This window comes from Mesorhizobium sp. M2D.F.Ca.ET.226.01.1.1, from assembly GCF_004022705.2.
In the GTDB taxonomy this organism is placed as follows: Bacteria; Pseudomonadota; Alphaproteobacteria; order Rhizobiales; family Rhizobiaceae; genus Mesorhizobium.
The window spans coordinates 56549-110413 of the sequence record NZ_RZOY02000012.1; the positions used below are offsets into that span (position 1 = coordinate 56549).

63 protein-coding genes and 3 tRNA genes (1 of these 66 running past the window's edge) are annotated in these 53865 nt (G+C 61.3%); 25 read left to right on the forward strand and 41 right to left on the reverse strand.

Annotated elements, in window-relative coordinates:
- The first annotated feature begins 167 nt into the window (after positions 1–167).
- From EN869_RS25525 to EN869_RS25535, 3 genes are read left to right on the forward strand one after another with little or no spacing between them, the layout of a single operon-like run.
- Positions 168–551, forward strand: coding sequence for a hypothetical protein (locus EN869_RS25525; protein WP_128334395.1), 384 nt, complete (start codon positions 168–170; stop codon positions 549–551).
- Positions 548–805, forward strand: coding sequence for a hypothetical protein (locus EN869_RS25530; protein WP_128334394.1), 258 nt, complete (start codon positions 548–550; stop codon positions 803–805). The genes EN869_RS25525 and EN869_RS25530 overlap by 4 nt, the downstream gene beginning before the upstream one ends.
- Complete coding sequence (locus tag EN869_RS25535) at positions 802–1131, forward strand: hypothetical protein (RefSeq protein ID WP_128334393.1); 330 nt, start codon at positions 802–804, stop codon at positions 1129–1131. Before EN869_RS25530 ends, EN869_RS25535 begins: the two co-directional genes overlap by 4 nt.
- A 203-nt stretch (positions 1132–1334) precedes the next feature.
- Here EN869_RS25535 and EN869_RS25540 read toward each other — a convergent pair.
- From EN869_RS25540 to EN869_RS34580, 10 genes are all read right to left on the reverse strand, one after another.
- Positions 1335–1410: transfer RNA gene (locus EN869_RS25540), tRNA-Phe, on the reverse strand.
- Between the two features lie 280 nt (positions 1411–1690).
- Positions 1691–1912, reverse strand: a complete 222-nt coding sequence (yacG, locus tag EN869_RS25545) for a DNA gyrase inhibitor YacG (protein WP_127230029.1) — start codon at positions 1910–1912, stop codon at positions 1691–1693.
- A complete protein-coding gene (locus EN869_RS25550; protein WP_127230030.1) occupies positions 1909–2535 on the reverse strand; it encodes a Maf-like protein in 627 nt (208 codons plus the stop codon). Before EN869_RS25550 ends, yacG begins: the two co-directional genes overlap by 4 nt.
- A 19-nt stretch (positions 2536–2554) precedes the next feature.
- On the reverse strand, positions 2555–2773 hold the full coding sequence (gene infA, locus EN869_RS25555; RefSeq protein ID WP_006200926.1) for a translation initiation factor IF-1: 219 nt from the start codon (positions 2771–2773) through the stop codon (positions 2555–2557).
- Positions 2774–2860: 87 nt separating this feature from the next.
- Entirely contained in the window at positions 2861–3310 is a 450-nt protein-coding gene (locus EN869_RS25560; RefSeq protein WP_281015757.1) for a low molecular weight phosphatase family protein, read from the reverse strand.
- A gap of 157 nt (positions 3311–3467) precedes the next feature.
- Complete coding sequence (locus EN869_RS25565; RefSeq protein ID WP_127230031.1) at positions 3468–3953, reverse strand: UPF0262 family protein; 486 nt, start codon at positions 3951–3953, stop codon at positions 3468–3470.
- A gap of 2 nt (positions 3954–3955) precedes the next feature.
- Complete coding sequence (gene hisD, locus EN869_RS25570) at positions 3956–5248, reverse strand: histidinol dehydrogenase (RefSeq protein ID WP_127230032.1); 1293 nt, start codon at positions 5246–5248, stop codon at positions 3956–3958.
- A gap of 6 nt (positions 5249–5254) precedes the next feature.
- Positions 5255–5689 carry a DUF2948 family protein gene (locus EN869_RS25575; RefSeq protein WP_127230033.1) on the reverse strand — a complete coding sequence of 145 codons (435 nt, stop codon included), beginning with the start codon at positions 5687–5689 and terminating at the stop codon, positions 5255–5257.
- Between the two features lie 91 nt (positions 5690–5780).
- Positions 5781–7073: a UDP-N-acetylglucosamine 1-carboxyvinyltransferase gene (murA, locus tag EN869_RS25580; protein ID WP_127230034.1), complete on the reverse strand. Its 1293-nt coding sequence runs from the start codon at positions 7071–7073 to the stop codon at positions 5781–5783.
- Between the two features lie 141 nt (positions 7074–7214).
- Positions 7215–7391, reverse strand: coding sequence for a hypothetical protein (locus tag EN869_RS34580; protein WP_167498735.1), 177 nt, complete (start codon positions 7389–7391; stop codon positions 7215–7217).
- Between the two features lie 226 nt (positions 7392–7617).
- Between EN869_RS34580 and EN869_RS25585 the strand changes: the two genes are divergently transcribed.
- Both EN869_RS25585 and EN869_RS25590 read left to right on the forward strand, forming a co-directional pair.
- Positions 7618–7692, forward strand: a tRNA-Thr gene (locus EN869_RS25585).
- 79 nt (positions 7693–7771) lie between these two features.
- Positions 7772–9430 carry a DUF6538 domain-containing protein gene (locus tag EN869_RS25590; RefSeq protein WP_127230035.1) on the forward strand — a complete coding sequence of 553 codons (1659 nt, stop codon included), beginning with the start codon at positions 7772–7774 and terminating at the stop codon, positions 9428–9430.
- 183 nt (positions 9431–9613) lie between these two features.
- Here the strand turns inward: EN869_RS25590 and EN869_RS25595 are convergent, their stop codons facing one another.
- The 6 genes from EN869_RS25595 to EN869_RS25620 all read right to left on the reverse strand — a co-directional run bounded on the left by EN869_RS25595 (position 9614) and on the right by EN869_RS25620 (position 13321).
- Positions 9614–10498 (reverse strand): HEPN domain-containing protein, encoded by an 885-nt coding sequence (locus EN869_RS25595; protein ID WP_127230036.1) that lies wholly within the window; start codon positions 10496–10498, stop codon positions 9614–9616.
- Between the two features lie 256 nt (positions 10499–10754).
- Positions 10755–11702, reverse strand: a complete 948-nt coding sequence (locus tag EN869_RS25600) for a hypothetical protein (RefSeq protein WP_127230037.1) — start codon at positions 11700–11702, stop codon at positions 10755–10757.
- Positions 11703–11945: 243 nt separating this feature from the next.
- Complete coding sequence (locus EN869_RS25605; protein WP_127230038.1) at positions 11946–12206, reverse strand: hypothetical protein; 261 nt, start codon at positions 12204–12206, stop codon at positions 11946–11948.
- Complete coding sequence (locus tag EN869_RS25610; protein WP_127230039.1) at positions 12203–12379, reverse strand: DUF2158 domain-containing protein; 177 nt, start codon at positions 12377–12379, stop codon at positions 12203–12205. Before EN869_RS25610 ends, EN869_RS25605 begins: the two co-directional genes overlap by 4 nt.
- The gene (locus tag EN869_RS35685; protein ID WP_348632212.1) at positions 12369–12566 is read right to left on the reverse strand and encodes a DUF982 domain-containing protein; all 198 of its coding nucleotides are present in this window, start codon (positions 12564–12566) and stop codon (positions 12369–12371) included. Before EN869_RS35685 ends, EN869_RS25610 begins: the two co-directional genes overlap by 11 nt.
- A gap of 245 nt (positions 12567–12811) precedes the next feature.
- Positions 12812–13321, reverse strand: a complete 510-nt coding sequence (locus EN869_RS25620) for a hypothetical protein (protein WP_127230040.1) — start codon at positions 13319–13321, stop codon at positions 12812–12814.
- 195 nt (positions 13322–13516) lie between these two features.
- On the opposite strand from EN869_RS25620, the gene EN869_RS25625 reads away from it, so the two are divergent.
- Genes EN869_RS25625 through dcm form a run of 3 tightly spaced genes read left to right on the forward strand, consistent with a single transcriptional unit; the run spans position 13517 to position 16305 of the window.
- Positions 13517–14164, forward strand: a complete 648-nt coding sequence (locus EN869_RS25625) for a recombinase family protein (protein WP_127230041.1) — start codon at positions 13517–13519, stop codon at positions 14162–14164.
- A complete protein-coding gene (gene vsr / locus EN869_RS25630; RefSeq protein ID WP_348632213.1) occupies positions 14118–14627 on the forward strand; it encodes a DNA mismatch endonuclease Vsr in 510 nt (169 codons plus the stop codon). Before EN869_RS25625 ends, vsr begins: the two co-directional genes overlap by 47 nt.
- A 52-nt stretch (positions 14628–14679) precedes the next feature.
- Complete coding sequence (gene dcm / locus EN869_RS25635; RefSeq protein ID WP_189342940.1) at positions 14680–16305, forward strand: DNA (cytosine-5-)-methyltransferase; 1626 nt, start codon at positions 14680–14682, stop codon at positions 16303–16305.
- 2 nt (positions 16306–16307) lie between these two features.
- On the opposite strand, the gene EN869_RS25640 is transcribed toward dcm, so the two are convergent.
- The 4 genes from EN869_RS25640 to EN869_RS25655 are packed head-to-tail and all read right to left on the reverse strand — an operon-like array spanning position 16308 to position 20929.
- Positions 16308–17165, reverse strand: a complete 858-nt coding sequence (locus EN869_RS25640) for a DUF3883 domain-containing protein (RefSeq protein ID WP_127230044.1) — start codon at positions 17163–17165, stop codon at positions 16308–16310.
- On the reverse strand, positions 17162–18937 hold the full coding sequence (locus tag EN869_RS25645; protein ID WP_245514641.1) for a DEAD/DEAH box helicase: 1776 nt from the start codon (positions 18935–18937) through the stop codon (positions 17162–17164). Before EN869_RS25645 ends, EN869_RS25640 begins: the two co-directional genes overlap by 4 nt.
- A 43-nt stretch (positions 18938–18980) precedes the next feature.
- Entirely contained in the window at positions 18981–20294 is a 1314-nt protein-coding gene (locus EN869_RS25650) for a hypothetical protein (protein ID WP_127230045.1), read from the reverse strand.
- Between the two features lie 2 nt (positions 20295–20296).
- Positions 20297–20929, reverse strand: a complete 633-nt coding sequence (locus EN869_RS25655; protein ID WP_127230046.1) for a hypothetical protein — start codon at positions 20927–20929, stop codon at positions 20297–20299.
- A 181-nt stretch (positions 20930–21110) separates the two neighbouring features.
- On the opposite strand from EN869_RS25655, the gene EN869_RS25660 reads away from it, so the two are divergent.
- Entirely contained in the window at positions 21111–22427 is a 1317-nt protein-coding gene (locus EN869_RS25660; RefSeq protein WP_127230047.1) for a hypothetical protein, read from the forward strand.
- Positions 22428–23501: 1074 nt separating this feature from the next.
- Entirely contained in the window at positions 23502–23678 is a 177-nt protein-coding gene (locus EN869_RS34585; protein ID WP_167509402.1) for a hypothetical protein, read from the forward strand.
- 100 nt (positions 23679–23778) lie between these two features.
- Here EN869_RS34585 and EN869_RS25670 read toward each other — a convergent pair whose 3' ends face one another.
- From EN869_RS25670 to EN869_RS25705, 8 genes are all read right to left on the reverse strand, one after another.
- The gene (locus tag EN869_RS25670) at positions 23779–24165 is read right to left on the reverse strand and encodes a hypothetical protein (protein ID WP_127230048.1); all 387 of its coding nucleotides are present in this window, start codon (positions 24163–24165) and stop codon (positions 23779–23781) included.
- 3 nt (positions 24166–24168) lie between these two features.
- On the reverse strand, positions 24169–25200 hold the full coding sequence (locus EN869_RS25675) for a ParA family protein (RefSeq protein ID WP_245514642.1): 1032 nt from the start codon (positions 25198–25200) through the stop codon (positions 24169–24171).
- 265 nt (positions 25201–25465) lie between these two features.
- On the reverse strand, positions 25466–26173 hold the full coding sequence (locus EN869_RS25680) for an NAD(P)H-dependent oxidoreductase (protein ID WP_127230049.1): 708 nt from the start codon (positions 26171–26173) through the stop codon (positions 25466–25468).
- A gap of 26 nt (positions 26174–26199) precedes the next feature.
- The gene (locus tag EN869_RS25685) at positions 26200–26676 is read right to left on the reverse strand and encodes a DoxX family protein (RefSeq protein ID WP_127230050.1); all 477 of its coding nucleotides are present in this window, start codon (positions 26674–26676) and stop codon (positions 26200–26202) included.
- Positions 26677–26687: 11 nt separating this feature from the next.
- The gene (locus EN869_RS25690) at positions 26688–27473 is read right to left on the reverse strand and encodes a DNA-binding domain-containing protein (protein WP_127230051.1); all 786 of its coding nucleotides are present in this window, start codon (positions 27471–27473) and stop codon (positions 26688–26690) included.
- Positions 27460–28491: a DUF692 domain-containing protein gene (locus tag EN869_RS25695; protein ID WP_127230052.1), complete on the reverse strand. Its 1032-nt coding sequence runs from the start codon at positions 28489–28491 to the stop codon at positions 27460–27462. Before EN869_RS25695 ends, EN869_RS25690 begins: the two co-directional genes overlap by 14 nt.
- 41 nt (positions 28492–28532) lie before the next feature.
- Positions 28533–28802, reverse strand: a complete 270-nt coding sequence (locus EN869_RS25700) for a DUF2282 domain-containing protein (RefSeq protein ID WP_127230053.1) — start codon at positions 28800–28802, stop codon at positions 28533–28535.
- Between the two features lie 232 nt (positions 28803–29034).
- Positions 29035–29892: a hypothetical protein gene (locus EN869_RS25705; protein ID WP_127230054.1), complete on the reverse strand. Its 858-nt coding sequence runs from the start codon at positions 29890–29892 to the stop codon at positions 29035–29037.
- 88 nt (positions 29893–29980) lie between these two features.
- Here EN869_RS25705 and EN869_RS25710 point away from each other — a divergent pair, with 88 nt between their 5' ends.
- The 6 genes from EN869_RS25710 to EN869_RS25735 all read left to right on the forward strand — a co-directional run bounded on the left by EN869_RS25710 (position 29981) and on the right by EN869_RS25735 (position 34424).
- Positions 29981–30364, forward strand: coding sequence for a hypothetical protein (locus tag EN869_RS25710; protein WP_127230055.1), 384 nt, complete (start codon positions 29981–29983; stop codon positions 30362–30364).
- A 187-nt stretch (positions 30365–30551) separates the two neighbouring features.
- Positions 30552–30827 carry a hypothetical protein gene (locus EN869_RS25715; protein ID WP_127230056.1) on the forward strand — a complete coding sequence of 92 codons (276 nt, stop codon included), beginning with the start codon at positions 30552–30554 and terminating at the stop codon, positions 30825–30827.
- Between the two features lie 170 nt (positions 30828–30997).
- Positions 30998–31912, forward strand: coding sequence for a LysR family transcriptional regulator (locus EN869_RS25720; protein WP_127230057.1), 915 nt, complete (start codon positions 30998–31000; stop codon positions 31910–31912).
- Positions 31913–32099: 187 nt separating this feature from the next.
- Positions 32100–32600 (forward strand): cupin, encoded by a 501-nt coding sequence (locus EN869_RS25725; RefSeq protein WP_127230058.1) that lies wholly within the window; start codon positions 32100–32102, stop codon positions 32598–32600.
- A gap of 90 nt (positions 32601–32690) precedes the next feature.
- Positions 32691–33890, forward strand: coding sequence for an MFS transporter (locus EN869_RS25730; protein WP_127230059.1), 1200 nt, complete (start codon positions 32691–32693; stop codon positions 33888–33890).
- A gap of 108 nt (positions 33891–33998) precedes the next feature.
- On the forward strand, positions 33999–34424 hold the full coding sequence (locus EN869_RS25735) for a DUF302 domain-containing protein (RefSeq protein ID WP_245489624.1): 426 nt from the start codon (positions 33999–34001) through the stop codon (positions 34422–34424).
- Between the two features lie 59 nt (positions 34425–34483).
- On the opposite strand, the gene EN869_RS25740 is transcribed toward EN869_RS25735, so the two are convergent.
- A complete protein-coding gene (locus EN869_RS25740; protein ID WP_127230061.1) occupies positions 34484–35395 on the reverse strand; it encodes a LysR family transcriptional regulator in 912 nt (303 codons plus the stop codon).
- A gap of 256 nt (positions 35396–35651) precedes the next feature.
- On the opposite strand from EN869_RS25740, the gene EN869_RS25745 reads away from it, so the two are divergent.
- From EN869_RS25745 to EN869_RS25765, 5 genes are all read left to right on the forward strand, one after another.
- Entirely contained in the window at positions 35652–36434 is a 783-nt protein-coding gene (locus EN869_RS25745; protein WP_127230062.1) for a 3-hydroxybutyrate dehydrogenase, read from the forward strand.
- A gap of 22 nt (positions 36435–36456) precedes the next feature.
- Positions 36457–37608 carry a patatin-like phospholipase family protein gene (locus EN869_RS25750; protein WP_127230063.1) on the forward strand — a complete coding sequence of 384 codons (1152 nt, stop codon included), beginning with the start codon at positions 36457–36459 and terminating at the stop codon, positions 37606–37608.
- 33 nt (positions 37609–37641) lie between these two features.
- Positions 37642–39036 carry an NAD(P)/FAD-dependent oxidoreductase gene (locus EN869_RS25755; RefSeq protein ID WP_245489617.1) on the forward strand — a complete coding sequence of 465 codons (1395 nt, stop codon included), beginning with the start codon at positions 37642–37644 and terminating at the stop codon, positions 39034–39036.
- Positions 39037–39055: 19 nt separating this feature from the next.
- Entirely contained in the window at positions 39056–40402 is a 1347-nt protein-coding gene (locus tag EN869_RS25760; protein WP_127230064.1) for an NAD(P)/FAD-dependent oxidoreductase, read from the forward strand.
- A 142-nt stretch (positions 40403–40544) separates the two neighbouring features.
- On the forward strand, positions 40545–41249 hold the full coding sequence (locus EN869_RS25765; protein ID WP_127230065.1) for a peroxiredoxin-like family protein: 705 nt from the start codon (positions 40545–40547) through the stop codon (positions 41247–41249).
- On the opposite strand, the gene EN869_RS25770 is transcribed toward EN869_RS25765, so the two are convergent.
- Both EN869_RS25770 and EN869_RS25775 read right to left on the reverse strand, forming a co-directional pair.
- Positions 41233–42138 (reverse strand): LysR family transcriptional regulator, encoded by a 906-nt coding sequence (locus tag EN869_RS25770; protein ID WP_127230066.1) that lies wholly within the window; start codon positions 42136–42138, stop codon positions 41233–41235. The two genes, EN869_RS25765 and EN869_RS25770, sit on opposite strands and share 17 nt — an antisense overlap.
- Positions 42139–42274: 136 nt before the next feature.
- Positions 42275–43165, reverse strand: coding sequence for a LysR family transcriptional regulator (locus EN869_RS25775; RefSeq protein ID WP_127230067.1), 891 nt, complete (start codon positions 43163–43165; stop codon positions 42275–42277).
- A 105-nt stretch (positions 43166–43270) separates the two neighbouring features.
- On the opposite strand from EN869_RS25775, the gene EN869_RS25780 reads away from it, so the two are divergent.
- The 3 genes from EN869_RS25780 (at position 43271) to EN869_RS25790 (ending at position 45444) form a co-directional block, all read left to right on the forward strand.
- The gene (locus tag EN869_RS25780; protein ID WP_127230068.1) at positions 43271–43933 is read left to right on the forward strand and encodes a peroxiredoxin-like family protein; all 663 of its coding nucleotides are present in this window, start codon (positions 43271–43273) and stop codon (positions 43931–43933) included.
- Positions 43934–43943: 10 nt separating this feature from the next.
- Positions 43944–45185 carry an MFS transporter gene (locus tag EN869_RS25785; protein WP_245489618.1) on the forward strand — a complete coding sequence of 414 codons (1242 nt, stop codon included), beginning with the start codon at positions 43944–43946 and terminating at the stop codon, positions 45183–45185.
- Between the two features lie 184 nt (positions 45186–45369).
- Positions 45370–45444 (forward strand) — tRNA-Cys (locus tag EN869_RS25790).
- Between the two features lie 67 nt (positions 45445–45511).
- Here the strand turns inward: EN869_RS25790 and EN869_RS25795 are convergent.
- Both EN869_RS25795 and EN869_RS25800 read right to left on the reverse strand, forming a co-directional pair.
- Positions 45512–46255, reverse strand: a complete 744-nt coding sequence (locus tag EN869_RS25795) for a GGDEF domain-containing protein (RefSeq protein ID WP_245489619.1) — start codon at positions 46253–46255, stop codon at positions 45512–45514.
- Between the two features lie 258 nt (positions 46256–46513).
- The gene (locus EN869_RS25800; protein ID WP_245489620.1) at positions 46514–47224 is read right to left on the reverse strand and encodes a thermonuclease family protein; all 711 of its coding nucleotides are present in this window, start codon (positions 47222–47224) and stop codon (positions 46514–46516) included.
- Between the two features lie 205 nt (positions 47225–47429).
- Here EN869_RS25800 and EN869_RS25805 point away from each other — a divergent pair, with 205 nt between their 5' ends.
- On the forward strand, positions 47430–47966 hold the full coding sequence (locus tag EN869_RS25805; RefSeq protein ID WP_127230070.1) for a hypothetical protein: 537 nt from the start codon (positions 47430–47432) through the stop codon (positions 47964–47966).
- Between the two features lie 40 nt (positions 47967–48006).
- Here EN869_RS25805 and EN869_RS25810 read toward each other — a convergent pair whose 3' ends face one another.
- From EN869_RS25810 to EN869_RS25845, 8 genes are all read right to left on the reverse strand, one after another.
- A complete protein-coding gene (locus EN869_RS25810) occupies positions 48007–48567 on the reverse strand; it encodes a hypothetical protein (protein ID WP_127230071.1) in 561 nt (186 codons plus the stop codon).
- Positions 48564–49157: a L,D-transpeptidase gene (locus EN869_RS25815; protein ID WP_127230072.1), complete on the reverse strand. Its 594-nt coding sequence runs from the start codon at positions 49155–49157 to the stop codon at positions 48564–48566. Before EN869_RS25815 ends, EN869_RS25810 begins: the two co-directional genes overlap by 4 nt.
- A complete protein-coding gene (locus tag EN869_RS25820) occupies positions 49144–50307 on the reverse strand; it encodes an AAA family ATPase (protein ID WP_127230073.1) in 1164 nt (387 codons plus the stop codon). Before EN869_RS25820 ends, EN869_RS25815 begins: the two co-directional genes overlap by 14 nt.
- Positions 50304–50942, reverse strand: a complete 639-nt coding sequence (locus EN869_RS25825) for a TadE/TadG family type IV pilus assembly protein (RefSeq protein WP_245489621.1) — start codon at positions 50940–50942, stop codon at positions 50304–50306. Before EN869_RS25825 ends, EN869_RS25820 begins: the two co-directional genes overlap by 4 nt.
- Positions 50942–51484, reverse strand: a complete 543-nt coding sequence (locus tag EN869_RS25830; protein ID WP_127230074.1) for a TadE/TadG family type IV pilus assembly protein — start codon at positions 51482–51484, stop codon at positions 50942–50944. The genes EN869_RS25825 and EN869_RS25830 overlap by 1 nt, the downstream gene beginning before the upstream one ends.
- 5 nt (positions 51485–51489) lie before the next feature.
- Positions 51490–53025 carry a pilus assembly protein TadG-related protein gene (locus tag EN869_RS25835; protein ID WP_127230075.1) on the reverse strand — a complete coding sequence of 512 codons (1536 nt, stop codon included), beginning with the start codon at positions 53023–53025 and terminating at the stop codon, positions 51490–51492.
- A gap of 65 nt (positions 53026–53090) precedes the next feature.
- On the reverse strand, positions 53091–53384 hold the full coding sequence (locus EN869_RS25840) for a hypothetical protein (protein ID WP_127230076.1): 294 nt from the start codon (positions 53382–53384) through the stop codon (positions 53091–53093).
- Positions 53371–53865, reverse strand: partial view of a type II and III secretion system protein family protein gene (locus EN869_RS25845; RefSeq protein ID WP_127230077.1) — the 3' end only. It continues 951 nt past the right edge of the window; only the last 495 of its 1446 coding nucleotides appear in the window; its start codon lies off the right edge, out of view; it ends in the stop codon at positions 53371–53373. The genes EN869_RS25840 and EN869_RS25845 overlap by 14 nt, the downstream gene beginning before the upstream one ends.

A 53865-nucleotide genomic window follows, 5' to 3' on the forward strand; every position in this document is an offset into this window, starting at 1 on the left:
TCGAGCGTGCTGTCCAGAGGGAAACCTTAAAAGCGTTCGAGCTGTCTCACGGCAGTTTCTCACCCCCCGGCTTTCGGCGCCGTCCGCCGATGGACGTTCAATCGCCGCAGAATGCAACGATTGAACACCGGCTGTGAGAAGCCGAATCAACCGTGGGGACTTGGACCATGAATAATCAGGCAATGACACGTCGCGCCGCACTTGGCGCTCTAGCCTCGCTGCCGGCCATAGCAGGCGCTACAGCGCTTCCTGTGGCCTTGGCGGCTGCTGACCCCCTTGCAGACTTGATCGCCGAGTACCGCGCCAAGATAGCTGAGTTCGAGGCAATCCCCGATGAGGTTCTGACAAAAGAGAACGAGGAAGCCCTCGTCCAAGCCACCTATGGGCCGGTTTCCGATAGGCTGTACAACAATCCGCCCACTCCCACGAGCTTGCGCGGCGTGGCTGAGGCCATGCGCCACGCGATCGAGGACAAGGCATTCTGCGATCATGGCGACGAGAGGCTCATTGCTATGGCGCTGGCCTTCCTCGATCGGGAGGTGCTGTCATGAACACGGACCGGCAAGCTCTTAATGATCTGGAACCCTTGGTCTGCGATAGCGACGACATGATCGACGTGCTGGCCGATTTGCTGGAAAACGCTTTCCGCGCAAAAAGCAAGGAGGGCCGAAACGTCGTTCTCACATCCGGTGAGGCGAACCGCTTGCTCTACATCGGCTATAAGGCCGCCGAGCTTTCCCTTAAGCTACGCAAGGTCTTCTACGAAAAGATCGATGTGGTGCCGCTCCAGGTGGTGCAGTCATGAGCGACATCATTCCATTCACGCGCGGCGGCAAAAGCTACCGCCCCGAGCTTGTGCTTTTCGGAGATCGGAAGCGGCGGCAGTGGGCCGTCATTGAATGCCTGCCGGACGGGACCGAAAACTGTCTGGCGGTGTATCGCGGGCGCAAATGCGAGGCGGAATCCATGGCGAACCTCTACACGCGAAATGAAGCTCGGCGCTTGCGCGACCGTCAGCGGATGACCGCTCACCCCTTGGGACAGTTCGTCATGAGTTTCCCGCCGGCCTTGCGCGACTTGCTCGGCGACTTCCTGGACCTCGAAAAAAGAACCAGAGTGGTTGCCCAATAAGTCGCCAAGTTGGCGACACAATGGCCCGGCGGCTTCCGGCTTCCGGGCCTTTTTCATGTCGCGTGCATGTCGCGTGGAGTGTTTCGTAGCGCTTTGTAACCCTTGGAAAATAAGGGAGTGTGTTGCAGAGTAGCGCGACATGAAATCGAAAGAGTGGACAACTTGTCCAGACTTTAAGTGCTTGATTTTCCTGGGGAAGGTGATGGTGCCCAGAGGCGGATTCGAACCACCGACACGCGGATTTTCAGTCCGCTGCTCTACCAACTGAGCTATCTGGGCCTGCGCCGGCTAACGGGAACCGCACGCCGGATTTCAGAAGAGCGCCGGGCGGCACCCCTTGAAAGCGCGTGGGTTATAGCACGGGTATCTTGGCTGTCCAGAGCAATTCCAGGAAAAGTGTGCAGCGGTTTTCCACCCCGGAATTGCGTAAAAACAAGCGCAATTCCGGGAAAAGTGAACGCTTCTTTTTCCCTTTGGAATTGAGTGAAAACAAGTACTTAGCCGAGCCGTTGATTTTGTCGGCAAAGAAAAATCGCCGAAAACCAATGGCCGCCGCCGCTTACCCCTCGTCCTTGGGCGCGGGTCCCGGCTTCGGGCTGTCGTCTTCGTCCTCCTCGCCATCTCGGCCGGGAATGACATAGGCGCCTTTCAGCCACCGATTGAGGTCGATGTCCTTGCAGCGCGCCGAGCAGAACGGGTAGTGCTCGCGCGTCGAGGGCTTGCCGCATTCGGGGCAGGGCCGCTTCGGCCGAAGCGGCGTCACCTTGTCGTCCAGGCTCATGAGCGCGCAGCGTGCCAGTTCTGATGCGCTTTGAAGCCTTCGCCCGAAAGCAGCGCGACACTTTCATAAAGCGGCAGGCCGACCACATTGGTGTAGGAGCCGACCAGCTTCACGACGAAGGAGCCGGCCAGGCCCTGCACGGCATAGCCGCCGGCCTTGCCGCGCCATTCGCCCGACGCGACATAGGCGTCGATCTCCTCGCGCGGCAGCCGCTTGAAGCGAACCCTGGTTTCCACCAGCCGCTGGCGCAGCTTGCCGCCCGGCGTGATCAGGCAGATGCCGGAATAGACCCGGTGCGAGCGGCCGGAAAGCAGGCCGAGGCAATTGATGGCGTCGTCGATCGTCTCGGCCTTGGGCAGGATGCGCCGCCCGACCGCCACCACCGTGTCGGCAGCGAGGATGAAGGCGGGCGCGTAGTCGTCCTCGCTTTTCAGCGACCCCAGCGCCTTCTCGGCCTTGTCCTTGGACAGGCGCTTGGCCAGCGAGCGCGGATGCTCTGCGCGCAGTGGCGTCTCGTCGACATCGGCGGGCAGCACCCGATCCGGCTCGATGCCGGCCTGTTGCAAGAGTTCGATGCGGCGCGGCGAACCCGAGGCAAGCACGAGCTTCTGCAGGATGCTCATCGCGGTTCGCGCCAGACGGTTACTTGAAACGGTAGGTGATGCGGCCCTTGGTGAGGTCGTAAGGCGTCATCTCGACCAGGACCTTGTCGCCGGTCAGCACGCGGATGCGGTTCTTGCGCATGCGGCCGGCCGTGTGGGCGATGATTTCGTGTTCGTTTTCGAGCTTCACGCGGAACATCGCATTGGGCAGCAGTTCGGTGACCACACCTGGAAACTCGAGGACTTCTTCCTTCGGCATTCGATACCTTTGCTTGGATGGTAGTTCCAGGACTCGGCTGGAAATTGCGGCGGAACCTATATGATAATCGTCCGCTTGTGAACACGCTTAATCCGTCGCGCTTTTAACCTCCGGAAGCAGGAAACGTCGGCTTATGCGCGCCTTCAGCCGCTCGCGCACGTCGCGATAGGCCACCATGATGTGCTCGCGGGTGCCGCCGGTGTCGGTCGGGTCGGGCATCGGCCAGTATTCGACCTCGACGGCCAGCGAGCGGGTGAGCTCCAGCGCTGCATGGTGCGCCTCCGGCGCCAGCGTGACGATCAGGTCGAAATAATAGTCCTCCAGCTCTTCCAATGCCTTTGGCTGACGCTCGCCGAGCGAGAGGCCTTCCTCGGCCAGCACGGCATCGACGAACGGGTCGCGCTCGCCGGCGCGCACGCCGGCCGAAGCGACGAATGTGGTGGCGGGCAGCATGCGGCGCGCCAGCTGCTCCGCGATCGGTGAGCGCACGGCGTTCATGCCGCACAAAAACAGGATCGAGTGGGGCAGGGCGGGCACTAGAGCATGATCCCGAAAAGTGGGAACCGGTTTTCGGACCAGATCATGCTCCAACAAAAGAGCATGATCCCGAAAAGTGGGAACCGGTTTTCGGAAAAGATCATGCTCCAACAAAGAGCTGGATCAGGATGGTGTTTCAACGAAACGTCATCCTGATCTAACCGCGCCAGTGCAGCACGCAGACCAGCGTGAACAGCCGCCGCGCCGTGTCGAAGTCGATCTCGATCTTACCGGCGAGCCGGTCCATCAGCGTCTGCGAGCCCTCATTGTGCAGGCCGCGCCGGCCCATGTCGATCGCCTCGATATGGCTCGGCGTCGAGGAGCGGATGGCCTCGTAATAGCTTTCGCAGATCAGGTAGTAATCCTTGACGATGCGCCTCAGCGGCGTCAGCGACAGGATGTGGGTCACCACGTCGGTGCCGTTCTCGCGGCTGACGGCGAAAACAAGGCGCGACTCGGCCAGTGACAGCTTCAGCTTGTAAGGGCCTGCGCCGTCGTCGCTGACCGGCCGAAAACTGTTTTCCTCGATCAGGTCGAAGATCGCCACCGCCCGCTCGTGCTCGACGTCGGGCGTTGAACGTCCGATCGTTTCGTCGAGCTCGACGTCGATCAGCCTGTTGCGGGTTTGGTCATGGCCCGACATCGCTACATGTTCAGCCTGATCGCGACGGAGCGGGCATGCGCATCGAGCCCTTCCGCCTTGGCAAGCGCGATCGCAGGGGGTGCCAACGCCTTGAGCTGCTCCGGCCCGAGCTTCAGGATTGAGGTGCGCTTGACGAAATCGAGCACCGACAGACCCGACGAGAAACGCGCCGAGCGTGCGGTCGGCAACACATGGTTGGAGCCGCCGACATAGTCGCCGATGACCTCCGGCGTATGCCGGCCGATGAACACCGCGCCCGCGTTGCGCATCCTGGAAAGGAAGCCCTCGGCATCCTCGAAAGCGAGCTCGACATGTTCGGCCGCGATCCTGTCGACCAGCGGCAGCGAGGCTTCCAGCGTCGGCACCAAGATCACCGCGCCGAAGTCGCGCCAGCTCGCGGCCGCCGTCTCGGCGCGCGGCAGGACCTTCAACTGGCGCTCGACCGCCTGCTCGACAGCCTTGCCGAATTCGGCATTGTCGGTGATCAGGATCGACTGCGCCGAAACGTCGTGCTCGGCCTGCGCCAGCAGGTCGGCCGCGATCCAGTCCGGATCGTTGCCGGCATCGGCCACGACCAGCACTTCCGACGGCCCGGCGATCATGTCGATGCCGACGGTGCCGAACACCTGCCGCTTGGCCGCCGCGACATAGGCGTTGCCCGGCCCGACGATCTTGGCGACCGGCCTGATCGTCTGGGTGCCGTAGGCCAGAGCGGCGACGGCCTGCGCCCCGCCGACGCGGTAGATTTCCGAGACGCCGGCAAGGTCGGCCGCCACCAGCACCAGCGGATTGATGACGCCGCCGGTAGCCGGCACCACGATGACGATGCGCTCGACACCGGCGACTTTGGCCGGCACGGCATTCATCAGCACCGAGCTTGGATAGCTCGCCGTTCCGCCAGGCACATAGAGGCCGACAGCTTCGATCGCCGTCCAGCGCGAGCCGAGCTCGACGCCTGCGGCATCCATATAGCGGTCGTCCTTAGGCTTCTGCCGCTCGTGATGCGAGTGGATACGGTCGCGCGCGAATTTGAGCGCGTCGACGGTGGCCGGATCGGCCGCCTCATAGGCTTTGGCGATATCGTCCTTCGAGACGGCAATGCCGAGCGTGCCGAGATCGGCTCTGTCGAACTTCAGCGTATAGTCGATGAGCGCCTTGTCGCCCTCGGCGCGCACGCGGGAGATGATGTCGCGCACCACGGCCTCGACATCGGCCGACACTTCCCGCTTGGTGGTGAGGAAAGCCGAAAAACGCTGTTCGAAATCGGCGTCCTGCTGTCGGAGCGTGATAGCCATTGCGCTTCAGCCCCTGTGCACGGGTCGTGAGGTGGCCTCCCAGGAGCCGCCGACATCGGCGAGCCGTGCCTCGACGCATTCGACGTCGAGCATGATGGTGCCGCCGCCCGAAAACACCAGTTCGACGATGCCGGCCGGCTTGCTGATGGCGATGAAGCTGATTGCCAGCAACGACAGTACCTCGGCCGGCTTGTCGCGTTGGATGCCGCTGGTCTTGGCGCCGAGCACGCGGTCGAAATGCAGAACGCTCTGCCTGCGCTCATTGTGCTGGCGAAACAGGCCGGATTTCGCCTCCCAGACGAAACGGTTCATGGTCAGCACGAAACGCTTGGTCGCTGGCAGGTATTCGAGGTCGGAGACCTTCATCACGGCGTCCTGGACATGCGCCGAGACGATGCTCAAATCCTGGTCGTCGAGCGCGATGAGCTTGAGGGCTGCCATGCGGAATGCGCACCTGAACGTTGACAATTCAACGTTCTGTTATGCGGTCTTTCCGCTCGGCGCAACCGCTCGGAAAGAATGCCGCGGAACGTCAGCCCGAAATCCGCTCGATCACCGCGCCGCAGCCGGAGAGCTTCTCTTCCAGCCGCTCGAAGCCGCGGTCGAGATGGTAGACGCGGTTGACCGTCGTCTCGCCCTCGGCGGCAAGGCCGGCGATCACCAGCGACACCGAGGCGCGTAGGTCGGTCGCCATGACGGGCGCGCCCTTCAGCCTGGCAACGCCGTCGACGATCGCCGTCTGGCCGGAAAGCGTGATGTGGGCGCCGAGACGGGCGAGCTCCTGCACATGCATGAAGCGGTTCTCGAAGATCGTCTCGGTGATGCGCGACTTGCCCTTGGCCATCGTCATCAGGCCCATGAACTGCGCCTGCAGGTCGGTCGGGAAGGCCGGGAAGGGGGCGGTGGTGACGTCGACTGGCGCAATGCCGGCGCCGTTGCGCTTGACGCGGATGCCCTCGTTGGTGGGCGTGATCTCGGCGCCGGTCTCGACGAGAACGTCGAGCGCCGTCTGCAACAGGTCGGGCCGCGCGCCTTCCAGCATCACATCGCCGCCGGTCATCGCCACCGCCATGGCATAGGTGCCGGTCTCGATGCGGTCGGGGATGACGCGGACCCGGGCGCCCGACAGCGCCTCGACACCCTGGATGGTGATGGTGGGGGTGCCGGCGCCGTGGATCTTGGCGCCCATGGCGATCAGGCATTCGGCGAGATTGACGATTTCCGGCTCGCAGGCGGCATTTTCCAGCACCGTCTCGCCCTTGGCGAGCGCGGCCGCCATCATCAGCACATGGGTGGCGCCGACCGACACTTTCGGGAACACGTAGCGATTGCCGTGGAGACGGCCGTTCCTGGTCTTGGCCACGACATAGCCGTTGTCGACGTCGAGCTCGGCGTCCAGCGCCTGCAGGCCTTCGAGGAACAGATCGACCGGGCGCGTGCCGATGGCGCAGCCGCCGGGCAGCGACACCTTGGCCTCGCCCATTCGGGCAAGCAACGGCCCGATCACCCAGAAGGAGGCGCGCATCTTCGACACCAGCTCGTAGGGCGCGGTGGTGTCGACGATGTTGCGGGCGGAAAAATTAATGGTGCGCGAATAGCCTTTCTGCTGGCTCTCGCGCCGGCCGTTGACGGAATAGTCGACGCCGTGATTACCAAGGATGCGGATCAGCTGCTCGACATCGGCAAGATGCGGCACGTTTTCGAGCGTCAGCGTGTCGTCGGTGAGCAGCGAGGCGATCATCAGCGGCAGTGCCGCGTTCTTGGCGCCCGAGATCGGAATGGTGCCGGCAAGCTCATTGCCGCCGACAATTCTGATGCGATCCATAAGAAAACGTCCCCTCGGCCAGAACAGGCCGGTTTCAATCGGTTGGTGCGCCCGGCTTAGACCATTGGCCGGCTTGGTTCAAGAAATAGGATTTCCTCCAGACCCTGACCAACACTGGTCGGCCAGTGTGGCCGATTTCGGTTAGTCCTTGTGCATTTTTCCAGCAGCCGGCAATCCTTCCGGCCGCTCATCGGTCGTGCCGGTGCGCCGCGAGCGGGCTTGCGCCTTGCGTTTCTGCAGGTTGGCGCGCAGCGCTTCGGCCAAGCGTTCCTTGCGCACGGCTTCGCCCTTTTTCGGTGGATTTGTCTTCTCGCCCATCGTCCAATCCCTGACCGGTGGTCAGCCGGCTGCGATTCCGCAATGGGTAGCATTTTGGCCCAGCGATGTCATGAAAGCAGGCGGCCGGGCAGGTTTCGGGCTGTGGATCAACAGCGCATGCCGCTTCGAGCCACTATAGTTGTTGGCAAGAATCGCATGCGACGCTTTGGGTTTTTCTTGGCCTTGCGCTTGCCGGTTCGATATGGCAGAAGCGCCGCCATCGCAGGCTGCGGTAGCTCAGTGGTAGAGCACTCCCTTGGTAAGGGAGAGGTCGAGAGTTCAATCCTCTCTCGCAGCACCAGCTTATCCCGTTGATTGGGAACAACTATCTGACTTTATTGATCTTTTTGCCGCCTGTCTGGTACACAGGGGTGGTACACATGAGCTTGAGAATGCCTGGACCTCAACCACATCCGAAGACGGGTGTCTATTACCTTCGGCAACGCGCACCCTCCGATTTGAAGGATGTTCCATTGGATGGAAGGGTCGCAATTCCCGTTGGCGGCGTCGTCAGAACGGTCAAAGCGGGAAAAACCGTCAAGGTCAGCCTCGATACCAAAGACCCCGCAGAGGCCAAGAGGCGTCACCGGGAGGCCGATGCCGCTCTGCATGAGTATTGGCAGCGGTTCAGGGAAGGACCGAAGCCGTTATCCAACAAGCAGGTCCAGGCCCTTGCCGGCATCCTTTATGCCCGCTTAGTCGACATGATGGACAGCGAGCCGGGCGAGGAAGGCATCTGGAAGGCTGTCTTACGGCTGAACAAGGGGAAGGCAGAGCGCGGTGAGCTTCACGGCTGGTTCGGCCCCACAGTCGACGAGTTGTTCGTTGAACAGGACGTCAACACCGACCTGTTTAGCCGTAGTCGCGTCGTCCACGCAGCCTTCAAGGCAATCCAGCTCGCGGCTGAAACCAATCTTAGGAAGGCTGAAGGCGACTATTCGCCCGACGAAGCGCGAGAGCGTTTCCCCAATTGGGGGGCTGAGCGCGGCGAGACCAAGCCAGCGCCACGGGTTACGGGGGACTTGGACCTTTTTGCCCTGCTTGACCACAAATTCGCGACGCAGAGCCTCAAGGAGAAGACCAAGAACGACTATGCGCGGGACCTCGTCAAATTCGTCAAGAGCAGCGGTCACCGGAATGCTCTGGACGTGACGAATGAGGACGTTCGGAAGTGGCGTGACGAATTGATAGCCGAGGGGCTGTCACCGTCGAAGGTCAACGGCAAGGCCCTTGCGGCGTTGAGCGCCGTCCTTACCCATGCAGTCAGGGAGTTCGGCCTGCCAACGAACGTTGCCAGTGACATTCGAGACCGGAGAGACGGCCCCGCACCGGGCAAGAAGGGCTATGATATGGAGCAGGCCAAGGCCATCCTTGGCGCTACATTCATGGGAAGCCCCAAGGACGTCTCAGTGCCCCACAAGCGCGCGCTCTTCTGGGTGCCCTGGATTTGCGCTTACACCGGGTTGCGGGTGGCTGAGATTACCCAGCTGCGCGGCGTGGATGTTCGGTCGGATGGCGATACGCCCTATTTGTTCATAACGCCTGAGGCCGGTTCCACAAAGAGCGGCAGGGCGTGGATGGCAGCCGTTCACCCCCACCTTGTAGAGTTGGGCTTGTTGGAGATGTTCAAGGAAGTAGGCTCCGGTCCTGCCTTCTACGTCCCCTATCCCGATGGCACCGACCTCACAAAGCAGACTGGCAAGCCCCGGTCGCAAGAGGCGGGCGTTCGTGTTGGGAACTGGATCACTGATGAATTGGGGATACCAGCACCGGGCGGAAAGCCCAATCACGCTTGGCGGCACCTGTTCACGACGCTTTCGCGCGCCCATGACATGGACAAGCAGACTCGTGACTACATGCTTGGCAGCGGGGCGGAGGACGCCCGAGAAGGATACGGCGACTGGCCACCCACAGCACTCGCGAGGGAAATCAGGAAGCTGCCGCGCTTCGATGTCAAGGCGACCACTTGGAGACCGTCGAACGAAGCCGTTTCGGCCCAAGCTCAGCGCAAGGGGAGGAACGCAAATGAGAAGGGTTAGCGTGCCCTGCCACCACGTCCAGAAGCCGGCAAAGACGCGATGGCTTGGTAATTGAGGACAAGCCTTCCACATAGATCAAGTTCCCGCCGGCACCACAATAGCCCGCACAAGGATCGTTGTTCTAGCTTACAGACAGCCTACGCTGCCGCAAAAGACCGCAACACCGGCTACATTGTCGCTTGATTAGGCAAAGAATGGCCGTCTTGGCGCAGGCCAGCCGCCGACCTCCATTTGGCTGGCGAGATCGCGCTGCGACAGCCGCCGCGCCGTCGATGCGGCGACGAACTGGACAGCAAGGGCCAACCGGGCGACCTTGAGGCGTGTCAGTCCCGCTGGCTCATAGCGGCTCTTAACATAGGGCGGAAGCTCGGCGATCACTGCCTGAATCAACGGATCATCGCGATGGGGCATTTCGACAGACATACGCTTTGCAAGGGTCGCGAGATCATGGCCTTTGCTCCCCTTGAACTCTTTTGGGTCCGCCCCGTTGAAGACCAGCGCGGCCTTCACCGACAATTCCACCACCATACAGATCGACTGAATCATTGAGTCCACGCTGAATGACGTGGGAAGCGCGTTGGCGGCATCTCCAAGATTGGAACCAGCCATATGCCAGAGCTTCTGCGCTTCCGGCTTGCTGCCCTTAAGGTCATCGACACCATAGGTGAAGTCGTAGAGATCGGCGAAGGCGAAATGCGACTCTGCCGCAATGTTGGCATCCTCGCGACACCAGTGCTGCCAGTCGAGTTGGCTTTGGAAGCCTAGCGACCTCCAAACCTCGATCGGTGCACCGCGATTGCCGAAGATGACGGGCGCCACCATCTTGCGAACCTGGTCTACCGAGACTGCCAGGCCAATGCCCATGCCAGGCCAACTATCAGCGGCCTCGGGAATCATTGCCCTGTATGCATCCATGATCTTCTGGACTTCGGGATTTCCGCCGACACCTAGGCTGTAGGAAGAGCCCAGCAGGTCCTTTGCGGCGCGGGCGGCTCGCTGATGCATGTGCACGCCTTCCTCGGCGTACCTCAGATCGAGTTTGCGTAGGTCTTCGACAGTCCAGGACATTACCCCTCCAGTACGGCCACCAGCTCCAAGGCGCGCAGCAATGCAGCGTCCTGGCTGATGCGTCAATGTTCCTACGGTCGAGTGACGCTGCGCTAAGGCTGCTCGAAGTCGGAACCGGCTTCCTTAGCGTCATCCCGTCCTTCCAGATAGCGCGATACGGCGAGCCCACGACGGTCTTTGTAGGAGGCGACGTGCTGGACATGGAATGACGGCAGCGCGTCGAAGGAGCGATGGCCTCATGCCCCTTCATCTTATTCTATTTCGGCATGGCTTCCTCAGCCGTCGTCAGGAACACGAGTGTCGAAGCTGTCATGTGGAGCATGTAGGCCGCGATGTAACTAGGAACGTTGGTCGGCGTCGTACCTTGCCCATGGCCGCCCATCCTGTTGCGGCCCGTTGGTATACTGCTTTCGAGCAGGGACCTAAGCGAAGTGAGCTGACCTTGCCAGAACGAAGGCACCAGCCCGTTATCATAGAGCACGCCAATGAGGTTCTTTGCCGTATCGTTCGAATTGTAGGTCCAGTGGCGCTTGTCACAGATGGATTTCATCGTGCTCTCAAACGCCTTAAGGCACTCGTTCAGAGCCTCCTTTGTTCTACCGTGGCGGTAGTGATCGTACGCCTTCAGAAATTCCTCATGCGCTCCTTTGTAGCTTTTGGTGTTAAGCAGACGGAGGGCTGGCTTCACAGCTTCAGCGTGGATCAGCTCGGAATCTACGCGAACGATTTCTCCATCGAGGAATTGGTATCCCACACCATGTTCCTTAAGGCGCGCGTTGAGTTCTGTGATGGCTTCGCTAGCCACCCGGTCTGCGTCGCTCCTACCTAAATAGCCGTCTCTGCGAACGAAACCGTTGACTATTTTAAAGCTAATCTCGATGGCATCGATGACCTGCTCGGTATCTTGAGCCTGCAGAATGAAGTTGAGTAGCTGATTGGGGTAATCCCGGTCTGCGTGGGCTGGAGCGGATCCCAACCTGAATACACCATATTCACGGAGGAGGATTTGTACGGCTGCCTCATAACATTCTTGAATATCAGTGTGGTAGTAGTACGTATCGTTGTTTAACTCTCCAATTGTATCTCTCAATATATGCACAATCTGTACCCGCAGGGGCATTGGGATCGTGTCATACTGATAAACATCAGGCATTTCGCCGCGCTGGCGCTTCTGCCGCTTGGAAAAAATATCAAAGATCGTCAAGTTGGTGCGCCACCGTCCAATATTTCGAAATGCTAGCAGCCGTGAGAGGAGTAGCAAGCGGAATGGTTTATCTTGATCGGAACATCCCCGACTCTTTGGCAGCACCCCTTGGGTTATCCTTTAGAGGGAACTCAAGGCGCCCCCTAGCTACCGAAGGACCTTCCGTCAATGTTTCCCTCGCGGCCCTGAAGTTCTCTCAGAGGCCATGAGGAGGCCGGGTACTCAGAAAGGCCCCCGCTTCATTCAGGGTTGGAGGCGCCCAGGAAGGTCGAAGTCCTTGCGCCACCGCCAGTACCTGCCTGACCGGCTCCATACGGCGGCTGGCGTAAGCTCGTTGAACACCTTCAACACTGAGGGGTTAATCGAGGAGTTCCCATTTGCATTTATGCCAGCAAGCTCGTTTCCAAAGGCCTCCATGATGTGGGCAACCGCCACGTCTTGGTAGAGCGTCCCATCATCCTCCAGAGTTTTGAGCATCCACGCGGCAGCTGCTTGGGCCGTCATTTCTTCTTTGGTTCTTCGTAAGCGACCAAAGAGTCGGGATGGAATTGCGCTCTTTCATTCTTGTGGCCAGCGAACCACGATGCATGAAGAGATGTTGCAGTGTTCAACTGGACAACTGTCATCGGCGGTCCGCCAGACTTCAACATCACGATATCACCGACTTTAAATGCCATAGTTCCCTCCCAATGTTTGCGAGGCTAAGGTAATCGGACGCGGTTGTATTGGCAAGCAGAATGGCCAGGAGTCGTATCCGCTGCCGTTTACCCTGAGCATCTTCTCCTCCTTTGCTGCAGCCAGGAACGCCTTCCGAGCCTCCTCGGATGGCGACTCGTCGGCAATGACGGCTATGCAGACGCGCATCGCTCGGTCCACTTAGGGCCGTGCTTGGTCCACCTCAGCAGTTCTTCGCCGGCAGCCTCGGCCGAACTGACTTTCCGGGTGATGCCGATATGCTCGGTCGTCACCGGGCCCACATGAGAGAACCAATGAGTTGCCATTAGGTGATGCTAATGGAGGTCGGGAATGTTTGGTAAAAATCTATGAGCGGGTGATCAGATGACCAGCCCGCGCAAAAGACCCCCCGTACCCGGTTCGGTCTGCGTCGGCTATCCTGCCGGCGTTTGGGGCGGTCTCTTTCCCGAGGGCGCCGGCCTGTCCTCCTTCTCGGCATCGATGACCGTGTAGGTAGCTCCACCCTTGGTCGTCGATTGGGCAAGTTCTTCATACAGATACGTTGCGAACATGGACCCGGCTCCCAGCACCGCCCAGAGGGGCACCCCGACCCCCATCCCGAGGGCTACAATTCCCGCACCCTGACCGCCGAACAATGCTACCCCAACGGCGGCCCCACCAAGTCCGAGGCGCTGAGCCGTGGTTCTGTTATCCCACCCAACGCTCTTCGCTCCCCCTAGTGCCCTCTTGAGCATCGGTCCCACGACTTTGCCCTGCACAGTCGCAGCGATAGCTTGTTTGGCCTTCGTTCGCGCCGGCAAACCCGACTTACGGATTTCGAGGAGCTTCAGCGCCCATGTTCGGAGCGCATCGGTTTGTTCGAGAGTTGCCCCCTTCACGATCTGAACGACAAGCTGTCGCTCCCGGTCTGGTTTCTCGATCATGCGTTCTCCGCTCAGTCGGGCGTTGGTCAGCGCCAACAATCGAACCATCTATCAGCAACGGATCGTCTTTGCACAAGCCAGTTCGCAATGGTGTGCCCTTTCCGAACCGGGTCCGCTCTGGTTCGAGAAACACCCCTTGACCACTCAAAGCGAACCACTTATTACCGAACCAGTCAAAACGAACCGGAGGGCATCATGTCATTCATCCGAGCCTACCTCAGGGCCTCGACCAAGGAGCAGGACGCGGGACGCGCGCGAGGGGACCTTGAAGCGTTTTGCCGGGAGCGGGGGCTGACCATCGCCGCCACCTACGAGGAGAACGAGAGCGGGGCATCGCTGCACCGGCCGGAGCTGTTCCGGCTGCTCAGGGACAGCAAGCCGGGCGACATCTTGCTCACCGAACAGGTCGACCGCCTGAGCCGCCTATCGGACAAGGATTGGGATCAGCTCAAGCGCGAGATCAAGGACCGAGAGGTCAAGGTCGTGGCGCTGGACTTGCCGACCTCGCACATGATGCTGAAGACCGAGGACGCCTTCACCGGCCGGATGTTCGACGCCATCAACGGTATGCTGCTCGACATGCTCGCCGCGATCGCGCGCAAGGACTACGACGACCGACGCCGCAGGCAAGCTCAGGGCATCGCAAACGCGAAGGCCGAGGGACGCATGAAGGGCCGCCCTGAGGACGCAGAGCGGAACGCGGCTATCATTGAGATGCTGAAGAAGGGGCAGAGCTGGAACACGATAGTGAAGGCAACTAGCTGCTCCCGGTCGACGCTTGCGAAGCTGGCGAAGCGTGTGCAGCCGGCCAATCCGAGCAGCACGGAGGCAGTCATTGCCTGATCGCTTGACCTCCGCACAACGAAGCGCCCACATGGCGCGCATCAAGCGTGCCCACACTAAGCCCGAGATGATTGTGCGCCGGCTTTTGCATAGGCTGGGCTACCGCTTCAAGCTCCAATGGAAAGCTGCTCCGGGCCGACCCGACGTTGCCTTTCCAGGCCGACGATCCATCATCTTCGTGCACGGTTGCTTCTGGCACCAGCACGAGGGTTGCAAGCTCGCCCACGTGCCAGCGACGAGACGCCCGTTTTGGGAAGAGAAGTTCGAGCGCAATCGCGCCCGCGACGCTCGAGACCTAGAACGGGCGAGTTCGGACGGCTGGCATAGCCTCGTGGTTTGGGAGTGCGAAACGCGGGACGAGACGAACCTGGCGGAGCGCCTAAGGGCGTTTATTGGGCCGGTGAGGCTGGACCGGGAGTCGGCATCTAGATTGGATCTTGGCCCTTTGGCCCGAAGCAGCTAATCTGGCTGAGTCGGCCGCCCCTCCGACTCGATTCAATAGACGGGAGCTTATGTTGCGCGCGATCGACCTCTATGCAGGGATTGGTGGTTGGAGCTTGGGGCTCCGGTTGGCGGGCGTTGATGTGGTCGCGTCGTATGAGTGGTGGCCAACGGCAGTAGACACCCACAACGGCAATCACGGCGGTGTCATTGAACCCGTAGACGTCAGGACATTGCGGCTCCAAGACCTCCCGAGTGACATTGACCTCGTCGTCGGCAGCCCTCCCTGCACGGAGTTCTCTTATTCGAACCGGGGCGGAGGTGGGAACTTAGATGAAGGTCTGAAGGATGTCGTCAAGTTCCTCGAAATCGTGGAACACCTGAAGCCTCGTTACTGGGTGCTTGAGAACGTCCCGCGCGTGGCACAAGTGCTGTCGCACGGGTTCTCGGAGTCCACCCACCCACTCTACCGCTTTCGTCGGCTCAAGCCACAAATCAAGGTGGTCGACTTCTCTGACTACGGCGCACCCCAATCGCGGCGGCGTTGCATTGCGGGCACCATTCCATTTGAGCTAGTGGAGGCTTACCGGACGAGGCTTGCTCGCCCTACGCTTGGGAATGTGGTCCGGGCGTTGAGCGCCAGAACCAAGATCGTGGACCCCGTGTGGGGCTGCACGCTCCCTCCAGTGCGAGTGACTGAACGGGAGATCGAAGCGCCGCTGAACGCTGAGGAGCTGCGCATGAACCGGGAGTCCAAAATCTATCACCCGGTCTACAACAATATGGCATTTCCGGATGAGCTTGACGCCCCAGCCCGGACGGTCACGGCCACCTGCACACGGGTGTCCCGCGAAAGTATTGTGATAGAACACACCCCCGGAGCCTTCCGCCGCCTCAGCATCCGCGAGCGCGCTTGCCTGCAAGGCTTCCCGATTACGTATCAGTTCTACGCCCGATCTTTCGCGGACAAGGCGAAGATGATCGGCAACGCGATTCCTCCCACCTTCACCTACCTGTTGGCGCAGGCGGCGCTCGGTGTGATGCCCAAGGACTTCCAGTCATTTGGGATGGCGGGAGGCTCATTGTCGTTGCCGACGAGGGCCGCGCCAGTGACCCCACCCACTACGGAGGGTCGCACCTATCCTGTCGGACGCAGCTTCCGCGCCGCGCTCCCGGGACTGAGATTCAAGAGCGGCATGCGGTTCGAACTCGCCAACGCGAGGGGAGGCCAGGCCGCGTGGCGAGTCCGGTTCTTCTTCGGGCCATCGATCAACGTCCGTGAGATCGAGCTGGACGATGAGCTTCTGCGGGAACTCCAAGGCTCACCGTTCATCCAGCGAGTGCAGATGGCGACCGGCGCGCTGTTTGCGGAGACTGAGCAACGCCTGTTCACGACCGCGCCCGAAGCACTTCAACTTGCCTGGAGCCATAGGGCCGGAGGGCTTCGCCCGTTCGACGTGGTCGATCTATTGGGCGACCTAGCGGCGACGGTGCGCTCTTACCTTGCGGGCGCGTCAAAGGACTTACAGCACGCCGCGATCGGTTACGTGCTTGAGGCGGCTGCTGAGGGCGAGATCAGCGACAGCATTCCTGGGTCCCGCAAGCTGGCTGACAATGCACTATCGATCCTCAGCGGGTTGTTGGTCGGGGCCTGGTTCAATTCGTTGCCGTGGCACGGCGAGCGCAAGGCGGTTGCATAGGGCTACGACGCGACTGTGCTGAACAAGGAGGTGAATGTGCGGAAGGGCACGCGGACCTCGCGCCAGTCGCCCGACCCAGCGTCCACGGGCATGTGACCTGCCATCTCAGCCACCCCTATAACAGCGAGTTGCGGACTTGAGGTTCTGAGGTCCCAGAGATGGAAGGCGTGGTTCGCACTAACGAGCGCGTGATCCCACTCTTTGCGTGAGATGTGCATGAACCCGGTGACCCCCACCGTACTAGTTTTGACCTCTATGCACAGCGGCGCTGGGTCGTCCGCCGCCTTGACGGACAGCACATCGTAACCGTCTTGATTACTGTCGAGGGCGACCCATCTCGGTGAAGCCCCAGTTCTTGCTTTCTCATGAGCAATTGTGAGTCTTTCGCCTCTGCGCCCGATCGTCAGCAAGCGATCATCGCGATAGCCTCGCGCCAACGACGCCAGCATGTCCCAGAACTCAACCACATCATCCGATGTACCAGTTGCAACCTCAGCCTCCACGAGTATTTGAGCGATCCCTGGGCCAGCAAAGGCAAGGACACGCGAGCGTCCGTTGATGGCGTTCTGCAGCCACTCCGGCGCTACGATGTCGGCATAGTCCAGGAGGACTTGGCGAAGTGCTAGGCGGTAGTCACTCTGGCCACAGGCTCGCTGACCTGACGGCGTTGGCTGCAGCACTCCCTCCGAATCTACTTCCAGCCAGTTGAGCGTCTGCGACAGCGACAGAGCCTCAGCCGATGGCATGCCGCCAACCCGCTTGAGGCCAGCCAACAGCTCGGAAGCGGTCAGGGCATTCCGTTGTAGCAAGCGCAGCAGGTCCAGCGCAGACGAAGCGAGCCCGGGCGTAAGGGATGTCATGTCTGACTCTCGCCCAGATCGCGCGCTAGTGCCTTCACGTCCTCAAGTTGGAGCCCGGTCACGTACTCCTCCGGGTCCTCTGCGTCGGCATCCGTCGGGTCGATGGGGATGGGGTCTGGGGCCAACGAAGAGTCTTCGAGGGCTGCCGCCATCTGACCGATCTTGAAGCCCAAGCGAGACCGCACCGTCTCATCGACGGTATGCTGGCACTCCACGATCTCGATCACTGTCTTCTGATCAGGGGGAAGGCCAAAGCGGTGGATGCGGTCCTCTGACTGAAGGTAGTGGGCCGCATTGAAGGTTCGATCGAGATAGATGGCGTGGTGGCAGATTCGATGCAGGCTCACGCCTTCGCTCGCGGCGGCGGGGTTGGCCACCATCACGCGCACGTTGTCGTCGTCGTGGAACGCCTTGATCTTGCCTTCGCGCGTGTCATTGTCCTCTTCGCTGCCGGCATCCACTCCCCCGTGGATGAAGACGGCTCCGAGGTCAGCAAGCCGCGAACTCATGTACTCCACGTTCCGCACGAACGAGGACCATATGAGGACCTTGTGCCCCTCGCGTGAGAGTCGGCGGGCGCGTCGCATGACATACTCGAGCTTAGGCCCCTCACCCTCAGCGAGAACTGCCGCCAGAAGATCGCTGTGAGCGAAGCCGATTTGAGACGCGAGCAGAGAGGGATTGGAGACGAACTGAAGAAGGCGGGCAACCGACCGGCCCATTGACCGGAACGCCTGCCGTCCTTGACTGTCAAGAAGGGCTGAAGCCTCCCTGGCGACCTCAAGGCGCATGAGTTGGTACAGCTCCGCTTGGACAGGCGCGAGGGGAAGCTGAACGAACGTTCGAGTCACCGGGGGAAGATTCAGCTCGGCCTTGTTGGTGCGGACGTAGATGGGGCGCATCAAGTCGACAACGGTGTCCTCGCGCGCGGGGACTTCTGGGTAGAGGAACAGGAATTGGGGGAGCAGGTCCCCGACCGCTTGCGGCATCGGGGTTCCACTCAAGATCAGCTTGCCGACCGGCAAATGGGACAGCCCTATGGTCGCCCGAGCACTAGCCGCGCCAACGCCCGCCTTAATCCGGTGGCTCTCGTCAAGGAAGACGAAGGTCCTGTGCTGGGCGATGTGTTGGGCAACGATGTCCGGAAGCCGCATGAGTTGCTGATACGTGAGAAGACTGAAGCGCGGGTCTTCTGACAGTGCCGCCCGAATGCGATCACGACCGCCTCTCAGGCGAACAAAGGATGCTTTGAGGCCGGGCAGACATTCATTGATCTGTTCATCCCACGCCGCGAATGCGTTCTTGGGCGCGACCACCATGAGCCGATCTCCTGGCTCGGCTCGGTGCACGAAATAGGCGAGTGCCTCGGTGGTCTTACCAGCACCGGGCACCGAGAAGGTAGCAGCGGCGGGGAGGGCAGCAATACGACTCACGTTGCGAAGTTGGTATTTTGAGAGAACACGAACGAAGCCGCCAGCATCCAAAGATTTCAAGAGAGCGGTCGGTTCGACGGGATCAGCATCGGGGGCGGTCCTGTACAGCTCCACGGCTCGGCGAGATGCCTGCAGCAACTGTGTGGCAGCTTCGCTTACCCAGAGGCCCTCGTTGGGCCTCAACTCATGGGCTCGCAAGACTTGAAGGAATTGGTCCCGCGCCCCAGCGAATGACCACCACGGCAGCGTTAGGCTCGATGCGTCTTCCTGTATGGCGTCCTGACTGGCATCAAACACCACACGCTTGAGCATCGCCACCCAAGGGGCCTTTGCATCCATGGGTTCCCAAGAAAGATAAGCGCGTCCGTCGCGGCGGCGGTAATCAATTCTTAGCATGTTGTGCCAAGAAGGCTCTGATTTGGGCGATGGACTTCTCGATCTGATCCAGCTGAGACCCAACACCCCCGCGTTTGGACTCAGGCCGTAGACCATCTTTGACTGCCGCTACCAACGCGGTGTTCGCTTTCGCACAGCAGTCGAGCAGGTAGCCGGCCTTGCGAACGTCCTTCTTGAGCTGCCGCTCCGATTCAAGCACATCGGCGATGACGTCTCGGGCGCGAGGGAGCTGCTTTGGGTCCTGAAGGACAGAAGCAAGGGCCGCGTCTCTGGCCGCTGGTGCACTTGGCCGACCGTCCCCAAATAGGTCGTCCAGCCCGTCCTTTGGCACCGTGGCGTCCACTGCGAACTCCGCTGAGAGCCGGTCTCCCACCTTGTCCAAGCTCGCAGCGAGTTCCGGGATAGCCAAATACAGGCGCCCGACCGACGAGGGGTCGTCTATCAAGGCGAAGACCGCCTCTTTGAACATCTCCTGGCGTGCAACGCCCGACAGCTTGACGCGGTTCTGAACAAGCCGGCGGAAGGTGTGCTCTTGGCCGGAAGATACTTCCGACCACATATCCGCCTTCCCTCGCGAGCGCAGGTACTCGTCGGCGTAGTCGCGCATGTCGAACAGTTCCTGAAGTTCGGTGTCCTTCATCTTGTAGAGATGGCAAAGATCAGCGGGCGTCGCCCCGTGCTCCATCTTGGCGAGCATCATGTTGGCTTGGGCGTCCCATGGATAATCTGCCCGGATGTCCTTCTCGATCTGAAGAAGCGCCTCCAAGCGGTCGATGTCCTTCTCCGTCGCGTGCGGCAATACGGCGACATCAATGTATTCATAGTGCCCGTACTTCGAGGCATCGTCGGCCAATAGCTGACGCCAAACCGACAGCCGTCGGTTGCCATTCACGACGAAGCCATCCTGATCCAGCAGAAGTGCCCCAGACTGCCTGTTCGCCGGGTCCGTGAAGTACTTGTCCAGGTCGGACTGCCTACCAAGCTGTAACAGCAGCTCGTGCTGCGCTTCTTGGGCGTCCCACATCTCTGGATCGCCAGTGAATAGGTCCCGCCGGAGGTCCGGATGCCGTGCGAGATGCTCGACTTGGAGCGACGCTGTGCGGCCGTTGCCCAGCCTGTACTTGGGCAAGTCGATGGGAACCCTTATGCGGGGGATGTCTTGCTGGCCACCCTGGAATGCAACCTGAACTGTTGGCAGCCCAGATGCCTTGAGTCTAGCATGGAACTCCTCGAGTCTGGCTGGCTTGGGCCATCCGAACCGGGAGCCCTTGGTCACGTCGGGGAACTTGATGTCGGACATCTCTACTCCAAAGCGATGAGCAAGGTCGGGACGTGATACGCCTTGCGGAAGATTTCAAGCTCGCGTTCAAGCCGGGTCGCTTGAGCGATGTTGTCGCCGATTTGCAGCGCCAGAGGCTGAGAAGGCAGGACGATGACGGCGGCAGTGATTGCATTGTCGAGGTAGAGCGTTTGCAGCTTGATCAGATCGGCGTACATCCGAGCCATGTTGCCGGTTTGCATGCAGAGCCCGATGCCATCCTTCATAGAGGTAATGGTCATGTCGGAGTCTCTCGACACCGGGACTTCACCCGACCAGCCCCGGCCCTTCAGCCCGGTGATAAACTGGTCCCGGATGCGAGGTGCGGTGCCGCGACCGGCCACCACGTCGATTGCAGCAATGACTTGTGTGATTTCAGCTTGGGCGGCCTTCGGGACCCGTTCTGCGCCAGCACAGTGGCTACTTATCGACGAGTGCATTGATCGACCTATGATAAGAGGAGCGGTCGCGGCGAAGCCACGAGCCCTCTGGTTATAGACGTGGGCGCAGCCGATCGTTGCACGACCCAGCCCGATTGCGGCAGGAAGGTCACACGACACATCAATACTTTTGGTGGAAATGCTTGCGTCCTGCCAGAGAAGCAGAAGACGCCCCATTTCAAGTTGCCACCCATGCCGACGCGAAACCTAAGCTGAACCGTTACATCGTGCAATAGGTCGAGCTCCCGTTGGGTAAGCGGAAGCACCTGACTTCGGGCTTGTCGGCCGTGCCTTTGCGCTGTTACAGCCCTGCCTGCCGCCAGATGCGGGGTGGCGAGTTTGGCCGTGTTTGGAAGTGATGGATCAGCGTACTACAGTCGGCGGATCGGAAGACGAGGACGTTGGACGCGACCGCCCATTCAATCCCTACCGTTTTGCCGCCTCGGATAACTCCAAGGGCCTCGTCAAAGAAGCCATAGGGCTCCTCTCGACCTACGAGGACCGCTTCGGCCTAAGGCGCAACAAGAGACGCCCCAGAGATCAAGAGACCTTCAAGCAGACCGTCGATGCTATACTGTCCGACCTCATCCACGGGCAACTGGTCGGCGGATCAGGCATCTTCGTAACCCGTTCCAACCGTATTCTGGGGGCGAAGAGCCGCTATCGGCCTGCGGTGTACAGCAAAGCGTTTCCCGCCATCCTCGACCTCCTGTCGAAGCCAGAGATGGCATACGTGGAGCAAGACGTCGCCCCCGACATTCAGGGCGCATCCCGGTCCACCGTGATCCGACCGGGACAGCGGCTCCTCGACCGCATCGCCGAGCATGCTGTTGATCTCGACGATCTGGATACGCATCAGACCGGGGAGACAATCATTCTGAAGAGGTTGAAAGATCGAGCCAATTTCTGGGATGACGGTGAGCGTCTCGACTACCCGGACGATGGTGCTACCGACCGCTACCGGGAGCAGATGACTGAGATCAACCAGTGGCTCCATGAAGCCGACCTTAGCTTCGACTGGAACGGCATCGCTTTGCCGCACACTCCGATTGCGCTGCGGGACCGAAGACTGCGGCGGGTCTTCACCCAAGGTCGCTTCGATAGCGGTGGCAGGCTCTTCGGTGGGTTCTGGCAGCTACTGCGCAAGGACGAGAGGCAGACCGGCTTGCGCATAAGCGGCGAGAAGGCCGTAGAGCTGGACTACGGTCAGGCTGGCGCTCGTATCCTCTACGGACTGGCGGGGCAGCAGCCGACCTCAGACGACCTCTACCACCTGTGGGGTTACGTGCAGCAGCGTGAGGGGATCAAGCGTGTCATGAGCGCGATGATCTTCGCCGAGAAGCCCCTTGAACGGTTCCCTCAGGAAACACGCAAGCTGTTTCGCCGGGGTGACAAGATCGCCGAGGTGGTCGCGGCCATCGAGCAGAAGCACGAACTGATCAGGGATCGGTTCCATCGTGGACTTGGTCACGACGTTCAGTTCATCGAAAGCCAGATCATGGTGGAGGTATTGCTGATCATGAAGGCAAGTGGGATCACGGCGCTACCGATCCACGACGCCCTGATGGTCCCCGCGTCCGCCGCTGCGACTGCGAGAGAGGTGATGCTGTCGGTCTTCAAGCGAGTGGCGGGTGTCGAAGGAATTGTGACCCAGTCAGAGGCACAGACCCCATGACCGATGAGTCCTCACCCTTGGGAGTATTCCGTACATCAGCTCCCCTCTCTTCTGTCACTATGGAGGTATCTATCCTGTCCATGTCCCCTCTCACTTCTCCATCAGTTGGACCTTCAATGAACCATAGGTGCTCACCCCGCGCTCCCCTAAGAGGGACCCGAGATTGACCGAGAAGCTGATCCGCAGGCGAGAACGCAAAGCTGAGGTCAAAAGCCGGGCGTCGGAGCCCAGCTCGATGTTCACACGCTGCCGAGTGGTCGGGTGCAGCAGACCGGCTCGTGCTGGCACCGGAGACGGCTTGGACACTCGGTTCTGCCGTTCCCATGCTGATCATTACGCGCGCCACGGGAGCCCGTACAAAGCCTCCTATAGCGCACGAGAGATCAACCCGTACCGGGCCGCTGCGCAAGCATGGCTTGAGGCAAACCAGAATGACACCTATGTGGCCAATGCCGTCGACCGAGTGGCCACTCTTCTACGGACCGCAGGGCCTCACGTAGAGGCTTTCCGGTTACGTGGGCTGTCACCGCAGGAGCGCGCAAGGGCCGCCTGGGCGAGGCTCCGGAAGGCCGGCGTCGATCCGCGCCGTGTGGTCGCCGCGTGGCTTGCCGTCGAGATGATCATCAGGGACGACCCGCAGGCCGAGCGCAAAGCCGAGTTCAAGCAGGTGCAGGCAGCCAAGCTCGTCCACAGAATGGCGTCTGGGACGCACAAGCGGTGGGGCGAGGGTCCTACCGCGACCGAGCTGCACGTCTACCCGAGGCCGCGTGGAAGGGTCCTAAGGCACATGGGTGAGGCTCTGGAGCAAGCCGTGGAACTACTTATGCAGCACTGCGCTGCTTCACTGCCACGAGCGGCATCAACTGCGCCTTGATACGCCAAGCGAAGGCGTGAGAAGGTGAGCTGCGGCAAAGGGTACGCATGCGGAAATGCCCCACATACGGAACAGTCCCCTTGCAGGGACAATTCCGCTATCGCATTGAATTTATTTGAATTGACCTGTTCTTGACCTGCCCAGTATCTGGCCGATGGCTCCGTCCACAAAGGAGCGGTGACAGAGGATAGGCAATCGAGATGGAAATTGATTTCTCCACCTTGGCGACAGCGGTAGCTGCGTGGCAGGAGGACTTCATTAGGCACGTGCATGACACGCAAGGCGAGGCGCAGGCCCGCGCCGTCGAGGCGGACCTGAAGGGTGACCCTTGGCTGGCGCTGCAGTGGTATGTGGAGGAAGTGAGGCGGGCCGGATAACCTGTTCTCGCGCTGTTGAAGCAAGGACTCAGCCGAATGGCGCACTCCGATCGGCTGAGTTGTCTGTCAGACTTTGTCGCCGCCAGTTTCTTGGCTGCGCTCAGTCCCCTCGGAATGCGTCTCCCTTTTGTGATCTGGCAGCCGCAATCTCAACTATTCGGTCAATGACGCGGTTCGAGTCCTTCCACTTCATCACGAGCTTGCCTGGATCCATCCCGTAGTCGGCAACGACGTCGCGGAGTTCCTCCAGCGAGAGCTTGGCAAGTTGATCCCGCAGGATAACCTCGCCCTTGCGGATGACTTCCACGGGATCGAGCAATGCCGCTGGCCTACGATTCTTCGGCCGACCATGCGCGGGCTCTGGTCGTTTGTGTCTGGGCTGCTCATTGCCAAACAATTCGTCCAACTTAGCGGCAAATTCGCTGTCGCGCTCCGCTGCATCAGCAACGGCCTTTGCGAAGGCCATGAGCGTTGGGCGCAGTTTCATTGCTTAGCCCTCCAATCTGGCAAGGATTTCCTTGGCGAGGCTCCAATATGCATCAGCCAGACCTCGGTAACCGTACTTCTGTTTCAGCGTACGGCTGTATTGCTGATGTTCCGCCGCCGCTGCAATGTCATTGGCCTGTGCGATAATCGTGTCGAACACTGGTGCGTCCGTCCCCGCACGAAGGTTGCGGAGAACGTTCGCGTGGACAGAGGAATTGGACTGGAACTTCGTCACGACAATGCCCAAGGGCTCAATCGTCTCCGCTATCTCATCAGAAAATTCTTTGACGCGCGTCACGATCTGCGGAATGCCGTAGGTGGATAGAATGTCGGGAATTGTCGGAATGATATAGCCGTGTGAGATGCGCAGTCCATTCAGTGTGATGATGCCCAGATTGGGCGGGCAATCGACGATCACGATGTCATAGTCATCCAACCGAGCCTTGACTGCCCGCCACAAGAGTTCGATGGGGTTCACCGAATAGAATTTTCCACTGGGGGTGGATGCCAGCCTGTCCTGAACATCGATGAGGTCAAGGCTGGAGGGGAGAAGGTCAAGACCGTACGCTCCACTCACGTCCGAGACGTGCTGCTGCAATGCAGAGTCAAAGTCGAACTGCTTGTTATCTGGTTCGAGTGCATCCTTGAACAGCCGGGCGAGCGTGTGCCCAGCATCATTCAGCTCGCGCCACCTCTCCTCGCCAATCAGCATCGTAGTGGCGTTGGTCTGCGGATCGAGGTCGATTACCAAAACCCTCTTGCCAAAACCAGCCGCTAGCGTTTCGGCGACGGCAACTGTGGTGGTCGTCTTTCCAACCCCGCCCTTGAGGTTGATCGTCGAAAATACGTGAGCCATAGGAACCTTTCTCCTTCGCAGCCAAGATCGCACCTGTGACCTGCGAAACACCGGACCCGATGCCAGTACGGCAATGGGCTTTGGGAAGTCGGATATTCTCACCCGCCAATTGGCGACGGCCTGCTTTGACGTATTGGCCATCTCGGCAATCTCGTTGATGCCGACAAGCTCGTCATCCACCACTGAAATCCCTGTGAACGCTGTACACAAACGCCTGTTTACAGCGTTCACAAAGACCTGTCAATCGGGCCGACGATTGGGTGCCCCGAAGTGGTTGCCAGCAGGACACGGGGGTGGTACACAGCACGAGAACGAACGGCGAAATGAAAAAATAAAATCAGATAGTTAGCTGGATATTGAGCGAGTTCAATCCTCTCTCGCAGCACCAGCGCTTCCCTTAGAACTCGCTGACGCTTTTGGGCGGCGAAGACCGGCGCTTATTTGTTCAAGCCGACTTCAGAACATGAGTGTCGTCGAAGTCTGCCAGCTTCGGATATGCGATCGTAGGAGCGTGTGCGAGCCCGAGGACGCGTTCACGGTAACGATCGAGGAAAAGCCGGCGTTCACCGTCGCTGATGCGCGCTGGTGCGTGCACGAGGAACGGCTCGACAACGGTGAAGCCGACGAAATAGAGCATCCCGTGGTTGATCGGGAACAGGATCTCAGAGATCGGGCCGTTCAGTCCTCTGTCGGAATAGATCGGCGGCGGCCCGCCGATCGTGACGGAGCACATCGCGCGCTTTCCTGCGAAGACGCCGCGATCATACCATTTGCCGCCGCCATAGATGCGGCCGCCTGATGCGAAGACCCGATCAACCCAGCCTTTAAGGATTGCCGGCAACCCAAACCACCAGAGCGGAAACTGGAGGATCAGGGCATCGCACCAGAAAAGCTTGTCCATCTCTGCCTGGATGTCGGGAGCAAATCCGTCGCGGACGGCAGCATTCGCCTCCTCAGCCTGCTGGCGATAGTAGTGCGCATCGAGCACGGTCGTGAAGTTGCGGCGGTCCGACACCGGATTGAAGCCCATCGCATAAAGGTCGGAGATAACAACCTCGTGCCCAGCCGCAGCCAGCGCTTGCTCGGCCGCGCGGGTCAGAGCGCCGTTGAAACTGTCGGGCTCAGGGTGAGCATGAACGATGAAGATGCGCACCGTGCGTTCCAACTTGGCCGGAATTCCTATTTCCTGGGTGCCGAAAGGGTTCGCTCGGCGACCTGGTCGAGGGAGAAGACACCGGCGCCGCGCGTCAGAACGAGAAGCAGCAACGAGGCCCACAGCAGGTGCTCCGCCCAGTTTTCCGGATAGACGAAAATCTGGATGACGGAGACGACGCCGAGCAGCATCAGGGCCGCGAGGCGCGAGAACAGCCCGAAGAAGACCAGCACCGAGCCGGTTAGCTCCGCGGTCGTCGCAAGCGGCGCCGCGATCGAAGGGTCGATGAACGGCAGGTTGTATTCGTTGGCGAAGAGCTGCAGCGTCACCGGCCAGGACGCCAGCTTGCTCTGGGCCGATTGCCAGAAGACATGTGCCACCGCCACGCGCGCGGCGAGTTGGACCAGCGAAAAAGGAATGTGTTCGGGCAGCTTGATGATACGCCTGCAGAGGCCGACAAAGCCGGCCGGGTTGGACGAGGATTTCTCCGATATTGCGGTCATGACCGTCTCCGTCAGTTTGAGGGGAAATTCGAGGCGACCCGCACGTCGGTAACGAGCCTGTCGCGGAACAGACGCACAAGGGCCGAAACCAGGTCGAAGGCTGGGTCGAGCGCCAAGGCGCGGCCAGTGGCATGCTCGAGGCCGAAACCGTGCTTCAGCGAATGCCAGAAGGCGAAGCTCGCGCGGTCGAGCAGAAAAAGCCGCACGTAGTTCCCCGATCGCCACAACGCCACGCGTTCGGGGCGCCTTGCCCAGGTGATGTTTTCGTCGACAGCCTTCTCCTGTTGATGCGCCATCCATACCGACAGGATCGACCAGTGCGAGACGATCAGGCGCAGCGAGGGCTGGAGCTGGATATCCGGCGACAGCCCAAGATCGGTGTTGTCATATTCTGCGAGGCTGCGAGACGGCAGCGACGCCGTGTCGAGCGCCTCCGCTATGGCCCATTCGAGACGCGCCGTTTCGGCGACGATCGGCATGTCGGACAGCGTGTCGATCGTTTTCAGGAAGCGTGGAAAGCCGGCGCCATAACGTGCCAGCCGCGACTCCACTGGCGGATGCCGCCGAATGAATTCGCTCGCCGCAAAGCGAAAGAAGCGTTCGTCGACGAGGCGGACGGTCACGGGAAACACCGCCATCAGCGCCGCGGTGAGGGAACTGCGCGTGTTGTTCTGGTAAATCCGCAGGCGCGCCAACGGATCTGCCTTGCCGGCGGTCAGCATATTTGCGGCGACCACCTGCTCCATGGCCAGCACCGACCGCGCCATGGTGGTCTGCAAGTATTCAAGCGGCAGCATGGTATTCCTCCTCGATTGAGACAAGCGCCGCGGACATGCACGGCTTGGCGCACCTGGCAGCGGCAAACGCAGCAAGGACGGGCATGCCGGTCGTCGTTCCGCTTTGGACAGAAAGGATCGGCGTCGCTCGCGTTTTGGTCGTTTGCTCGCGCCGCATGGCTTGCTTGCGGTTGAACATGATCGACGCGGTCAGCATGTCGGCCCACATTGCTTCGCCAAGCAGCACGTCGAGGATGGGAACGTCGGTGTCCCATTCGATCAAGGTTGGGCGCGGGCCAAACCGGTCTACCGCATGCTGATAGAGCGCCCAGACGACGGGAGGCACGCGCGAGCCATGGTCGTCGATGAGCACAGTGTCGGCGCCGACGTGGTTGGTCGCATGGCCGGCAAGGTGGATTTCGCCGATCGCCTCTGCCGGCAGCGCATCTATGAAGGCCTTGGCGTCATATTGCAGATTATGCGCGGAGACCTGGACGTTATTGACGTCGAGCAGCAGGCCGCAGCCGGTCCGCACCACGAGCTCGGCCAGAAACTCGGCCTCGCTCATCGAGGAGTCCGCAAAGGCGACGTAAGCAGACAGATTCTCGATCAGAACCTGCCGATTCAACGTTTCCTGGACGGTCTCGACGTTGCGCGCGACGATCGCCAGCGCTTCTTCGTCATAGCGCAGCGGTAAGAGATCGTTGAGATAGGCGCCGTCAGCGACACTCCAGGCGAGATGCTCGGAAACGAGATCGGGCTGGAAGCGCTCACAGACCATGCGCAGTCGTTCAAGGTGGCCGCGATCCAGGCCTTGCGCGCTGCCCAGCGACAAGCCGACGCCGTGCACGGACAGCGGGTAGATCTGGCGCAGCCTTTCCAGCGCTTCGACGCCAGCGCCGTCACCCATGTAGTTCTCGGCGTGGACCTCGAGCCAGCCTGCGGAAGGGCGCCGCGTGAGCATCTCCGCGATGTGAGGCGAGCGAAGACCGATGCCCGCCGATGCGGGGATTGCAAGAGGTGAAAACATGCTGGACATCGGTCTCCTCCATTCTGGTCTGGTTGGCTCGAGGGAAGTTGCTAGGCTTTCGGCTTGTCGCTGCCGCCCGCGATCTTGGCGCAGCTGCCGGCGGGCACGTAGAGCCAGGAATCCGGCTGGTTGTCGGCGGTCGCGGTGCCTGCGCAGGAATGCGTCGCTGTCTGGCAGTCGTTCTGGCCGGCCTTGACGACGCCGTAGCATTTCTCGAAGGCGAAGCCGGGCTTGGCGGCCGGGCCGCTGTATGCCGCCGTCGTGGCGAGCGTGGTGGCAGCCGCGAGGGCCGATCCGATGAGAGTCTTGGTGTTGATCACAGGCTTGTCTCCTGGTTGGCGTTTCGAGGGAAAGACCGGCCCTAGGCCCGTCTGCAGATCAGTCTCTCCGATCGTGGCGCCGAGCTGAAATGCTGTCTCGGCATGGAATTGATACGCGGCCACTATGTTCAGGAGCTCGGCGCGAAAAAGCCCTCCGGCGGGGACACCGGAGGGCTTGGCACCTGCGTTCGGGAGTATGCGATGCAGGCGCGGCTAGGCGGGAGGGAGACGCCTAGATGTATTGGGCTCCACAGCCGATGGCCGGGCGTTTGTCGGTGCTGAAAAGATCAGTCGCAAGCCAGCCTTCGGCACATTGTCGACCTCTGTCACGCATGTCGGTCAGTTCGCCCCAGTCGATCCAGGGTCTGACGAAGAGTGCAGCCCCTGCTCGGTGTTGAGCGTCGAAGATGGTGTGAACCGGCGCGCATTTGGTCGCGCAATGGGTGGAGGAAAAGCTGCGATCCGGACATAGCGTCGTGAACAGCGAAGGCCTGCCTGCAATGATCAGGCGGTGGCTCGTTTTCGGTGATCGAGCAGACGGCAATTGCGAGATGTCGCCGTCCCCCCAATAGCTATCGCCGTCGATTTCCACAGGCGGGGAGAGGAACGGGACGGTGGCTGCCGCCACGATCGCGTTGATCGACAGCTGCTCACCGGAAAATATCTTCACAGCATCGGTGCGGGCATTGACGGCCAGGACGCCCAGTTTCACCGGGCAGTCTTCGTTACTGATCTGCTCGAGGTCGATCGACTGTTCCAGCATCGATCGCAGCAGGCCCGTTCTATCGATGGCGAACATCGAGGCATGGCTGACGCGCCGCCAGAAGTTGGCGAGTGCCGTGCGTGCGCCGCGCCTGCCGCCGACGCTTAAGCCATAGACGAAGACCGCTGCCTGCATTGCTGCAAAGCCCGTCGCGGTAACGCCGCTCACGCTGCAGTTAGCCTCGTCCAGCAGGCGATCGAGCACACCCCAGACGAAGGCCCCATGCGCGTCATTCGCCAGCATGATGTCGATCGTCCGGCCTTCGACACCAAGATGCGCCACTGGCGTGGCGGCTTCGACTGTTCTCACTGCGGACTGGGCAAGCATGGTTTGGTCTCCATCCCCAAGGTCGCCAGCAAGGGCGATTGGAGAGAGACTGCCGCATCTTCTTGTTCAGCCGAAATGCCAAGGTGGCATGAAGTCCATAGGCAGATTGCATTGGCTGCAGGTCTTGGCGCGCCGCACTGTGAATCCCGATCAAGCCGGTGCCGTGCCGGAGCCGCGCCTGGAAAGGAGATCAATGATGAGAAGACAACTTGCCTGTGTGGCTACGCTTGCAGTTGGTCTTGGTGCGAGCCCCGCTTCAGCCGACCCGTTCAGCGACCTCGCCGCATTGCCGACGTTCTATACGGACGCCACGATGAAGACGATGAAGCCGATGGCTGGTTTCGAAAAGGCCTGGTTCGCCATGCCGAAGCATGACCGGGTCAAGATGACGAAGGCGTGCAATGACCCGGCGATGAGCAAGCCACACGCCCAATTCTGCGCCAACGTGCTTGCTTTGGGCGGAGCCAACTAGCAATGCGTTCGTAAGCACCTATGGGATGCACAGCCGGCATAACCTCGATACGCAGATGGCATTGGCAAGTTGCTAGTCGCTTGTCGCAAGGTCGACGCCAGCAAGGAGGAACATCTAGTTCCGAATTGCTGCCAAATCAATCAAATGGCTGTCAATAAGACGACTAGTAAACAGAGAAGGACTTACGATGAATCTCAAAGCTATGTGCATCGGCGTTTTTGTTCTTTCCGCTTTCGGCGGGGTTGCCTTCGCCGGCGTCCTCGACGAGCCATCGAACATGCAGCCCTTCTTCACCGATTCCGGCATGAAGACGATGAAGTCGAGCGCCGATTTCGAGACGGCATGGAAAGCCACGCCGAAGGCGATGCAGGTTTCGATGATGAAGGAATGCAACGACGCCGCCATGAGCAAGCCGCATGCTCAGTTCTGCGCCCAGCTCTTCGCCCTGGGCCATCACAGCTGACGCTCCTTCGCGTCAACCACGCGACCAGACAAGGGATGGCGGGCCAGGCCCGCCATCGGCGCATGACGAAACGCTATCGACTTTATAGCCCCCGCGCATTGGCGCGATCCCGTCCATTGCGGCAGAGTGCGAGCCTGCAAATGCACCCGTGCAGTTGAGGGACGATACGCATGGACATCCATCACATCCGCTACTTCCTGGCCGTCTGCGAGACCCGGAATTTCACGCGCGCGGGCGAAAAGTGCAACATTACCCAACCGGCGCTGTCGCGCGCGATCCAGCAGCTTGAAGATGAGGTTGGCGGCTTGCTGTTTCGCCGCGAGCGGAACCTGACGCACCTCACGGATCTGGGCGCATTGCTGCGTCCCCGGTTCCAGCAGATCCTCGACGAGGTGACCGGCGTGCGTCAGGAAGCGTCAAGGTTCCTCTGCCTCGAGAATGCAAATCTCAAGGTTGGAGTGATGTGCACAATCGGTCCGCGGCGATTTACCGGTCTGTTGACGGAGTTCAACAGGCGCCAGCAAGGCATCCAGCTGCAGCTGGTGGAGGGCGTTCCGGCCTCCCTTTCGCAACTGCTGGAAGCCGGTGAGATCGATGTCGCCATCATGGCGTCCAGCAACAGTTTCCCGGAGCGGTTCGATGTCACGCCGCTCTATCGCGAACGGTTCGTGCTTGCCTTTCCCAACGGCCATCGGCTGGCCCGCAACGACAATGTTGCCATCTCGGAACTCGACGGCGAGAACTATCTCAGACGCCTGAATTGCGAGTATCGGGATTACCTCGCCGGCCTCTGCAACGAACGTGGCGTGAAGCTCAGGATCTCCTACGCCAGCGAACGCGAAGACTGGATTCAAAACATGGTCTCGGGCGGGCTGGGAATCTGCTTCATCCCGGAATTCAGCGCTGTCATCCCGGGATTGCAGATCAGGCCAGTCGTCGATCCTGAAGTTTGGCGCGAAGTCTCGCTCGTTGTGGTGGCCGGACGCCGCTTCTCGCCGGCGACATCGACCTTCGTGAACAGCGTCAAGGCGCACAGCTGGCCGGAAAGCGGTATCGACCTGTCGGCCAGGAAGAGCGCTGCTTAGCATTTCGAAGTGGAGCCGAACGCTGCGATAAATGTCGTAGCGGGATAGCCGCGCTGGCGCCGTCGTCCACCATAGTTTTCAGGTATCGAATTAAGAGCCAGTCAGCATTTCTCTTTCCTCGAGGCTACCGTCACTCTCCTCCTATGCCCCGCTTCCGCGATTGGGCACCGACAAAGGAGAAATAGACATGGCTTCCAAGACTATTGCATTGCGGGTGCCGCTGAAGCTGGCGCTGACCCTCGGACTTCTCACCGCGACCGCCGCGTTTTCGGTGGCCCCGGTTTTCGCCGGCGACTGCCCTGCCGGCCAGGCCGCCACGACCGACATCCAGGAACATCCCAGCAAGCCCGTCGGCGTCACGGACACGGTTCTTTCGGCGATCGACCTCAGCCCGAAGGGCGAAGCTTGGAAGGGCAACATGCTGCGCCTTCGCAAACTCGTCGTTCAGCCAGGCGGCGTGGTGCCGTGGCATGAGCACACGGCTCGCCCCGCCAACATTATCATCGTCGAAGGCTCCATCACCGAATACGCCAGCACCTGCAAGGTCGGCATCGAACATCCGGCCGGCGACGTGACCGCCGAGTTCGGCCAGCTCGCCCACTGGTGGAAGAACAACGGCAAGGTCCCGGCGGTGCTCTACTCAGCCGACGTTCTGCCGCCGGCGATGCACAACGATCACATGATGTGAGCCGCTCGTCGCGGCCAGCGGATCCTAGCAGCATCAACCAACAGCGCGTCCTCGGGCGATCGCCTGAGGACGCATGGCCAGGAGCTTGTGATGACGACCAGTGAACATACCGAATTGATGGGGCTCCGCAGGGTGGCCGCGGACAGCTGGCGCTTCGGCCTGATCGCGTTGATTGCGTTCCTGACGCTCGTCGACCTGTTCGCCACCCAGGCCATCCTGCCTTCGCTGGTGGTGAAATTCGGCGTCAGCCGCGCCACCATGGGCTTCGCCGTCAACGCCAGCACCTTCGGCATGGCGGTGGCCGGGATCGCCGTCGCTCTCTTTGGGCGCGGCATCGATCGCCGCAACGGCATCTGGATCAGCCTGGCCATCCTGGCGATCCCGACGACGCTGCTTTCGCAGACGGACAATATAGTGGTCTTCGCCGTGTTGCGCGTAGCGCAAGGCCTTTGCATGTCGACCGCGTTCACGCTCACCATGGCCTACCTGGCGGAGCATTTTTCCGCCCGGCAGACCACGAGCGCGCTCGCGGCGTATGTGACTGGCAATGTTGCCAGCAACTTTTTCGGCCGGTTGATGTCGGCCGCTGTCGCCGACATGTTCGGCATCTCCACCAACTTCCTGACCTTCGCCGCGCTTAATCTGCTCGGCGCCGCTCTTGTCTGGTTCACACTGCAGAAGACCTCGGCAATGATGCACGACGCGGAGGGCCTGCCTGCCCGCTCGGCTTGGAAAGTTCCGCTGCAAAATGTCGAGCTGCGGGCCTGTTTTGCGATCGGCTTCCTGATCCTCTTCGTCTTTATCGGCACGTTCACCTATGTGAATTTTCAGCTTGTCGCGGTGCCGTTGTCGCTGACCCCGATGGCCCTTGGCGTCGTCTATTTCGTCTTCCTACCCTCGATGCTGACCACTCCGCTCGCCGGGCGCGTGGCCTCGGGCCTCGGTCCGAGAATGGGGGTCGGCGCAACGCTTGGGCTGGCGATCGTCGGCTTGCTCCTGCTGCTCGCACCCAGCCTTCCCATCGTCCTCGCCGGAATGGCGCTGGTTGCCAGCGGCACTTTCCTGGCCCAGGCGATAGCCACCGGACATGTCAGCCGGGCCGCCTCGCGCGACCGAGCTGCTGCGAGCGGCATCTATCTCGCGTCCTACTATGCGGGCGGGCTCGCCGGCAGCTTCCTCATCGGACAGATCTACGATCGGGTCGGCTGGACGGCCTGCGTGGCCGCACTGGTCGCGGTTCTCGCGGTAGCGATCGCGGCAGCCCGAACGCTGAGGACGCCAGCCGCGTGACCGTTTGCGCCAGCAAGATCACCCCAAGAAACTCAATCCATTGCCAACCCAGCAACCAAGGAGAATGCGATGACAGCCTACCTGAAAACCCTGATCACCGGAGCCGCCATGTTGATGACGGTCATCCTTCCTGCCGCCGCCTCGGACGGCGTCGTCACGGTGAAGAGCGACTACTCGGTCGCCGAGACCGTCGCCCGCATCAAGAAGGACGTCCTTAAGAAGGGCCTCATGTTCTTTGGCGTGATCGACCAGGCGAAGCTCGGCAACAAGGCCGGCAACGACGTCCGGCCGTCGCGGCTCGTCATGTTCGGCAATCCGGCGCTCGGCACGACGTTCATCACCTCAAATCCCGAGGCCGGCCTGGACTGGCCGGTGCGCGTGCTGGTTTACCAAACCGGAAATGGCACGGTTTACGCCGCCTATAGCGACTTCGATTGGATTGCGAAGCGGCACGGCATCACCGACCGGCAGGCACAGTTCAAGATGGCGACAGAGGTGATCCAGTCCGTCACGTCGTCAGTCAGGAAGAATTGATCGGCGCGAAACGCAGAAATGCTTAGGCTCTCTGAGCCTGTCAGCCTCGCACGGACAGATCATTCGGCGGCGGACAATGCCTTTGCCCGCTCGCCGAACCATTTCTTCTGCGTTGCTTCGCGGACCAGCGCGCCAACCGCGGGCGAATGCCTGCGGCCGCGTACCGTGACCAGATTGACGTCACGCCAGAATTCCGGCTCCGTGATCGGCAGGGGCACCACGCCAGGATGCTTGACGGTATGCTCCGGCATGAAGCCAAAGCCAAGCCCGGCGGCGATCATCGCCAATGTCCAGTCGTCGCGATCACTCCAGTAAACCGGACTGACCGTGACGCCTTGCTCAGCAAGGATAGCATCCGCGTAGCCAGCGAACTCGCAATTGTTGCGGTGGATGTAGCTTTCGTTGCTCATGTCCTTCACCCGCACCATGCGCTGGTTGGCAAGGCGATGGGTCAGGTGAACGGCCATCACCATCTGCTCCTGGAAAAGCGGCAGGGAGTGCACTTCTTCGTCGGGAACGTCTGAGGGCAACGCATAGATGGCAGCCTCGAGCTCGCCCTCGAGCAGCCTTTTCCTGAGGCTCACCGCGTCCGCATCGCAAAGATGCAACTCAACGCCAGGATGGTGCGCGCGCACGGCTGCTATGAGCTCGATAATCTCGTCCGGAGCGATGGTGCTCATGATGCCGACCTTGAGCGGCATCTTCTTCAGGGTCACATATTGCTCGGCGATCTGTTTTGCCTGGCGAGAATTTTCGAAGACTCCCTCGAGATAGGTCTCGACCATGCGGCCGAGCTCGGTGAGGTGAGTGAAACGCCGCTCTCGGTGGAAAAGCGGCCCGCCGAATTCATCTTCCAGAAGCTTGATGGCGCGCGACAACGCCGGCTGCGTGACATTGCACTGCTCGGCTGCCCTCGTGAAATTCAGCTCCTTGGCGACGGCCAAGAAGTATCGGACCTGGCTGATCTCCACTGCACGCTCCCCTCACTGGACGCGCATACGGCACCGCCCGCGTTGCGGCGCGATCTTACTAGCTGCCCTTACGTCAAACAACCCGACCGGTCGATCGACATCCGGGGCCTGAAGCGAACGATCTGACCGTCAGCTATCGAATCCATGTCTCAACGGCATTTCCGCAGCTTGCGCCGGTTCGCCATACTTAATCGTCAGATCCGAAGCCGGCCCGCGCGCCATCGCTCGTAAGCGGCGCAATCAGAAGGACAAGACGATGCTCAAAGGCAAGACAGCACTCATCACCGGTTCGACCAGCGGCATCGGGCAAGGCATTGCCTCAGCCTTCGCGGCCAAGGGCTGCAACATCGTTCTGAACGGCTTTGGCGACGCCGCCGAGATCGAACGGCTGCGGGCAAAGCTGGCCGCCGATCATCAGGTCGCCGTTCGATACGACAATGCTGACATGAGCAAGGGCGACGCGATCACCTCGATGATGGACAAGGCCATCGCCGAGTTCGGCGCCGTTGACATATTGGTCAACAATGCCGGCATTCAGCATGTCGCGCCGATCGATGACTTTCCGATCGAGAAATGGGAAGCGGTCGTGGCGATCGATCTCATGTCCTCGTTCTATACGATCCGGCGCGCGTTGCAGGCGATGAAGGCGCGCAAATGGGGCCGCATCATCAATGTGGCCTCGGCGCACGCGCTCGTCGCATCGCCCTACAAGTCCGCCTATGTCGCGGCCAAGCACGGCGTCGCCGGCCTGACCAAGACCGTCGCGCTGGAAGTTGCCGAACAAGGCATTACGGTCAACGCTGTTTGCCCCGGCTACGTGCTCACGCCGCTTGTCGAGAAGCAGATACCCGACACGGCCAAGGCCCGCGGGATCACCGAGCAGCAGGTGATCAAGGATGTTCTGTTGGCCGCGCAGCCCACCAAGCAGTTCGTCACGGTCGAGCAGGTTGCCGCGCTCTGTTTGTTCCTCGCGTCGGACGACGCGGCCTCGATCACCGGCGCCGTCATGCCGATCGAAGGCGGTTGGACCGCCCACTAGACCTGCACCGGGAGCGAAGGCCATGAACAAGATCACGCCAAACCTGTCCGTTCCGGGAGCAGAACCGGCGACTGAACACCAGAGCGACGTCAAACGTCAGACCGTCCTTGTCCTTCAAGGCGGTGGCGCGCTCGGCGCCTATCAGGCCGGCGTCTACCAGGCGCTGGTCGAGGGCGGCATCGAACCGGATTGGGTCATAGGCACGTCCATCGGCGCCATCAACGCCGCGCTGATTGCCGGAAACAAGCCCGGCGATCGTCTGCCCAGGCTTCAGGAATTCTGGGATGGCGTCGGCCGGAGCAGTCCATTCGACGAGTTTTTCCGGATGATGGTTCCGAGCAACATCTTTGCCAATATGGGCACGGTGATGCGCGGCATCCCGGGATTCTTCGAACCGAACCCGAGCGCCATGTTTGGCGTGAACCGCGAGGTCGGTGTCGAGAATGCCTCCTATTACACCACCGATCCGCTCAAGAGGACGCTGAACAATCTGGTCGACTTCGACTACCTCAACGGCCACCACACACGGCTGACGGTCGGCGCCGTGAACGTGAACACCAGCGAGCTTAGATACTTCGACACGCGCGAGATGATCCTGTCGGCGGCGCACATCATGGCGTCGGGCGCCCTGCCGCCAGCGTTTCCGGCGGTCTGCATCGACGGCGAGCCCTATTGGGACGGCGGCATCTATTCGAACACGCCGATCGAGGTGGTGCTCGATGCGCGACCAAGGCGAGACGCGCTGATCTTCGCGGTCAACATGTGGCAACCCCGCGCCACCGAGCCAAAGTCGATCTGGCAGGTCATGGGCCGGCAGAAGGACCTGCAATATGCCAGCCGCGGCCGGAGCCACGTTGCACGGCAGGAGCAGTTGCATCGGCTTCGGCATGTCGTGCGCGAAATGGGAAAGCTCGTGCCCGAGGAGCTTCGCGAGGATCCGATGTTCAAGGAACTCGCCTCCTACGGCTGCCCGTCGGTCATGCACCTCGTCCGCCTGCTTTCGCCGCGACTGGACGGCGAGGACCATACCAAGGACATCGACTTCACCCGCTCGGGCATCCGCACGCGCTGGCAGGCAGGATACGAGCATGGGCAACGCGTTCTCACCGACAAGCCCTGGGAATGCGAGGTCGACATGCTGCAGGGCATCGTGATCCACGAATCCCAAGAGTGATGCGCCGCGCCGAGAAAGATACGGAGACCACCGATGCAGATCATCACTCCCGGCATGCGGTTGATCCCGGAAGCCGTGCTCGCCAACAATGCTGCGCTGTTCCGCACGATCCCGGAGACTCCCTCGCACGCGGACAAGTCACTGCATCGCGTGATCATTGTGGGCGGCGGCGCGGGTGGCCTGGAACTGGCGACACGCCTCGGCCGCAAGTTCGGCAAGCGGCGACTTTCCGTCACGCTTGTCGACCGAAACCGCACCCATATCTGGAAACCGCTTCTGCATGAGGTGGCATCCGGTGCCTTGAACGCGTCGCACGACGCGGTTGAATACATCGCCCATGCCAGCCGCCACGGCTATCGATACCGTATTGGTGAGGTCGTCGGCATTGACCGTGCCAAACGCCAGGTCTTCGTCGCGCCCAGCTTCGACGATGACGGCCGCCAGGTCATCCCGCCACGTGTCCTGGGCTACGACACGCTGGTCATCGCCGTCGGCAGCGTCAGCAATGACTTCGGCACGCCGGGTGCCGCGCGCCACGCCATTGCGCTCGACACCGCGGAGCAGGCCGCCCGGTTCAACAAGCGGATGATCGACGCATGCCTGCGCGCCAACGCGCAATACGAGCAGCTTTCACCCGGTCAGCTTCATTGCGTCATCGTCGGCGCCGGCGCCACCGGTGTCGAACTGGCAGCGGAACTGCACAAGTCGATGCGGGAAATTGCGTCGCACAATCTCGACAACATCGATTTCGAAAGGCTGATCCGCATCACCATCGTCGAAGCAGGGCCTCGCATTCTGCCCGCGCTGCCCGAGCAGATGGCACGCGCAACAGCGCGCTTGCTGATCAAGCTGGGCGTCCAGATACGTTGCGGCATCAAGGTCACCGAAGTGACCGAAGACGGCATCCGGCTTGGCGAAAAGCTCTTTGTGCCTGCCGAATTGGTCGTCTGGGCGGCCGGGATCAAGGCGCCGGATTTCCTGAAGGGCCTCGATGGTCTCGGAACCGACCGCATCAACCGCCTGATGGTCGACGAAACCTTGCGCACGGTCGGGGACGACAATGTGTTCGCGATCGGGGACTGCGCGAACTGCGTGCTTCCGGGTGAGGAAAGCGCCTTGCCGCCGCGAGCCCAGACGGCCCATCAGCAGGCAGACCACATGGCCAAGGTGATTGCAGCGCGGCTCGCAGGGCATGCCGCGCCGGCTTATCGTTACCGCGACTATGGGTCCCTGGTCTCGCTGGCCGACTACGGTGCGTTCGGCAGCCTGATCGGAGGACTGAAGATCGAAGGTCTCGTTGCGAGGCTCGTCTATCGCTCGCTGCACAAGATGCATCTCAAGGCCGTGCACGGGCTGACCAAGACCATGCTGGCTTCGATCGGCGAGATGATCGTCAGGCGCGCCAGACCACGGATCAAGCTTCACTGAGCGCGGCGGAGGCGGTGCGATGGAAAAGTATGACGTCGTGATCCTGGGCGGTGGCAATGCCGGCATGGGTGTCACGGTCGCGACGCGCGCCGCCGGACTTTCCGTCGCCATGATCGAGGCTCGCGATCTCGGCGGCACATGCCCTAATCGCGGCTGCACGCCGAAGAAGGTGCTGGTCGCGGCGGCTCACGCGCTCGACGAGATCGGAAGAGCCGGCACCCATGCAATCAAGATCGATCCGCCGAGGCTCGATTGGCGAGCCTTGATCGAGCGGGAAAAGGCCATCATCGCGGATGTTCCATCCCGGCTGTCCGGATTGATGATCAAGCGGGGCGTCGATGTGATCCACGGCGAAGCCGCATTTATGGCGAGCAATGCCATCCGCGTCGGCACCCGAGAGCTTGAGGCCAGGAACATCGTCATCGCCACCGGCTCGAAGCCTCGCCCGCTGTCGATCCCGGGGTCGGAATTTCTGACCACATCCGACGATGTTCTGACCGATCCTGTGTTGCCACGCGCCGTCGTATTCATTGGCGGCGGCGTTATCGCCTTCGAACTGGGCCACGTCTATGCGCGCGCCGGCGTCGAGGTCACGATCCTCGAGGCGCTGCCGCAACTCCTCGGAGGCTTCGACGAGGATGCCGTTGCCCAAATCCGTGCCGAGAGCGAGCGGCTGGGCATCAGCATCCATACCAAGGCCTGGGTCAAGAAGATCGAAGCGACCGACGGGCGGCTGCGGGTAAGCTTCGCGAAGGATGGCGCCGAATGCTCGGTCAACGCGGATCGGGCCGTCAATTGCGCGGGGCGCGTGGCCAATGTCGAGGGCCTCGATCTTGGGGCGGGTGTCATCGTGCATCGCGAAGGCCGCATAGAGATCGACGAGCATCTGCGCTCGCGTTCCAACCCAGATATCTATGTCTGCGGCGATGCCGTGTGGAACTCTCCGCAGCTTTCGCCGGTGGCGACCTATGAAGGCGGGATCGTCGGCCGCAACATCGTCGACGGCCCGAAGCATCGGCCGGACTACAGTCACATACCGGCGTCTCTTTATAGCATTCCGGCCGTGGCGGCCGTCGGTTTGACCGAGGCTCAGGCGAGGGAACGCGGCTTCATCGTCAACGTCCACCTGAACGACATGCAAGGCTGGCTCTCCGCCAGGACTTACGCGGAGCCGGTCGCATGGTCGAAGATCATCGTCGAGGAAACGACAGCCAGGATCCTTGGGGCTCACCTGCTCGGCCATGCCGGCGAAGAGCTGATCCACATCTTTGCGCTCGCGATGAAGCACGGCATCACGGCACGAGAGCTGTCCGAAATGGTCTGCGCTTTCCCGACTTTCACAGCGGATATCAGGAACATGATGTAACGCGTTGGCCCAGGCCAGCGAAGGTAGAGCGGAGGCCCGGCATGCGTCGATGCACGCAGGGCATCAAAACCATGCAGGAAAAACATGGTAATTGCCGAGGGGTTACGGTGGTAGGCTGTGGGGGACACGTGAAAGTGCAGACATGGCCGCCGACGACCAGGCAATGACATTCGAGCAGTCCGTCCAGGCAGCCATCGAACTTGATGCGCCCCTCAATGAACGGCTGGCGGTAGTTGCCGCGGCGGTTCGCCGCCTAAACTCGGAATTCGCCGACGCCGTCGAGCGACTGGTGGATCGCCTTGAGAAGCAAGGTGCCGGCACAATGGCGCCAGCTCCTGGCGAAGCCATGCCAGGTTTCCTGTTGCCTGATGACGATGGCAGGCTCGTCAGCCTCGCCGAAATCCTGGCCAAGGGGCCAGCCGTTGTCACCTTTCAACGCGGTCACTGGTGTCCTTATTGCCGCTTGAACGCCATCGGGATTGTCGAGGTGCACCGCGAGATCGCGGAATTGGGCGGACAGGTAATTGCGATCATGCCGGAGCGGCGCAAATTCGCGAAGGCCATGAAGGCTCTGGTCGGCGCACAATTCCCGTTTCTGATCGACATGGACAATGGATATGCGTTGTCGCTCAACCTCGCGATCTGGGTCGGCGCCGAGATGGAGCGGCTCATGGGCCTGGGGCTCGACATCCCTAATTATCAGGGCAACAGCAGCTGGTTTATGCCTATTCCGGCCACCTTCATCGTCGGAGCGGACGGGATCATCAGGGATCGCTTCGTCGATCCGGACTACCGCCGTCGCATGGACATTGACGACCTGATCGCGGCGCTCAGGCGGGCTCGCTGACGCCGAAGGACGACCAGTCGGCGGCTCTCAGAAGGTTGAGCAGGGTTGTCGCGACCGGCGAGCGATGCCTGCCGGCTACCGCATAGACGGAAACGATCCGAGAAACGTCCAGGTCACGCAGCTTGAGCCGGCGGGTGTTCGAGGAGCGCGGTGCCGTCAGCGACACGAAGCCGACCCCGGCGTTGGCTTCGAGCAACGCCAGAAGGTCCTGATCGGTCTCGACTTCATGCGCGGTTCGAGGTGTAAGACCCCTGGAGGACAGGGAGCGCGACAACTCCTCGCTCGTCTCCCAATCGATCCGACTGAGCACGGGTTCGGCGGCAAGCTGAGCCAACGCGACGTCCGCCTCGTTGCGCCGGGCCAGCGGATGATCGGCATTTACAGCGAGTTCAATCTCTTCCCGAAACAGCGGCCATATGTCCAGGCGGTCCCAGGCCTGTCCCAGGGGGCCGGCAATTGCCAGCTCGACGTCGCCACTCTTCAACGCGTCGACGACAGCAGCGGGCGAACCACGACTGATCTTGAGGTGGGCGCCGGGATAGGCCCGGAAAAGCTCCGTGAAGGGCGAAACCAGCAGCGCTATGTTGATGCTGTTGGATATGGTGACGTTGAGGGGTGCCACGTCACTGCTTTGCACCGCCTTGGCAAGCGACTTGGCGGAAGTGGCCGCATCGTAACACTGTTGCAGCAGAGGCAGCATTCGCCGCCCAAGCTCGGTAAGGTGCGAGTGCTGACGTTCGCGCCTCAGGAGCTCCCCGCCCAGTTCGTCTTCAAGTGTCTTGATCGCGCGCGTAAGGGCCGGCTGAGTGACGTTGCATTCCTCGGCCGCCCTGGTGAAATTCAACGTGTTAGACAGGGCCAGAAAATAACGGACCTGCTGCATCTCCATGAAATCTCGCCCCCTCAGCGAAATGGTTTATCAGCGACGGCGCATATTGCGAGACTAACCTAGTTGATCGCGTTGGGCAAAGTGGCGCGCATTGCGGACTAGGTGTGTGATACCGCCGGCCAGTGGCAGCGACTTATCATGACGAACCAAGTGACTTGCTCAACCAGTCGGCAAATCCTCTGGCCCGTTTGCTCGGCTGGCGCCCGGCCGGAAACAAAGCATGGATGGGTATGGTCGGTAGCGCAAAATCCGGCAGCAGCCGACACAGGCGGCCGTCCTGTAGTTCTGCGTTAAACATCCATCCCGAACCGAATGCGACGCCAAGCCCAGCCACAACACACGCTGTAACGCCGGCCGAGCTCGAGACCCTGATGCGCGGACTTTCGGGCAGCACAAAGCGGACGTGCGGATCGATCAGCTCCTGAAACGTCGCGCCGGAACTGTCGGAGGGTCCGAAGATCATCTGGTGGTTCGCCAGATCGGCAGGGCTGCTCGGCTGACCGTGCTGGGCAATGTATTGCGGCGCTGCAACGAGCAACCTCGGCGTCTGCCCGACCTTGCGCGCCATCATGCTGGAATTGTCGAGCAGGCCAAGCCGGATCGCAACATCGGCACCCTCCTCGGCGAGACTGCGCCGGCGATCGTCCATCATCAACTCGACCGAAAGATTGGGGTGCTCGGCGAGAAGACTGGGCAGGCGAGGAATGAGCGCGCGCACACCAAAGGTCACCGACAACTCGACGCGCAGAACGCCGCTTAACTCCTCATTGCCGGCTGCGGTATCGGCCGCTGCACCAAGATCTGCCAGCAGCGGCCGGATCTGGTCGAGGTAGACTTGCCCAGCCTCGGTTAGCCCGACCTTGCGGCTGGTGCGGATGAGTAGGCGGGCACCGATGCGCGCCTCAAGATCGTTCAGAATCCGCGACACCGACGGCTGCGACAGACCAATCTCGCGGGCGACCTGGGAAAGGTTTCCCCTCTCGGCCACCCGCACGAAAACCTCAAGTTCCTGCAGTCTGTCGGCCATTCATTTTCCGGATGATTGCTATGCTCTTTGGCAAGCTACCCCCCTTTCTGAAAATAGGCGAGGACATTCCGCCGCAAGCCGTGCGGTCAAGATTTGGAGTGTCTCATGTCTCTTCAGGAAAAGCTCGATGCCTTCAAAGCCGACTTTGAAAGCAAGGCTCCCAAGCAAGCGGTCGAGGTCATGCGCCGTGCAACCGCCGAACTCATAGCGTCGGGTCAGGCCGCCCAAGCCCTAAAGGCAGGCGCCGTTGCGCCAGAATTCACATTGCCGGAGGCTGATGGCGGGTTTGTCGCATCCAGCGATCTGCTTACCCGCGGTCCCTTGGTGCTCAGTTTTTATCGCGGAGTCTGGTGCCCCTATTGCAACATCGAGCTTGCCGCCTTGCAGGAAGCTTGGCCAGCAATCCAGGCTACCGGGGCACAACTGGTTTCCATCTCCCCGCAATCGCTGGCGAACGGCCGCAAGGCCAAGCTCGACAAGCAGATAGCGTTCCCGATGCTGAGCGACGCCGGCGGTAGGGTCGCCGATGCCTTCGGCCTGCGGTTTCGCCTGCCCGACGATCTGATCGACTTATATCGCGGCTTTGGCGTCGACCTGCCGCTTATCAATGAGGATCGTTCCTGGACTTTGCCGATGCCGGCTCGTTTCGTGGTCGGGCAAGACGGCATCATCGCCTATGCCGAAGTCAGCCCAGACTACACACGCAGACCCGACCCGGCCGACCTTCTTCCCGTGCTCAAGCGATTGCAGGGCTCCATCGCAGCCTGAGACAGTGGCCATGGACCACATGACAGCCGCGAATGTTATCGCAGCCAGCGCCGCCCGGCGCTGGTTGATGCTAGGCGTGGTCTCAGTAGGCGCCTTCCTGCCGATGACGACATGGTTTTCCGCAACGGCGATTGCGCCGCAGCTGACCCGGCTGTGGGATCTTTCTCCGGCGCAGGGCGCGTGGATAACCGGTGCCGTGCAGATCGGCTTTGCCATCGGCGCGTTGGCCTCCAGCATGGCCGGGCTTCCGGATGTGTTTTCGCTTCGCAAGCTGATCGGCGTCAGTGCCCTGACCGCCGCTACCGCAAACCTGTGCCTATTATTCGCACCCTCTGTCGGCTTGCTGCTGGTCGCCCGTTTTGTCACCGGCTTGGCGCTGGCGGGCGTCTATCCACCAGCGGTGAAACTGGTGTCCACCTGGTTCAGTCGCGAACGGGGAACTGCGCTTGGCGTTCTTCTCGCTGCACTAACGCTCGGTTCTGCCTTTCCTCATCTGGTGTCAGCCCGAGTGGCCGAATTGGCTTGGCAAAGCGTCATCGTGGCCACCTCGCTCGCGGCAATGGCTGGCGCTTTGTTGATCCTCTGGATGGGGGAGGAGGGACCCCATCCCTTCGCGAAATCGGCATTCGACCCTCGCCACATAAAAACGCTGGTGCGCAACCGTGCTCTGATGCTCGCCAATCTTGGCTATCTGGGTCACATGTGGGAGCTCTACGCAATGTGGGGCTGGATACTGGCTTACATCAGGGCAGGTGGCCCCGGTCTGGGCATTGGGGGTCACGGCGCTGCGTCCGTGCTGGCATTCTTCGTCGTGGCGTCGGGTGGGATCGGCTCGATCGCCGGCGGCCTTGTGGCGGATCGCTTCGGCCGCACTGCAACGGCGGCTGCGATGATGGTTGTATCCGGCTTCTGCGCATTGACGATCGGCCTGACCTTCGCCGGTCCGTTCTGGCTGTTCGCCGTCGTTGCCATAGCATGGGGAGCGACCGTCATTGGCGATTCCGCCCAATTCTCGGCCATGGCAACCGAATTGAGCGATCAACGCTACGTGGGCACAGCGCTTTCCCTGCAGCTAAGCGTCGGCATCGCACTCACCTTTTGTTCCATCCATCTGGTGTCATTCATGGCGGAGACAGTAGGTTGGCGCTGGAGCTTCCTGGTCCTGGCGCCCGGCCCACTGCTTGGCATCGTCGCAATGGTAGCGCTGCGGCGGCTGCCGGCTGCACGACTAATAGCGCATGGGCTGAGATAGAGTTTCGGCCCTGTCATTCCGGGTCATTTTGTTGATCGTCACAACGTTACAAAATGGCACATAAGCCATTGATGTTATTGTAGATAGCTAGAGTTCAATCCTCTCTAGCACCACCAGCCTTTTCCCTGTTTGACCGGACGGCGCTTGACGACATTCTGGCGCCAACCTATTGCCTCGCCCACGAGGCCTCGTGGCGGAATGGTTCACGCAGAGGACTGCAAATCCTTCAATCCCGGTTCGATTCCGGGCGAGGCCTCCAATTTCGGCGCTGGTGTGGTCCAGCGGCGGGTACCGGCCCGACCAAGACACGAACCGATCGCGCCGGTTCAGTTGACGTGCGACAACCGCATGCCGGCTTCGTCCGGAGCCTCGGCCATGCCTTCCTCGGCGAAGCGGTACATGTCCTCGAAATCCAGCTCATGTTCGAAGACGACGCCGCCGACGCTGATCGCAAGCACGTCCTTGTCGCCTTTCGGCGCGAAATAGATTTCGCCGACCGCGCCGCGAATGCGCTCGCCGATCTCCTTGGCGTCTTGGTCGCTCGCGCCCGGCAGGAAGACGCCGAACATCGAGGTTCCGAGCCGGCCGATCAGATCGTCCTTGCGCACCGCGGACCGGATGGCCGATGCGATCAGCCGCAAGGCCTCGTCGCCCCATTCCAGACCGAAGCGCAGGTTGATCGATGCCAGATGTTGCGGATGGATGACGAGAAAGGCGCCGGAGCGCGGACCGACCGGTCTCGCGGCCCTTCTGTCGACCATCGACGTGAACACCTTGCCGTTCAGGCAACCGGTCAACTGGTCAAAGGTGCCGGACCTGGTGAGCTCCTGCCGGTAGCGGCGGATCTCGATCTGTTGCCAGCCGAGCAGGGCAAACAACGGCAGGCCGATAGCGATCGGCACGATGATGGCCGTAGCCGCTCCGCGCACGAACGGCGTCAGGCTGTCGCTGAACATGAGCAGGTAGTTCAATGCGAGCGAAAGACCGACGCAGGCGGCGGTGCCAAGCACGGCCAGCCAGACGACTTGCTTCCATGTCCGAACCGGCGCGGTCTGCGTTTTTGTGATCACGGGCCAATCTCCTGTTCGACGCATCCACTTACAGGAGGTCCGTTACGATTTCGGTGTCAGGAAAGCGTACAATTTGATGCAAAGCCGGCATCTTCTCCATGGAACGCGCTGGATCCGGAGCGCACGGTCGACCTGCGCGTTTGATGGCCGGTCCGGCCGGCGCGGCAGTCCACGATTTTTAGGAAAGCTGAAGCGCTCTGACCATTCTGCTTTCACGCAATTCCGGAGCGGAACTGGGCTGGGTTTCTTGTGATTGCGCTATTGCGCTGGGCCGAAAATGCCCATCCTGGCGTCTCTGGCCACCGCTTCCGCCTTGCCATAGATGCCGATGGGCGCGGCCATCGCCCAGCCGTTGGAAACCAGCCAGGCGCCGACATCCTGCTTGCCGAGCGCGCAGGGCGCGGCGATGGCGAAGCGATCGCCGTCCGGCGGCAGCAGGCATTTGAGCGCCCGGCCGCGCAGCCAGGCGTTGAACGCGGCCCGTGCCCGCTGGCCGCAGGGCCAGGCGGTGTTGTCGAACGTGCAGGTCCTGCCGGGGTCTATGTCGATCGTCCCGCTGATGGCGACCGTGCGTCCCATGGCTTCGAAGACCGCCGAGGAGGTCGCGACCGGACGAAAAAGCAGCGTCTCGCGCCAATCCTGCGGCATCGGCGTTTTCGGCAGCGGTGCGAGCCCGAGTTCGCCGAGCGGCGGCCGCGGGTCTACGCGCTCGACCCCGGATGGGTCGAGCGGCGGCGGCGCAATGCGGTCCTCGGCGATTTTGCGCGCCGGCTGGCCTGGCCGCGTGTCGTGAAGCGGCGCGTGGAAGGCCGGCTGAACGTCACCGCCGCCCTGATCAGGCGCGATCGACCGCGGATCGGGCGGCAGCCAGCGCCCGCCCTCGGCGATCAGCAACATGCCGGCGAGCAGCCCGAGCCCGCCGAGCGCGGGCGCCAGCAGCGCGCGGCCGGGCGGTTTCGTCCGGCTCACGCGCGGGACCTCGCGGGGCCGCGCCGATGGCCGGCGACGCCGCTCGAGCCCAATCCGCTGGATGCTGTCAACACGGCGCCACCCCGACCGTCGAACCGGATCATACATTAGACGCGAGCTACATTCCTTGAAAAGCAAGGCGATGCGTTAAGTCTCGCGCAACCAATGCGGCCTAGAATCGGCGATCGGATGTCGAGGGGATGACATGACGCGCAAGTCGATACCGCTCTTTGCTTTTCCGGCCCTGATGCTGCTTCTGCTGGCGGCGGAGCGAATGGCCGCAATGCTTCTCGGCTTCTATCCGGCGAGCCCCGCTGCGTGGCATGCTTGGCTTGAGCTGCGCCCGTTCTCGACGACGTTCTGGCAACAGGTGCATGTCTATCTCGGCGGATCGATGGCCATCGACGCTGCCATCGTTGTCTTAACGGCGGGTCTTTGCTGGATGGCCAGCCGGTCCAAATGGTCCGGCGGATTCTTCCTCGCCAATCATGCCGCAATGATTTTCGCCGGGGCCATGATGGCGCTGAGCAGCCATGCGGAAACGGCGAGCACTATTGCCGCCTTCGTCACACCCCATGGCCTTCAGTTCTCGATGATGGTCGACCTCAGCTTGCAGAACTGCCTGGTTCTGTGCCTCGGTCTCGCGGCCTGCGCATACAGCCATGTCGCGTTCCTGCGCGAGGCAAGAGAGCGCGCCGAGGCTCGCTCGGTCCGCATGCTGGCGCTGCAGCGCGATCTTTAATTGGCCAATCCTGCTTCAAGCCCGGCGACGGCCCGCGCGCTCAGTTGATCTTCTTGTAATAGACCTTGCCGTCGGGCTGCTGGATGCGCTGGTAGGACGGGTTGGGGCCAGGAGGCGAGACCTTCCTCTTGAACGAGCGCTGCGCGTCGGCGGGGTCGGCGCCGCTTTCGTCGGCCGCGGATGCATCCGCCACCGTGGTGTTGTCGAGCATGGCCGGCTCGGGCGCGCTGGGCGCCGGCTCGCTGGCCGCGACGGGCTGGCCTTGCTCCAGCTTGGCGATATTGCCGTTGATCTGGCCGAAATTCGCCTGCAACTGGCGATCCAGCGTCTCGAACCGGCTCTGGAAACCATTGTTGACGGTGTCGATGCGGGTGCCGATCCGCTGCTCGAACTGGCCGAGCTGTTCCAGCCGCGCCTCGATTGTTCTGAGGTCGTTGACGCCGCGATAGAGATAGACCGCGGCCGTTACGTTGACGGCGGTGACGAGCGCGGCGCCAACCGCGACCGCGGCAATGAGTTTGGCCCGGCTGGGCTTCTCCGGAGCGGCTTCCCGTTGACCGAGTTCGATTGCCGGAGCGTCCGGCTCGCTGATCATCGTCATTCAACCACCACCTTTGCGCCCACCGCGACGCGCTTGAAGAGATCGATAACATCGGTGTTCGTCAGCCGGAAGCATCCGGACGTGCCGTCGAAACCGACGCCCTTGGGATCGTTTGTGCCATGGATGCGATAGAGCGTGTCGCGCCCGTCGCGTGCAAGATAGAGCGCCCTGGCGCCGAGCGGATTGTAGGGACCGGCCGGCACCATCGCCGGCAGCTCCGGCCGGCGCGCGCGCATCTCCTTGGGCGGGCGCCATTCCGGCCATTCGGTCTTGGAGGCGACCTTGACCGTCCCGGTCCAGCCGAAGCCGTCGCGGCCGACGCTGATTTGATAGCGCAGCGCCTGGCCCTGGCCGGTCACCAGATAGAGCGCCTTCTCCTGTTTGCGGATGATGATCGTGCCCGGCTGCTCGCCGGTCTGGAAGGTGACCGTCTTGCGCAGGCTGGGCCCCATGGCCGGCAGCGGCGGCAGGCCCGATCCGGCCATCGCCACATCGCAGCCCAACACCAGCACGACGCCGATCAGCAAGGCGCCGGCCAGGCTGGCGCGGCCGCCGCGCGCTTTCCCGGCCGTGGTTCTAGCGCTGGGCATTGTCCAGCCGCTCCTTGAACATCGCCTTCAGATCCTTGTTGAAGCGAGCGCGCTTGTCCACCTCGGAAGGCAGGATGGCGCGATTCAGCGCGTCGGCCAAGAGGGCATTGTCCAGCGCCAGCGACTTGATATGCGGCGCCTTGAAGATCTTCTCCAGCTCGCTGCGCGAGAAGTGGTTGCCGAACCATTTGCGCTTGTGCTTGTTGGCGACCAGCGTGATGCTGACCTTGTTGCCGCGCAATTCGCGGATCTTCTTGTAGAGCCGCTTGCCTTGCCTGAGCGAGGCGACGTTGAGCTCGAAGACGATGAAGATCTCGTCGCTCGTGCGCAGCACAGAGTCATGCCACGGCGTCTCGATGTTGGGCAGGTCGATGACGATGTCGTCGAAGCGGTAGGCGACGAGATCGAGCAGCCGGAAGACGAAGTCGGAGCCATGCGGCTCGAACGGCAGTTGCGGCCGCTCGAAGGAATAGAGCGTGAGGCCGGACGGCCGCTCCAGTTTGATGACGTCCATCAGCTCGACGTCGAGCCGGTCCGGCTGGCCGATGATGCCGGCGAGGTCGAACTGGTTGAACTGGTTGAGATAGGCGCCGCAATTGGCGCTCTGGAAGTCCAGGTCGACAAGGCAGGTCGAGGCCGCCCGGTCGGCTGACTTCGAGGCCAGATGCTCCGCCGCCGAGTTCGCCAGCGTGGTGGCGCCGGCGCCGCCGCTCGCGGCAATGAAGGTGATGATGCGGCTCTTTGTGCCCTGGTTGCCGGTGTCGTGGAAGGTGACGGCGTTGAGCAGCTCCTTGGGATCGAGCGGCTTGTGCAGCCAGTCGGAGGCGTTCATGCGCACCAGAACGCGCGTCTGCTCGGAGGTGAGCTCGTCGGAAATCGCGATCAGCGGCACCGAGGCCCACTTTGACCGAGCTTCGACGACCCCGGGCTGGCCGAGAATCTCGCCATTGCCGAGGTCGAGGATGATGATGCCGGGGCGGCTGTCGGCCGGTGGCCCGTTGATGAATTCGATCGTCTCCGAAACCTTGACGTCGTAGATCGCCAGCGCGTCGAGCCGCGTGGTTACGTCCCGTTTGAAATTCGGATCGGAGGAAAACAGCGCTACCTGCTTTCGCTTCGTGGGCAGGACCCTGGTGTCAATGGCGTTCATGGCGAGGTACTCTTTAAATCTTCACCCGTTACTGTACTCAGCATGGAGGGCATGTTGAAGTTGCCGAACCCGAGCAGGCCGCCCAGGAAAAAGAACTGAAAGTTGACGTTCTGCAGACTGACGGTGATGGTCGGCACCGGGCCGCCCAGTCGCGTCTGATAGCCGAGGCCAGTAGCTGCGTAGGTCACCACGACATTCTGTCGCTGTAAGCCTGGGAAGAACTGACACATGCCTGGCCTCTGGTCGACCGGCGCAGGACAGGCGTTGTCGTTTGTGTTTGCCGTGTCGCCACGGAATATCAGGCTGAACGCGGCAGCATTGAAGTTACCGCCGTTGGTGCAAGAGCCGGTGCCCGTGTTGTTATAGGTGCATACAAATGGCCCATAGGCTCCCGCGACGACCGGGGCGCCCGGATTCGCAATTGGTGCTGCGTTTGCAAGGGCCAAAGCCACGGGATCGGAGATGGAGGCAAGCCTGGCCCCGACCTGCACCGCCTTGGTTGCCGCATTCCATTGATAAAAAGCGTAGCCGAAGTCGACGAAACCCAGCGTCAACGTCAGCAGAAGCGTCAGCGCAATGGCCATTTCGACCATCGTTGCTCCGTCTTCTAACTCTATGAATCGTTTCAGCATCATCAGAACCGGATCAACCGCTCCTGATGACTAGCCCCAAGCGTTACGCCGGTGATGCTGAGCAGCGACAGCAATCCAGCGCTGTCGAGGGTACCGTAAGCGTAGGTGCCGGAGGCGGTTACAATGCAGACCTGCGATGTCGTCGAGAGGTAAAGGACCGTCCCCGTATTGGGGTCGACTGCATTTTTGCAAGTGGTCGGGTCGGCGATGCTGATCGTGACATCAGCTTTCTGCCAGCTTACGAGACGTGCTGCCCCCGTCCCCGCCACATTGCCAAAAACAGTGATGTTCTTCGCGAGATCGGCACAGTCGATCGCCGCGAGTCCAGCGTCCGTGTAGAGCTGGCTATTGCAGCGGGCCGCGAAACGCGCTCCGTCAATGAGGCCGGCTTCCATCAGCAACTTGTCGTGGATGAGGTTGCCGAACTCGAACACGCCCGCCGACAGGAACAACATCAGCGGGCCCACGATTGCCATTTCAATGAGCACGGTGCCCCGTTGATCGGTGCGAAAACGCCTCAGTGTTCGGGAGAGCAGCATCAACATGGCAGTCACCGATAGAGCTGCGCTTCATCGCGCAGGAAGTTGTCGAGAGTTCCCGATCCCCCGCGCCCGGTAATGTCAACGAGCTCGGTAAACACCGACCCACCATTGTTCGCGCCCGAGACGGGCTGTGTGATGAAGAAGCTGGCAAAGGCTTCGACAGGAAGGTTGGTGCTGTTGCCGTTGAGATTGTTCCCTGCCGCCTGCAGCGCATTGCAGTTCAGGATTGCGCCGTAGAGCAGCCGGCGATCGACGGTCGTGACCGGGGCAAGGCAGGCATTCGGCGGCGTTCCTACCTCGCCTCCGTTGGAAGCGTGGCCAACGAGGTTGTTTGCAATCTCGTACTTGTAGACCTGGTATCGGGTCGGCTTTGTCGTGTCCCAGGCGGAGGGATGGGTGGTGCTTTGGAAATTGGTGCTCCAGTAGGTGGAAAGGTTCCAGTTTCCATCGCCCATACGCCCGCCCATATACGGGGTGGTCGCGTCATTGGGCAGGCCCATATTGCCCGTCGCGTTGAACGTGAGCTTGTTGTAGGCGGGGCACTGGTTGCCGTTGCCGTTGCCGCTGGTCGATGCGCCCATGCGAACGTTGGCGGCGGGCCCATACTCGGCGCTGTTGAAGCGATTGCCGCTGGGGCTGATGCCGAAGCGAACATTGAAGGCATCTTGCACCGGGCCATTGTTCTGGCCGGTCTTTGTGTTGACGCCTTGGGCGGAATAGCAGCCGAGGGGCTTGGACGTTGCGATCGTCTCGGCGAGTGCCTGGGCTCCATTGCCGACGCCATCGGGCGGCTGCAGGAAGCCGAAGTTGCCGGGTCCGTAGGCAGCGTTGTTTCCCACCAGGCGAAGTTCGATGAGCCGGCGATGGACGGCCGGATCCGTTACAGCCTGCTCCAGCGTAGCACCGCCCGCCGCGTTTGTGCCATTCACCATCTCATATGGATTGCAGATAAACACGGGGGTGTAATTGCAGACACCCGAGGTGAATCCTGCCACTGAGACGGCACTGATATTGTAGTTTGTGTCTGCCGAACCGCCCGATGAAGCAATCGAGACCGGGAATATTGCGCTGAATGTCTCTGGTTGCGCCTTCACCTGAATGAACCGCGTTACAGTCGCTGAGGCCGCATAGTTGGCTGAGGTGATCGGGCTTGCGTCGCTTGCCGGAATACTCGCAAGGAAGCACCACGACACCTGCCCTTTGGACCGGCAGGCGGCGTATGTTGGATCCACAGTGGTAGCGCCGTTACCAGTGGTCAGCGACATGACGCCGCCATTGGTATTAGAGAACGTGGTGTTGTTCGCAACGAGGTTACTTAGAGCATTCTCGGCGCGGGTCCATGCGTCTGACCGGCCGTTCAGTTCGGCTGCGGCCGCCAGAGCCAGAGCATCGGTTCCCTTCTGCAGGTCATTGTGCAGATTGTTCATCCGGCTCATGTCGATCGCCAGAAGGGACAAACCCATGATAGCCGGCAGCATTATGCTGACGAGGATCAGCGCCAGTCCCCTTTGGTCGTGCCAGAACGCGCGAATAGTTCGCAACATGGCCCTACCCCTTAGCGTCGGGCTCCTCGCATTGCCCGATGATATGCCGCTTCCTTTCGCTCACCTCACTGCGTGCTCGTGCTCGCCGGACCGACGTTGACCGTCATGTTCGTTGTTGGCGGCGCGGGCGGCGGAACCTTGTATCGCTGCACGATGCCAACGGACCGCGCGCCATTGCCTTCGATTTTCGTCTTGTTCGAGGCCGGGTTGTAGGGATCGACCGTCTGCAGCAGCTGGTTGGCTTTCAGCGAATCCCCCGATGCCAATGTCATCGTGTCGTAATTGTTGAGATAGTCGGCCGCGCAGCCTGAAAGCAGCCCGGAGCCGAGTAGAACGAGCAGGAGCTTATTTCTTGACATAGACCAGCTTGTCCTTCGATTTCACATCCAGCATATGGCCATAGGGGCCGGTGACACCGTCGCCCAACTCATACTTCCGGATCATGTCCTTGCTCACCTCGAGCTGGCCGAGCAGCATGAGTTCCGGATCGTTGGCGGGCCTCGTCTTGTCGAAAGGCGTAGCCAGCTGCTCGCCGGGCTTCACCGGCCGAACCAGATACGGGGTGACGATGACGACCAGTTCGGTCTCTTCCTTCTGCGTGCTCGAATTGTGGAACAGCGCGCCGATGATCGGTACCTGGCCGAGCCACGGCACCTGGTCCTGGAGCCTGGTGTTCTTGCTGGAGAGCAGACCACCAACCGCGAAGCTCTGTCCGTCACGCAGGTCGACCACGGTCGCCAGCTTGCGGTTGGTGAAGATCGGGTCGCCCGCGGGTGTGAAGCCGGTGAGGTCGCTGACCTCCGGCGCCAGCTTGATGTGAATCTTGCCGTCGTCGAGCAC

What these genes read in the sequence shown, in the direction of transcription:
- EN869_RS25655 (WP_127230046.1), bottom strand. Translation starts at nt 20,929, where the DNA reads ATGGGGCGTCTTCTGCTTCTCTGGCAGGACGCAAGCATTTCCACCAAA.
- EN869_RS25840 (WP_127230076.1), bottom strand. Translation starts at nt 53,384, where the DNA reads ATGTCAAGAAATAAGCTCCTGCTCGTTCTACTCGGCTCCGGGCTGCTT.
- EN869_RS34585 (WP_167509402.1), top strand. Translation starts at nt 23,502, where the DNA reads ATGGAAATTGATTTCTCCACCTTGGCGACAGCGGTAGCTGCGTGGCAG.
- EN869_RS25695 (WP_127230052.1), bottom strand. Translation starts at nt 28,491, where the DNA reads ATGTCCAGCATGTTTTCACCTCTTGCAATCCCCGCATCGGCGGGCATC.
- EN869_RS25755 (WP_245489617.1), top strand. Translation starts at nt 37,642, where the DNA reads ATGCAGATCATCACTCCCGGCATGCGGTTGATCCCGGAAGCCGTGCTC.
- EN869_RS25645 (WP_245514641.1), bottom strand. Translation starts at nt 18,937, where the DNA reads ATGGATGCAAAGGCCCCTTGGGTGGCGATGCTCAAGCGTGTGGTGTTT.
- EN869_RS25605 (WP_127230038.1), bottom strand. Translation starts at nt 12,206, where the DNA reads ATGACGGCCCAAGCAGCTGCCGCGTGGATGCTCAAAACTCTGGAGGAT.
- EN869_RS25825 (WP_245489621.1), bottom strand. Translation starts at nt 50,942, where the DNA reads ATGATGCTGAAACGATTCATAGAGTTAGAAGACGGAGCAACGATGGTC.
- EN869_RS25820 (WP_127230073.1), bottom strand. Translation starts at nt 50,307, where the DNA reads ATGAACGCCATTGACACCAGGGTCCTGCCCACGAAGCGAAAGCAGGTA.
- EN869_RS25535 (WP_128334393.1), top strand. Translation starts at nt 802, where the DNA reads ATGAGCGACATCATTCCATTCACGCGCGGCGGCAAAAGCTACCGCCCC.
- EN869_RS25525 (WP_128334395.1), top strand. Translation starts at nt 168, where the DNA reads ATGAATAATCAGGCAATGACACGTCGCGCCGCACTTGGCGCTCTAGCC.
- EN869_RS25690 (WP_127230051.1), bottom strand. Translation starts at nt 27,473, where the DNA reads ATGCTGCCGCTTGAATACTTGCAGACCACCATGGCGCGGTCGGTGCTG.
- EN869_RS25725 (WP_127230058.1), top strand. Translation starts at nt 32,100, where the DNA reads ATGGCTTCCAAGACTATTGCATTGCGGGTGCCGCTGAAGCTGGCGCTG.
- EN869_RS25660 (WP_127230047.1), top strand. Translation starts at nt 21,111, where the DNA reads ATGGATCAGCGTACTACAGTCGGCGGATCGGAAGACGAGGACGTTGGA.
- yacG (WP_127230029.1), bottom strand. Translation starts at nt 1,912, where the DNA reads ATGAGCCTGGACGACAAGGTGACGCCGCTTCGGCCGAAGCGGCCCTGC.
- EN869_RS25705 (WP_127230054.1), bottom strand. Translation starts at nt 29,892, where the DNA reads ATGCTTGCCCAGTCCGCAGTGAGAACAGTCGAAGCCGCCACGCCAGTG.
- EN869_RS25785 (WP_245489618.1), top strand. Translation starts at nt 43,944, where the DNA reads ATGGACCACATGACAGCCGCGAATGTTATCGCAGCCAGCGCCGCCCGG.
- EN869_RS25610 (WP_127230039.1), bottom strand. Translation starts at nt 12,379, where the DNA reads ATGGCATTTAAAGTCGGTGATATCGTGATGTTGAAGTCTGGCGGACCG.
- EN869_RS25625 (WP_127230041.1), top strand. Translation starts at nt 13,517, where the DNA reads ATGTCATTCATCCGAGCCTACCTCAGGGCCTCGACCAAGGAGCAGGAC.
- EN869_RS25760 (WP_127230064.1), top strand. Translation starts at nt 39,056, where the DNA reads ATGGAAAAGTATGACGTCGTGATCCTGGGCGGTGGCAATGCCGGCATG.
- EN869_RS25620 (WP_127230040.1), bottom strand. Translation starts at nt 13,321, where the DNA reads ATGATCGAGAAACCAGACCGGGAGCGACAGCTTGTCGTTCAGATCGTG.
- EN869_RS25780 (WP_127230068.1), top strand. Translation starts at nt 43,271, where the DNA reads ATGTCTCTTCAGGAAAAGCTCGATGCCTTCAAAGCCGACTTTGAAAGC.
- EN869_RS35685 (WP_348632212.1), bottom strand. Translation starts at nt 12,566, where the DNA reads ATGCGCGTCTGCATAGCCGTCATTGCCGACGAGTCGCCATCCGAGGAG.
- hisD (WP_127230032.1), bottom strand. Translation starts at nt 5,248, where the DNA reads ATGGCTATCACGCTCCGACAGCAGGACGCCGATTTCGAACAGCGTTTT.
- EN869_RS25770 (WP_127230066.1), bottom strand. Translation starts at nt 42,138, where the DNA reads ATGGAGATGCAGCAGGTCCGTTATTTTCTGGCCCTGTCTAACACGTTG.
- EN869_RS25775 (WP_127230067.1), bottom strand. Translation starts at nt 43,165, where the DNA reads ATGGCCGACAGACTGCAGGAACTTGAGGTTTTCGTGCGGGTGGCCGAG.
- EN869_RS25715 (WP_127230056.1), top strand. Translation starts at nt 30,552, where the DNA reads ATGAATCTCAAAGCTATGTGCATCGGCGTTTTTGTTCTTTCCGCTTTC.
- EN869_RS34580 (WP_167498735.1), bottom strand. Translation starts at nt 7,391, where the DNA reads ATGGGCGAGAAGACAAATCCACCGAAAAAGGGCGAAGCCGTGCGCAAG.
- EN869_RS25550 (WP_127230030.1), bottom strand. Translation starts at nt 2,535, where the DNA reads ATGAGCATCCTGCAGAAGCTCGTGCTTGCCTCGGGTTCGCCGCGCCGC.
- EN869_RS25710 (WP_127230055.1), top strand. Translation starts at nt 29,981, where the DNA reads ATGAAGTCCATAGGCAGATTGCATTGGCTGCAGGTCTTGGCGCGCCGC.
- EN869_RS25595 (WP_127230036.1), bottom strand. Translation starts at nt 10,498, where the DNA reads ATGTCCTGGACTGTCGAAGACCTACGCAAACTCGATCTGAGGTACGCC.
- EN869_RS25575 (WP_127230033.1), bottom strand. Translation starts at nt 5,689, where the DNA reads ATGGCAGCCCTCAAGCTCATCGCGCTCGACGACCAGGATTTGAGCATC.
- EN869_RS25685 (WP_127230050.1), bottom strand. Translation starts at nt 26,676, where the DNA reads ATGACCGCAATATCGGAGAAATCCTCGTCCAACCCGGCCGGCTTTGTC.
- EN869_RS25750 (WP_127230063.1), top strand. Translation starts at nt 36,457, where the DNA reads ATGAACAAGATCACGCCAAACCTGTCCGTTCCGGGAGCAGAACCGGCG.
- infA (WP_006200926.1), bottom strand. Translation starts at nt 2,773, where the DNA reads ATGCCGAAGGAAGAAGTCCTCGAGTTTCCAGGTGTGGTCACCGAACTG.
- EN869_RS25815 (WP_127230072.1), bottom strand. Translation starts at nt 49,157, where the DNA reads ATGCCCAGCGCTAGAACCACGGCCGGGAAAGCGCGCGGCGGCCGCGCC.
- EN869_RS25830 (WP_127230074.1), bottom strand. Translation starts at nt 51,484, where the DNA reads ATGTTGATGCTGCTCTCCCGAACACTGAGGCGTTTTCGCACCGATCAA.
- EN869_RS25720 (WP_127230057.1), top strand. Translation starts at nt 30,998, where the DNA reads ATGGACATCCATCACATCCGCTACTTCCTGGCCGTCTGCGAGACCCGG.
- EN869_RS25590 (WP_127230035.1), top strand. Translation starts at nt 7,772, where the DNA reads ATGAGCTTGAGAATGCCTGGACCTCAACCACATCCGAAGACGGGTGTC.
- EN869_RS25835 (WP_127230075.1), bottom strand. Translation starts at nt 53,025, where the DNA reads ATGTTGCGAACTATTCGCGCGTTCTGGCACGACCAAAGGGGACTGGCG.
- EN869_RS25530 (WP_128334394.1), top strand. Translation starts at nt 548, where the DNA reads ATGAACACGGACCGGCAAGCTCTTAATGATCTGGAACCCTTGGTCTGC.
- EN869_RS25640 (WP_127230044.1), bottom strand. Translation starts at nt 17,165, where the DNA reads ATGACATCCCTTACGCCCGGGCTCGCTTCGTCTGCGCTGGACCTGCTG.
- EN869_RS25565 (WP_127230031.1), bottom strand. Translation starts at nt 3,953, where the DNA reads ATGTCGGGCCATGACCAAACCCGCAACAGGCTGATCGACGTCGAGCTC.
- EN869_RS25810 (WP_127230071.1), bottom strand. Translation starts at nt 48,567, where the DNA reads ATGACGATGATCAGCGAGCCGGACGCTCCGGCAATCGAACTCGGTCAA.
- EN869_RS25765 (WP_127230065.1), top strand. Translation starts at nt 40,545, where the DNA reads ATGGCCGCCGACGACCAGGCAATGACATTCGAGCAGTCCGTCCAGGCA.
- EN869_RS25805 (WP_127230070.1), top strand. Translation starts at nt 47,430, where the DNA reads ATGACGCGCAAGTCGATACCGCTCTTTGCTTTTCCGGCCCTGATGCTG.
- EN869_RS25745 (WP_127230062.1), top strand. Translation starts at nt 35,652, where the DNA reads ATGCTCAAAGGCAAGACAGCACTCATCACCGGTTCGACCAGCGGCATC.
- murA (WP_127230034.1), bottom strand. Translation starts at nt 7,073, where the DNA reads ATGGATCGCATCAGAATTGTCGGCGGCAATGAGCTTGCCGGCACCATT.
- EN869_RS25650 (WP_127230045.1), bottom strand. Translation starts at nt 20,294, where the DNA reads ATGTCCGACATCAAGTTCCCCGACGTGACCAAGGGCTCCCGGTTCGGA.
- EN869_RS25735 (WP_245489624.1), top strand. Translation starts at nt 33,999, where the DNA reads ATGTTGATGACGGTCATCCTTCCTGCCGCCGCCTCGGACGGCGTCGTC.
- EN869_RS25730 (WP_127230059.1), top strand. Translation starts at nt 32,691, where the DNA reads ATGACGACCAGTGAACATACCGAATTGATGGGGCTCCGCAGGGTGGCC.
- EN869_RS25670 (WP_127230048.1), bottom strand. Translation starts at nt 24,165, where the DNA reads ATGAAACTGCGCCCAACGCTCATGGCCTTCGCAAAGGCCGTTGCTGAT.